The sequence below is a fragment of the Methylocystis sp. ATCC 49242 genome, from assembly GCF_000188155.2.
In the GTDB taxonomy this organism is placed as follows: Bacteria; Pseudomonadota; Alphaproteobacteria; order Rhizobiales; family Beijerinckiaceae; genus Methylocystis.
In genome coordinates this window covers 1-57,671 of the sequence record NZ_KE124772.1, presented here as the reverse complement: position 1 = coordinate 57,671, position 57,671 = coordinate 1, and the positions used below count along the sequence as shown (strand labels likewise).

Here is a 57,671-nt window from a genome sequence, read left to right as displayed (position 1 = left end):
AGCCAGGTCGTTTTTGCAAATCAGCGGACCAAATTGGAAGCAGGCCGCGAGCATCCCGGCGGTCACCGGGGTTCCGTTGACACTGCCGCTGTTGGAGAGCGTCTGATAGGCGCCGCTGGTGTTGGAATTGCCGACCTGTTGCGCCCAAATGCAGACCTGCTGCTGAGCCGACAGGTTCAGGTACTGGCTCGGCGAGTAGCCAGTGTTCGTGAGATTGGAGCGCGTCAGCTGCAAGACGCCGAAATTGTTCCCGTTTGAAGCGCAGGTATTGCCGCCGGACTCGGCGATCGCGGCGCCGCCGAAATTGCAGGCGTTATTTTTCAGCGCGTTGTTCGCCGAAGGGCAGTCTTGTATGTCTTGGGCGACGTCCGATGCGCTGACGGTCTGACAATCTGCGTACGCAACCTCAGGACCTGAGATAACGACTGCGATCGTGAATGCAAGGAGTGTTGACGCTCTCATTGCGATCTTTCCGATACAGAGCTATCTCACGACGACCTTTTGCGAGAGCTCTGTCCTCTCGTCTCCATCGACGTTCGCGAAGGTAATTTGATGGGTCTGCGGATCGAAAGTCGCGATCGTCGCTTTCCTGGCGTTTTGAGGAGCGTCTGCTTCGGAGACGGTGACAAGTAGGTCGGCGATATCGCCGAGGACCTCGAGCTTCCCGCCTGAGAGGCTCGCCACCCGCGTGGGACAAAAGAGCAGGTTCGGAACGCCGCCAGCGTTGGCACAGTTGTTCCTGATGACGGAGACGACGATCTGTTTTCCTTCGACCTGGAAGCTCGTGGTGTAGACGACGCCGACGAGCGGCTTATCTGCGCCGCCCGGCGTCGACTGCAGATATTCGCGAAACTTGAGCATCTCCGGAACTTGATCCGCCCAAATGCGGGCCTGCAGGTTCGAGTCAGTCAAGGAAAACGTTTGCGCCAAGAGTCGGTGCGAGACCATTTGCTGAGCGCTGGCGGGAAACGAGGCGAGCATCGCGAGAATGAGGGCGACGCTCATGAAAAATTCCTTCATAGAATCGACCGACGCGAAGCGAGAGGCGCGGACGGGCGCGGGCATCAAAGGCGCGAAGCGCTGATGGAATGGTAGAGAGCCAGCGTGCGGGCACTGCCTTTCCGCTTGACGCAAGGAGGCGAGCGGCTGCGTCATAAATCGCAGCGCTCGGATCAACGGCGAAGAGAGGCGGCGTCGCTTGGACATTATTGGCGCTCCGGCGATCTTGGCGCTATTTCGTGGGGTGAAGGGGCACGGTTTGCGCGCATTGGGGAATTTCCACATGCGAAACCGTGTAGCGGATTTTGAACGCGCGTGCGGCGATGTCATAGGAGACCTCCGTGCGCGTCGCGGAGGAGTCTTCGATGGGCGCTTGCGGCTGCTTTTCGAGAAAGCAGGCCGCTCCATCGATCACGAGTGCGTAGCGGTCCGCCTCGAACATGGCGAGCCGCATCGGACAGACTTTGATTTTCACGCCCGCCGCCGAGGAAGGGTATTCGTCCGTGCAAACATTGGGCGCGTCGAGCACGGTGAGGGCGGCGAGCTTGGTTTGAAAGTTGATCGTGAAGTGCCATTCCGACGCGCCGCGATTGCCGACGGCGTAGCTGAGCGAGGGGTCCGTGAGCGGACGCCCCGGAAGGACCGCCGATGGCGGCTTCGAATTGCTCTCGTCGAGCCGATCCTGCCAGATTGAAGCATAGGACTCCGCTTCTCCCCGCGGAAGGCGAAGATCGGAATAGGCGACCGGGCGCCAGCGCTCCGGGTCCGGCGTGAAGGATTCGGCCGAGACCGTCGCGGGCAGCAAGACGAACCCAGCCGCCAGAATCGACGAGAGCAACGCGCGCATCAGCGACGCCCGACGAAAGGCCGGAGAACGCGCATAACGGCCCGGAACACTCCGCGGGCGGCAAAATAGATCGCGGCGAAGAGAGCGAGCGTGGGAAGCAGCACCAGCAGCGCCGAACCGTTGGGACGCAGCGGGGTTTGCAGGTCCGGAAAGAAGACTGCGTTCAAAATGCGCTCGATTGGATAGAGAATCGGACCGACAAGTTGGACAGGAAGACCGTTCAGCCAATCGGCCGCCAGCGAGACGACAACCACCAAAACTCCTAGGACGATCAGAAAAGGAAAAGGAGGCCGAATCGGTTCAAGGAAGACGTACTGGCTGTCATGGAGATGCTTCATGGCGGCGCTCTCACTCGGGCATTTGCGGGGACGTTTCCGATCGCTCGTGACGTTCCAACATTTTCAGTGGCTTTCATATCGCAGATTTTGGTTGTTGCCAATTTATTATATTTTGTTAAGAGAGGATCGCTCACCAGGGAATTGCCCCATGCGCATTGCGCTCCTTGTCATCCTCTGTGTTCTTCCCGTGATCGCGGCTGCCGACGAGCAAAAACCGGCGTCAGGGGCAGCTATAAAAGTCGCCTTGGCGCCGAGTTCAGGGGCTCCGCCGAGCTTGTCGACTGAGCCTGTCGAATCAGGAGTGTGCGTGGCCGAGATGGATTCGCAAAGCCTGCGGGACCTGGTTCAAACCCAGGCGCGGAGCGCAGGCATCGACGAGAAGCTTGCTCTCGCAATTCTGGACCAGGAGTCGACAAGCGGCGTCAATCTCAATTCCCGGAGGGGCGCGCGCGGGCCGATGATGCTCATGCCGCAGACCGCCGCCCAATATGGGGTCAAGGACATTTGCAACCCTGTCGAAAATGTCCGCGGATCGATGCGGTTTCTCAAGGATCTCGTCGTCCAGTTCCAGGGAAACATGATGCTCGTCGCCGCCGCCTACAACGCGGGCAGCGAGCGCGTTTACCAGGCGAAAGGCGTGCCGGCCAACTTGGAAACGGTTCGTTACGTGGCTGCCGTGACCAATCAATATTACGGGCTTGGCGATTTTTCGGCGCGGCGCGGAAAGCGCGGCCCCGAGGCGAGCCGGAACGCTCAGGAAGCCTCAGAAGGCGAGACGCCGCCAGCCGGAAAGAGCCGTTCGGCGAGAGACCAGCAGTGGATCGGCGGGTCGGTTCTCTATGTGGCTCCTGATGACGAAGGAGAAAGTAAATGACGTTTTTTTCGCGTTCCGACGCAATGTTCCTGGGCGTTATGGTCGGATTGGCGCTGATTATCGGGCCCGATTCAGCCCTGGCGCAGACGGCGACCTTCCAGCCCCTGAACACCGCGTTGACGAGCGTCCTGCAATTCATGACGGGAACCTTCGCGACGACGGCCGCCACCGTCGCCGTCGCCGCCGTCGGCTATCTCGCGCTCACCTCGCGGATTCCCTGGTCCTGGGCCTTCTCGGTCATCGTCGGCGTGGCTCTGATCTTTGGCGCTGCGCAAATCGTCCAGTCGCTCACAAACGGGCAGGGCTGATGATCCGGCAACAGGCGAAGCCCCGTCTCGATCCGCTTGTCGGCGGGCTCACAAGGCCGCCCATGATGGTCGGCGTCCCCTATGTGCTGTTCGTGATGGAATGGTGCGTCATCGTTCTCATCTTTATCAACACGAAGAACCTGCTGATGTTTTTGCTGTTCGCGCCCATCCACGGCCTCGCTTACGCGCTGACGGTCCGGGACAATCGGTTCGTCGATATTTTGCTCGTGCGCTACGGCAAATGCCCCATCACCCGAAATCATCGATTTTGGGGCGGCGACTCCTACAAGCCGTGAGGGGGTCGATCGTGGCGAAGCTTTCCGCGTATATTCTCAATTCCCTGAAATTCGGGGCGCAAAACGGCCGCGAGGCCGGGGTCTCGAAGCACGTCCCTTATCTTCGGCATGTCGACGAGGACATGCTCAAAACGAAGGAAGGCCACTTCCTAATGGTGGTGAAGGTCGGCGGCTTCTGCTTCCAGACGGCCGACCAGACGGAGATCGACATGCGGCTCTCGAGCCGCAACACGCTCATTCGCTCGATGAACGACAGCCGCTTCGCCGTCTATTCCCACATCGTCCGGCGCGAGGTGACGCCAGAGATCGGCGGCGGCTTCGACAACTTCTTCTGCGCAGAGCTCGATCGCCGCTACATGGCGAACCAGGCGCATAAGCGCATGTTTGTGAACGACCTTTACTTAACGATCATTCGCCGGGGGTTTCAGGGTAAGGTCGGCATAGCGGACAAGGCGACGAGCTTTTTCCGCAAGGGACTCGGCGTCGATGGGAAGGAGATCGAGCGCGAGGCCAAGCGGGAGCTGCGCGATGTCGTCGCCAATTTCTGCAGGGAGATGGCGAGCTATGGCGCCCAAATTCTCGGATGCAGGATGCGCCACGGCGCCGTCTGCACGGAGATCGGCGAGTTCCTGGCGCAGCTGCTGAACGGCGGGGCGCCGTTTCACATGGCTCTGCCACGCATGGCGCTTGACGCCTATCTGCCGACGAAGCGCATCACCTTTGGCAAGAAGGCTCTTGAATGCAGAGGAGCGTCGGACGCCGACACCCGCTTTGCCGCGATGCTCTCCATCCGCGAGTATCCCGCCTACACGGGAGCCGGGATGCTCGACGGGCTCCTGCGCGTCCCGCATGAACTGATCGTCTCGCAGTCCTTCGCGCTCGAAGACCGCGCGCCGGTCATGTCGCATGTCGCCAAGGTCGAGCGCCAGATCGCCGCTTCGGACGAAGCGGGGACCGAGGTCGAGGCGGCGATCAACACCGCCCGCAACGAGCTCGTCACCGGCCAAACGGTCCTGGGCTACCACCATCTGACCGTCTGCGCCCTCGGCCGCTCCATCCGCGAAATGGAAAAATGCGTTCAGGCCGCGACGCAGGAGCTGCAGAATTTCGGGACGATCGTCGTCCGGGAGGACATGAACGCCGAGCCTGCCTTCTGGGCGCAGATGCCCGGGAATTTCGCTTATATCGCCCGCCGCTCCCTGATCTCCTCGCGCAATTTCGTCGGCTTCGCCTCGCTCCACAACTTTGCCGTCGGCAGGCCTGAGGGCAATCGCTGGGGACCGGCGATCTCGATCCTGGAGACTACGAGCCAGACCCCCTATTATTTCAACTTCCATAGACGGCAGGTCGGCAATTTCACGGTCACCGGTCCGACCGGCTCGGGCAAGACCGTCGGCCTGGGTTTCCTGCTCTGCCAGGCCATGCGGGTGACGCCGCGCCCGCGCGTCGCCTTCTTCGACAAGGACCGCGGCGCCGATCCGCTCATCCGGGCCATGGGCGGCAGCTATGAAGTGCTGGTTCCCGGCGTTCCGACCGGCTTCAACCCCCTGCAGCTTCCAGGCTCCCCTGAAGACCGCAAATTCCTCGAAGACCTCCTCAAATTCATGGTGCGGCCCCGCGACGGCTCGGACCTTGGCGCGCATCAGCTCAAAATCGTCGAAGGCGCGGTCGATCAAATTTTCGCGGCGCCCATCAAGGATCGGCGTTTTGCCGAGGTCGCGCATCTGCTCAGGGGCAGCGAGAGGCTCGGCCAAGAGGATCTGGCGTCGAGATTCGACATTTGGACCAAGGCCCGCGGATGGCTCTTCAACAACGATCGCGACTCGTGGTCGGCGTCGAATGGCGTGTTCGGCTTCGACATGACCAAGGTGCTCGACGATGACGATATCCGCACGGCGGCGCTCGGCTACATCTTCCACCGAATCGAGGGGATGATGGACGGCAATCCCATGATGCTGTTCATCGACGAAGGCTGGAAAATTCTGACCGACGACAAGTTCGCGGGCTTTCTCAACGACAAGCTGAAAACCATCCGCAAGCTCAACGGGATCGTCGGCTTCGGCACACAGTCGGCGAAGGATATCGTCGCCTCCCCCATGGGGCACACGCTGCTCGAGCAGACGCCGACCAACATCTTCTTCCCCAATCCCAAAGCGGACTTCGAGAGCTATGTGACGGGGTTCAAGCTTTCCGAGCGCGAATTCGAGTGGGTGATCAGCACCCATCCCGACTCTCGGCAGTTCCTGATCAAACACGATCAGGACTCGGTCATCGCGCAGCTCGATCTCTCGAACATGCTCGATATCGTCAAAGTTCTCGCCGGGAACGTCGACACGGTCCAGGAGTGCGAAGAGCTGCGCGCCCGCGTCGGGGACGACCCGCGCGTGTGGGTTCCGATTTTCTGCAATTGGCGCTCCGCGAAGCGGGAGGTTTCCCATGCGGCATAGATTATTTCCGTTGGCGGCCTCCCTTCTCGCCTCCGCTGGGCCGGCTTTCGCCGATACGCCCGTCACCGACGCCGCTCGGGAGACGACCGAAAAAAGCATCTCCGATTGCACGGCCAAAGCGCGGGTCTACAAGGATGGCGCCTTGCAGCCCTCGAAGGGGATTACGGCAAGCCTGCAGACCCCGGGGCAGGGCCAATTGCCGTCAGCTGGCGCCGATCTCGTCTCAGCAAACAATGTCTCGGCGCCCGCCACTGGGGTCGTTTCCAACATGGATTTGAGCGCTGTGCAAACCACCGTCACCGGCGGTGGAACGAGCGTCACCGCGCTAAATCTGAATACCGTGGCGCAGACGGTCGCGGCTTTGGGCGCGGTCGCGAGCGGCATTCAAGGGAACAAGAGCAACACGCAAATCGCCAGCGCCATCATCGGCGCGCTCGCGCTCTCCCAGTCCGCCTGGAACCAAAACAGCAGCGCGCGCAGCAACAACGGCGGAATGTGGAACCAGGCGATCATGGTGACGAGCCTGACGGCGCGGCTCTTCAATCAGCGCGGGCTGAACCTTATCGCCGGCGCGAGTCGGGCGGCGAATGCTTTGGCCTTCGATCCGGCCAAAGCAACGCTCACAGGGCTCTCCGCAATGACTGACACAAATGCGACTGTCGTCCCGCGTTCCACGGGACCGTGAGGCGAGGCCAGAGGAGACAGATCATGATCAGGAAGCCGCTGCTTTCATTGTCGCTCGGGAGCTGGTTGCTCCTTAGCGCCGCCGCATTGGCGCAAGTCCCGGTTATCGACACGGCGACACTGACCCAGGCGACGCAGACGGCGCAGAACACTGCGCAGATCATGAACACCAACCAACAGATTCTCGAGACGGTCAATCACACGCTGGCGGCGGTGACCGGCGATCGGTCGACAGGAGGCCTGTCCTCGATTGGCCTTGGCGGCTTCTCGCTCTCGAGCGCGCCGGACCTCAGCTCGCTGCTTGGCGGCGGGTCCCTGTCGATGGGCGGGCTTGGCTCCTATGGCTCGTTGGCGTCTTCGATCATCAACGGTCTCAATCTCGTCAAAACGCTCACCGGAACGAATTCAGCGGCGTCGACGACCGACCTTGCTTACACGGGCGCGGTTAACACCTCCGCCGCCATCACCGCCGCGGTGTCTGGCGCTCAGGCCGCCTCGGTGACGAGGTCGTCGGGCTTCAAAGGAGCGGCGGGACAAATTGGCTCGGCGCCCGACATCAAGGGATCGATCGATCAAAACTCGCAAATCCAGACTCAAACGGGTCAGACAATCAACGAATTGATCGGCGCCGTGAACCTGACGAACGCAGCCCTGAATGCTCAGCAGCAGCAGGATCTCGCCGCTCAGTCGAAGCTGGCAAACATGTGGTCGTACGACGCTTTGAAGGCCACGCTGGTTGGGCAGTAGGAGAGTAAGCGCAATGAGAAGAAGAATTGCCAGAGGCGCTTTCATCGTCACGCTCGGGATGGCGCTAACGGCCCTCTCGGCTTGCGCGCACAGGGACCTGATAGCGCCCTGCATGCGCGACAGTTCTTTGTGGTCTTTTGGACGAGCCTTTGCAGCGGCGAGCGATTGCGGGCCGCTTCTCCCGATAAATCGCTAATTAGGAAGGAACCGCCGTGGACATCATCTCGGCGCTTTTTCAGAAGGTGGATTCCACCGCCGCATCGGCGGTCCAACAGATTTATCAGTCCATCTCCTCTGGCCTTGCGCCGGTGTTCACCGTGGCGTTGACGATCTATGTCGCATACTGGGGATATGAAATGATCTACGGGCGCGCGCCGCTGACAGCCGGCGCGTTCCTATGGCGTATCTTTCGCATCGGCGTCATCTACACATTGGCCTTCAGCTGGGGCGATTTCTCCTCGATCGTCGTGGATGTGTTCACCAAAGGAGCCGACGGCGTGGCGACAGCGGTTTGCTCAGGCGTCGGCGGCGCCAACTGCGGCACGCCGGAGTCTTCGATTTCCTCCACGCTTTCGACGCTCTTCACCAACGCTCTCACGGCGGGCAAGACCGTGGCCGCTTCCGGCGGCTGGGGCGCCGCGATCGGCCTCTCGCTGCTCGCCATCGTGCTGCTTATCGCCGCAGTCGTCTTCATCACGATCGCCGTGAGCCTCGTGCTGGTCGGCAAGATTGCTCTATTCGTGCTGCTGGGTCTTGGGCCCCTATTCATCGCAATGGCGCTCTTCAACTTTAGCTCGGTCCTCTTCACCGGGTGGCTCCGCACCTGCGCGCAATATGCGATCGTTCCCGTCGTCGTTTATGGAATCCTTGGATTTCTGCTGACGCTCATGAACTCCACCATCACCAATTTGGGATCGATCACGGACGCATCGTCCGCAATGACGGTGATCGCGCCATTCTTGATCCTTTGCGGCGTCGGAAGCGCCTTGCTGCCTCTTTCCCTCCAAATCGCAGCCTCGGTCGCGGGCGGCTACGCGCTGCGCGACGTCATCGACCTTCAAGGCCGGGCGCAAGGCGCCTGGCGGCTTTGGCGAGACTGGCGACTTTCGGGCAGCGGTTACCGTCAAGCCGCGCTGCCGCCGCCAAGCGACGGCGGATACACGATCGGTCCAGGCGGCGCCACCGTGCAGCGCGGCGCGAGCTACGACCCGCGCGCGGAACAGGTGGCGGCCGCCCTTATTGAAAGCCGCGCGGCTCAACATCGCCGCGAACAGGGATAGGAATCCATCATGTCAGATGATGTGGAGACCGGCGGGCGGTCGCCGCTGGCGAGCGATAGCTATTATCACGATGGCGCGCGCTGGGAGCGCGACATCTACCGCCGGCTCGAGCTCTCCAGAAACGCTTGGCGCGTCGTCGCAAGCCTGATTGGCCTTGCGCTTCTCGCGGCGCTCGTCGCCCTCTTCATGCTCATCCCCTTGAAATCCACCGAAGTGGTGACGCTCCTCGTGGACAAGGCGACGGGCTATGTCGAGGTTGCTCGGCCGCTTGAGAGCGGGGGGCCGATTTCCGAGCGTGAGGCGGTGACGCAGGCCAACATCGTCCGTTTCATCCGCGCGCGCGAAACCTACGATCCCCCGGCCCTGAGGGATAATTTCGAGCTCGCGTCGCTGCTCTCGAGCGGAAGCGCCAGCAAGGAGCTTGCGGAACAATTTTCCGTGACCAATCCAAACAGCCCGATGAAACTCTGGGGTCCGACCGGACGCGTCAAGGTCTATGTCAAGAGCGTGAACTTTCTCACGCATGGCTGGATGGATAACCCCAAGGCGCCCGCAACGGCGGCCGTTCGGTTCATGACGACGCGCACGAATGAGCGCGAACAGGTCATTGAACATTGGGCCGCGAATGTCAGGTTCCGCTACACGCAGGAGCCGATGCGCAACGAGTGGCGCTTCGACAACCCGCTTGGGTTTCAAGTCGTCGAATATCGCAAAGACCAGGAAACCGTGGCTCCGCTTGGCGGGGGAGGTCCGCAATGACCAACGTTTTGCTTGCGAGCCTCCTGCTCGCCGCCATTTTGTCGTCACCCGCCGTCGCTGAGCGCGCGCCGCTGCCGGTTGCGGCGGATTCGCGCCTGCGCACGGTGCCATTCGAGAGGGATAACGTCGTCACGATTTGGGGCACGCGGGGCGTCTCGACGATCATCGTTCTCCATGACGACGAGAAAATTGCAACGGTCGCGCTCGGAGACACGATCGGCTGGCAAGCGGTGCCCGATCAATCGAAGCAATTTCTCTTTATCAAGCCCCTGGAGCCGGATGCGGTCACCAACATGACTGTCGTGACGACGAGGAAGCGAATCTATTCCTTCATCTTGCGCACGAGCAGTGGACACGATCGTCGGGTCGTGTTCAAAGTCCGCTTCACCTATCCGGACGAAGAAGCAGACGCGCGGCTCTTGGAGAAGGCGCGCCAGCTTGCGGCCTTCCCCAATAAGCGGAATGCCGAAAACTCGTCGATCAGAAACTTTGATTACAGCTACAAAGGCGCGCCGTACGTCAAACCCGAGCACGTCTTCGACGACGGAACGAAGACCTATTTTCGCTTCTCGGGCGACGTTCCTGGCATCTTCCTGGTCAATCCCGATCGGTCCGAGACACTCGTGAACTACCGGCGCGAGGGCGGCATGATTGTCGTCGATCGCACAGCCGGTCAATGGACGATGCGCAACGGGGCCGCGACCGCTTGCGTCTTCAACATGCGCGCCGAAGCTGATCCGCCGCCAACGGCGCAAGAGACGGACGTGCAACCCGAAATCCAGGCCGTCCATGCGCCCGAGGGCGGTTTCTTGACGAACTTTCTCTCAAACGGCCTCGCGCCGAGCGCCAGCTTGCAGCAATAACAGGAGCGCCGGATCATGGCTGCTGATTTTGAGGAAGAAGGCCGGCTCGCGAACGAGACGGTCACGCGCCAGTCGTCGAACCCCAATGTGGCGCTGGGCGGGGTCGCGGTTCTTGCCGCCGCCGTCATCATCGCCCTCATGTGGTACGCGTCGAGTCGCAAGCAAAGCAAACCGCAGAACGCCGGCGACGAGTCATTTGCGACCGCGAGGCTGCAACCGGGCGCGTCTTTCGACCGGCCGCCGCCAAAAGTGGAACCCGCTAAATTCGTGATTCCTGCGCCTCCGGCTCCTCAGCCTGCCGCTGTGGTCAGCGCTCCGCCCGTTACAGAACCGAGGTTAGACGATAGCGAAGCGCGGCGCCTGGCGGAGCTCGAACGGCTGCGCAAAGAAGCCGAAGCGAAGGTCGAGGCTCGCCTTCGTTCGCCGATGCTCGCGATCAACGACCGGGAAGGAACGGCGTCGGTCGATCCTGTGGCAAGGGTCGGCGCCGAGAGGGACGAGGAAGACCCGAATCGCCGCTTCCTTCGCAACGCCGAAAATGACGTGACGCGCGCCCGCGCCGTCAAGCACGCGCGGATCGACGCGCTCGTGCCGCAGGGTTTCATGATCCACGGCGTCCTGGAAACGGGTATTCAGTCCGACCTTCCCGGGAATGTGAGGGCGTCAGTGAGCGAAGACGTCTATTCGTTCGATGGACGCCGCGTCCTTATCCCGAAGGGAACGATGCTCACCGGCGAATACCGCTCCGGAATCGTCCGGGGCCAGTCGCGCGTCATGATCGTCTGGACGCGCATGCTGCGCGCCGACGGGGTGTCGCTGATGCTCGGATCCTATGGGACGGATAATCTTGGCCGCTCGGGGCTCGCAGGCGAGGTGGACAAGCATTTTCTCGACAGGTTCGGAAATGCCGCCCTTCTCACCCTCACCGGCGGCGTCGCGCAATTCGTCGCCTCGCTCGGTCAAAATCAAAATTTTGCGACGAGCCAGCAATATGCGCTCGATCCGGTGACCGGCCAGCTCGTGCCCATAGTGGGCAATCCGAACTCCGTGCTCTTGAGCGCGCGGCAGATCGGGGCCCAGTCGACCTCGCAAGCGATCACGCGCATGGCCGTAGAGGCGCTGAAAGACGAGATTCACATTCCGCCGACGATCTATGTCGATCAGGGCACGAGAATTCTCGTCTTTGTGAAGCGCGACCTCGATTTCTCCGACCTCTATGCGGACCCTGTGAAAGAGGCGCTCTATGAACTCAAGCACCCCAATAAGCGCCCGCGGCGCGACCAAGATACCGCTTTGGGAGACCCTGCCGGTGTTCTTTCGGAACGCGGCGGAGCCCATTCGGGTCTGGTTACAAAACCCTGACGTGATCGAGATCTGCGTCAACCGGCCGGGGGAAGTGTGGGTCGAGGCGCTGGGCAAGCCCGGCATGGAGCGTTTCGAGGTTCCCGAATTGACCGAAACGGCTGTCAGGCGCCTAGCCGAACATGTCGCCTCGACCACCCAGCAGTCCGTGAACTCGTCCACGCCGCTGTTGTCGGCGGCGATGCCACATGGGGAGAGATTTCAGGGGGTGCTGGCGCCGGCGGCGCCTTCCGGCGGCGCGTTTTCGATCCGCAAGCAGGTGATCGCCAATCTCGGCCTCGCCGACTACGCCCGAATGGGCGCGTTCGAAGGCGTGAAGGTGAGAGGGCCGCTCAAGGCGGACCTGAACCACTATCCGGAGATCGAGATCGAGCTTGCCGAGTTGCTGCAGGACGTGACGCCTGAGGGCGTGCAAAAGGCGCTGGCCTTCGCCGTCAATAACCACGTGACGATGATTATTTCGGGGGGAACATCGTCTGGCAAGACGACCTTTCTGAACGCGCTACTCAAAGAGGTTCCAACTGCCGAACGCGTGATCTCGATCGAAGACACGCGCGAGCTCCAACCGCCGCAGCCGAACTGGTTGTCCTTGCTCGCCTCCAAGGGCGGGCAGGGCCTGGCGCAGGTGACGGTTCAAGACCTGCTGGAATCAAGCCTACGATTGCGGCCGGATCGGCTGCTTCTGGGCGAGATTCGTGGCGCCGAGGCGGCAACCTTCCTCCAGGCCGTCAACACGGGCCATCCCGGCTCCCTGACGACGCTGCACGCCGATAGCTGCTACGGCGCCTTTGAGCGCCTGGCGCTGATGACGCTGCAATCCGATCTCAAGCTTAGCAAGGCAGAAATCATGGATTATGTCCGCTCGGTCGTGCCGATGGTGGTTCAATTGCGCCGTCGGCCGACGCGCGGCGTCGCGGAAATCTATTTCCGAGGCTTTGGCGGAAAGGCGTGAGAGGACCGATGCGCTGGCCCCTATACCTCCTCGGTGCGCTCTGCGCCTTCGCAGCCGTCTTTCTTCTCTGGGAGGCCTCTTACGCGCTGGCGGTCGCCTGGCGTACGCACAGCTGGCTGCTGTGGACGCGTTTTACCCGAGGATTTGAGCTGCTCTTGCCCTTGCGCGCCGCGCAAAGCGAGTGGGGAGATCCAGTCGTCCAGAATTTGGTCGCGCGGGCGACGCTCGGCGCCACGATCGCAGTCGTGGTCATCGCCGTCATCGCCATGCAGATTGTTCAGGGCGTTCGCTCGATAAGGCCGCCGCTCGGGGGCTCGAGACTCGCGACGCTCAAAGATCTGCGCAAAGCGGATTTGCTGAACGGCGAGCCCGGCTACTCAATTTTCCTTGGACGCTTTAATGGCAAGGACGTGCGCTACAGCGGCGCGAGTCACATCTATGTGAACGGGCCGACGCGCGCCGGCAAGGGCGTCGGCTTCGTGCTCCCAAATGCGCTTGAATGGCGCGGCTCTTTGATCGGCTTGGACATAAAGCGCGAGATGTGGGTCGAAATTGGCGCCGCTCGTGCGGCAATCGGTCAGCGGGTTTTCCTGTTTTCGCCTGGTTCGGCGCAATCGCACTGTTGGAACCCCCTTGATCTCGTTTCGGTTTGGCCGGAAAGGGCGACCGATGTGGCGAATATCGCGCGAAGCCTTATTCCCACGCCGGCGACAGGAGATTCTTACTGGGCGGAAACTGCGCGGGGTCTCTTCGCCGGCCTCTTGGGTTATGTGCTCGACAGCGACACGATGCACGGCCAGCGCACGATAAAATCTGCGCTTAGGATGATGAGCCGAGGCCGTAGCCTTGCCGCCGTGATGGCCGATATTCTCGTCGCCGAGCCGGATCTCAACGAGTTCGTGGCCGACAAATTTCGGCAGCATATTGGCCGCGAGGAAAAGCAGCGCATGTCCTTCGAGGCGCATATCGTCACTGCGCTCGATGGATGGAACAACAAGCTGGTCGACGATGCGACGAGCCGCAGCGACTTCAACATCGCGGATCTGAGGCGCAAGCCGTTCACGATTCTGATCGGCACGCCGGTCGGCAATTTCGGTTCGGTCGAAGCAGTCGTGCGCCTGCTCGTGCAACAAGTTCACGACGTACTGCTGCGGAATCTTCCTGGCCTCGACGAGCCGCACAAGCTTCTCTTGATGCTCGATGAATTCTATCAGTTCGGCCGCATGCCCGAAATCGTAGACCGCGCGCCGCTCGTCGCGGGCTATGGGTTTCAGATTGCGGTCATCGCGCAAGGCCTGACCCAATTGGACGTGCGCTACGGCAAGCCGACGCGAGACATGCTCGTTGGCAATATGGATGTCAAGCTCTTGATCGGCGTCGGCGACGAAACAACCGCCAAATATTGCGCCGACGAAATCGGAAAGCATTATATTCGCCGAGAAGGCTGGGGCACTTCGATCGGCGGCGGCAGCCTCGTCGGCGGCATGCCCCGCGCGAGCCGCTCGACGCAAGGGCGGTGGGAGCTCGAGCCCCTGATGGCGCCGGAGGCCCTTCGCCGATTGGACAGTAAAAAGTCGGTGCTGCTGGTACGTGGTCAGTACGCGGCAGTTTTAACCAAGATCAACTTCTTCACGGATGGCGGCTACAAGCGAAAGGTCGTGGCGTCGGCGCCTTTCAGCGCTCAACTGAGCGTGCCGGATGTAGGGACTGACGGCCTTTCGTCGGACTGGTCGGCTGATGCGGGAGCGATGATCGTGTCTGCTGCACGTGGGGCGAAGCACGACGCGGCATTTGCGCGCGTGATGGCGGCCGCAGAGAAAATCTTCGTTGAGGCTGAGTCCTTCCGCGTGGCTTTCGTCGCAGCGATGAACGAGGCGAGCAATGAGCCGGTGGCGGCGCTTTGCAAAAAGCTTCGAACCGAGCCTCAGTCGATCGCCGTTGTGAAAAAGTCGCGCGGCTTCTTGATACGACGCGGGGACCCATCGGACGTTCTGACGAAGTCGCTGCGAGCGGAAATCGTCGCCGCCCGAAATCTTCTCAATGCGGACCGCGCCGAAAGGACGGACGTCGTTCACGGCGGATCTGGGTCTGACGCTTTAAGCAGCGCGGCGCGGGCGTTTCCTCCAGTTGAAACGACGCCACCGCCGCCACCCCTCATCGTGGCAAACGCCGCCGGCGGCAGCGAAGTGAACATGGCGCTGGGAGCAGCGGACATGGTGGCGCTCGTCGCGGGCGTCAGTGCCGAAGCCGCCGAATGGGTGGAGGAGGTAAAGGCCACGGTCGCATCGACTCTGGGGGGCGAGAGTCGAGCGGAGTTCAACGCCGACGTGGCGCGTCTGGAAGCAGCAGCGGATCTTTTTACAGACACGCCGGATGATCTACGCGAGCTCCTAACCGCATAAAGCGCGCAAGCTGGTAACAGGCGAGATTGTCAGCTTGAGAGAGTCCGAAGGGCATAAATGCGACATGAGCGGAAGTTGAGCCTTGATCAGTAAGCAGACCTTCGTGCGCGCTCGAAACTAAGTTTGGGAGTGGAGATCTCATTTCTGCAGTCGGGTCACCTCCTATGAATTGAAAAACGTTGCGAAATAAGATCGAATTCGAACGGACTAAACCTCGATACTCTCGCTTTCCTGTAACGCAGAAATGCTAGTGGATTCCCCTTTGTCACGCTTTGCCGCCCAGACCTTCAAATTTTCTCCACGTAATTGAGCGTCCAGCCGCATGACAAGCTTCGCGTGATCAACGATAATCCCGAGGGGAACCGTTTCTCGGCGATCCAAGACGACATGGACTAGCAGTATCGCCACAGCTTGACCAACCACGAGTATTTCGAGGCCAGATCCAAGTCTTGTCGGTGCCTCCTCACCGCTCTCGAAGAGCCGACCAACGCTCTTGTGAGCCAATCTGGACGTCGCCTTTGGCATCAACAAAGTTGTTCCCGAAGCCTTTGGAATATCCGGAAGCCCGACCAACTGCCGGAGGCGCTCCAGGCTGGTGCCAAGATCAGCGGTCATGCCCCATGCGGTGCCGCCTGGACGCAGCCACCGAATATCTGGCTTGAGCTGACTCGGTTTTTTTGTCTTTAGGCGACCAACCAGCGCCTCGACATTTGCTTCGATGTACGGCGCGCCCACCATCCAGGCACACGATCCATCTTGGAACCTCGGCCGCTCCTGATGCCAACGCTCCAGATCGAACTCTTGGTTGGCACCCAAGAAATTCCGTAGTTGGACGCCAGATAGCCGTTCGAAATCCAGGAGGCTCGTCGCCTGTGCACGCGGTTGCTGAAGGAGACCGTATTGGCTGGAGAGACTTTGGATCATTTGCCGCATTTGAGGCCTGGAGGCCTCCGCAGCACCCTCTAACTCCAACTTGGGGCCGCGATCTCCCAGCGTCATGGTTTTACGGCCTGCGACGATGATAGAGCCGTACCTGTCAGACTCTACCCCCGCAATCGAATGGATACTGACCCGTTCCGGCTCGCGAAGCCGGCGCACATGCGTGACGTAATCCCGAAAATTCTCCTCAAACGCTGCTCGCGCGAACTCCGTGGGCAGGTCGATCGCACCGGCGGCTGGCGGCACATCTACTAAGTTCCTGAACGCGCGCTGGCGAGGCCGAGCGACAAATCCGCGGCTAACAAGATCGATCCAGACATTTTCGATCCAAGGTTCTACCTCGACCAGCCGCGGCTCTTCGTCGGCGCTGGAGCGGAATAGACCAGCGGCCGCTGTTGAAAGTCTCAGCTCGTTGCCTTCTGCTACTAACAGATCCTTGGTCACCAAGTCGCGCACCACTCTCTCGGTTTCAACTTGCGTGAACCCGAAGAAATCAGCCGTTCGCTCGAGGGCTAACTGTCCGCAGATGCGAAGCAAGCGTAGGACGAATTCATCGACGACTGGCAATGGCCGATCACGAGTGACGTTGGCGCGAACGTGAAAGCTACGGCATGGCACGCGAAAGCCGACCGTATCGACGATGAAAGTGGTGGAGCTCATCGGGCGAATACCTTCGTTACGTCGAATACCTTGGCCGCGCCGTCTTTCTTCTCGCGCGCACTAATCCAGTTCAGTGTCTTGCGGATCGGATCGTCCCCATTAAAGTCGCTCCAGAACTTAGCCGATCCAACAATGATCAACCGCTCCTTAGCGCGTGAAAACGCTACATTGGCCCGATTTGGGATTGACACGTGGCCGCCCTGTCGGGTCGTGTTGGTCCGGGAAAGCGAGACGATGACGATCGTATTCTCCTTGCCCTGATAGGAGTCGACCGAATCAACCTTCAGAAGCCTGCGAAACTGGGCCTCCCACGGCCGCTCAGCGATGGCCGTTTCGACCGCTTCGCGTTGAGCGCCGTACATGCAGATGATTCCGATCGGTTTTTCCTCCTCACTTCGCGACAAGGCCGAAACCATCTCCCCATCGGCGGCAATCACGTCCAGAAGCGAGATGATCGCGGCCACCTCAGCCTCGTTCGAATGGCTTTTCTTTCTGTCCGGCGTTTCCTTTGCCCGCGAATCAGCCGAGGTATCAAGCCAAACAATCTGGGCGTTGAGCGGCTCGGGCATTCGGTCATTGAAGCGTTCATCGGCTTTGCGCTTTTTTGAGGTGTGAAGCCTCACACCATGCGGGCGATAGAAGATATCGGTGACTAAGTCGCAGATCGGCTCGACCATCCTGTATTGTTCGCTGAGGACAGAGTGGTTGGCCGCGCCGTAGGAGGAGGCGAAAGCACGCTCAAAGTCGCTCTTAGCCAGCACGTCGTCCGACATGCCGGGAAAAGAGTGGCGCAGCTCCTGCAAAACTCCATTGTCGAGCATCGGAAGGAGTTGGAGGTGGTCACCGACTAACAGCACGCGTCGACCAAGCTGAGCGGCAACGCTGAGTTCGCCGGAAGTGCAGCGGGCGGCCTCGTCGATGATCACCCAGTCGAAGGAATTGTTATCGATGCGAAGAGATGTTTGGCCAACACCTACACAGGTACCCGCGATGATCGCTCGGGTCTTCGCTAAGAACTCGTCGAAATTCCTGTGACGTGTGGACAACGCCGACAACCAACTTTGGGAAAGGTTCAAGAGATCGAGTAAAACCCTCATGTCAGTGGGCGCGGCGTCCTCAGAGGCGGCCAATCCTCTATAGGCGGACGCGACCTCTTGCATATGCGCTTTGGGATCTGCTGGACGCCCGAAGATGGGCTTTCCGGCCGAAGCGAATGCCTTTTGTGCAGAGGCAAGCATGCGACCACGCGCGCGTTGCTCTTCGCGATCGACTTTTTCATCGTTTAACGTTTCAAGCACCGCTAGCCGGCGCGACACAGCCCCCAATTGACGCTCGATATCGACAGCCGCATACGCCATTTTCCGCGAGATTCCTGCGCCTCGCGCTGCGGTGGAAACCCGCTGCTTTAGAGCGCCATCGAACGAGGCACGGAAGCGTTCGCGTAACGCATCGGTGTGATACGGCCGGATCTTGTCGCTGATCCCTTTGGTGCCGATGCGCAAGAGCGGGAGCTTGTTCTTCTCGGCGTTGAAACGATCAATAAGCTTTTCTAGCGCCGCGTTCACCGCTTCGTGGGATTGGCTGACAAATAGGATTTTTTCGGCCCGTCCCTTGGTGGTCAACCAATGGACGAGGGCTGCGAGGAAGTGGGTTTTGCCCGTTCCAGGAGGGCCTTGCACCAAGCCAACCGGGCCATCTCGAAGCACCTTCATCATCGCGGCCTCTTGGCCATGATTGAGCTCGTAAGGTTCAAGGTCCTCCTTCTTTACCTCGATGTCGTATGTAATTGCGCTCTTGCTTGCGGAGGGATCAAAGTAGTCGATCAGATCTCGCACTTGGCTTTCGCCATTCAGAATCCGATCGACCGCTCGGCGGCGGCGATCGAATGATTGCCGGCTACGACGGCTGACGAGTCGGACGCGATCACCTTTGCTCAAGGGCCAGTCCGGCTCTTTGTTCAGGGTCACCGTGTCGTCCCCAAATGCCTTCAAATCCAGGCTTCCGATCGGCTTGTTGCGCTCGCCGATGAACACTTCGACGGTGTCCAAAGGGTCAAAGTCGAACGTTCCGCGCCGCCGCTCACAGGAATATGTCACGCCCCGTCCGATGGCTTCACCATCGCTGGTTATCTCCAGCTCCGGTAGCAAGGCATCTTCAAGCTCGATGACGCGCTGCCAGTAGCGACGGACCGGAAATGCATCACGCGATACCGGCGGCGCTATGATTGTAGGAGGTGGCCGTGAGGTCGGTCCCGGACGGGCGAGGCCCGTTAGGTTGTCGAGGTATTGCTTGAGCTCGGCCAGGGCCTCCGGTTCACCAGAACGAATTTCAAGGGATAGCCGGACACGGACACCGTTTAACGAGGCGTCTTCGAGTGACCGGTGGGTTGGTTGGGATACCGCCAGCCCCACGGCGACGTCACCCTTCATTATTAGCCTTAGTTCGTGCTTGTCAGTCGTCAGGACAATCGCATCGTCGAACCTGCGCACGGTAAACAACCTATCGATCAGCGAGAGGTCGACCGCGCTGCGCACGGAAATCTTGAACACTGGTGCGGCACGTTCGTCGAGCCTGGCCGCAGCCTGAGACAAATAGTGGATCGGAAAATCTAGAAGATCAGCGCCGCTGGAGACGACAACGGCTTCCAACTGATCGAGCGCTTCCTGCCCTCGGGGATCCCGGGATTGGGTGAGCAAATTCTTGGCGATCAGGGCCGCGGCATAACGGTCGATCTGCATTTCGCCGCAGGTCTCATGATCATCCGGACAAAATTCGATTGTTCGTTTGCGCCCGTCGCCTGCCGCAGTGAGATCGAAGAGATCCATAATTGTTAGCCGTGCAGCACCGCCGCGTCCGCTGATGAGGATATTGGCGGGCGACAGATCTCCGTGACAGTAGCCCAACGCGTGGAGAGACTGCACCGCGCGCAGCAACTGGCTAGAAAGACCAATGCCTTCCGCCGGCGTTAAGTCACTGAGATCATTTAGAGGTCTTCCTTCGACAAGTCCGTAGGTCACGAAGGGGCCTACCGCGTGAAGGCCAACCGACTCGTACTTAGGAAAGCCTTCCAGCGGGCTGGTGGTTAGTCGGGATGCCCCTTCAAGAAGGCGGAGCAGCGCCAAGTCCAGTTCCAAGCTTTCACCGCGCCGCATCCCGGGCCAAATCTTGACCACAATGTCGGCACCTGCGTCGAGGGATCGATAGACATCTCCCGTCGCTGAGAGGAAGGTCTCTTGGCGAGGCCAGCGGGCGTAAGGATTCTCGCGGCTTTCGAAAGCATTGAGCTCAGAAGTGTCGGCGATGGCGCCCCGGTTCTCGCTGCGGCGGCGAGCCAAATCGTCCGCCATCGCGCGTGCTGTTGCAAACCTTGCCGCCGGGTCGGCCGCGGTGGCGGTCGTGAGCCAATCCTCCAGCCATTGGGGCATCGCCGGGGCCTTGTCTGGCGTGTCCGTCACTGCTCCGAATATTTCCCGGGCCAGAACGCCAACCTGATAGACGTCCCGACGGAAACCATTTGTCTTCGCGGCTTCATCGCGGTCTTCGGGCATCAAGGGCGCATAAGCCTGAAGCGTTTTGCGCCAGTCGGCGACTGACGCGTCCGAAGGGATCTGACTGATAGCGAAACCGGTTAGGCCGACCCTTGCGGCTCCGCCTATCCATACGTTGCGCCTGCCAATGTCACGATGCGCGATCTGCCGATCATGGAGCTCGGCGACGATACGCACTAGTTCGGCGACGATCTCCAAGGCCTGCTCTTCGCCGATCTCGCCACGAATCTTCTCCACAAACCGAGGTACCTGGGTCCAAGTCGCTGGTAGGGCGAGCAAATCAAAATGATCCGTGGGGATATCGCCATCCGCGCTATTGATCGGCCGAAGCACCGACGCGCCATCCGCCAACCAGCTTCCAAGCGCGTTCAAATGATCGAAGACGCGGCGCTCACGTTCCGCTATAAAGCTTCGATCGGCAGGTGTGTTCAAAGCCGGCGGGAGCGCCGCGAAGTTCCAACATCGCAAGAGCGCGGTAGAGTTGGTGCGATCGGCCTCTTCGGCGCGATGTTCTGACCACACTCCGTTTGGGTGAATGAAAACGTTTTCCTCGGTAACACGGAACCCGTCGAATTCGGCCTCCTGAGCCCGAAACGAAGCTCTATCGCCGAATACCTCGTCGAATTGTGTCGCGTACTGCCAAAGCGGAGGCGCCTTTAGCCCGAGCTGGAGCTGCGCTAAGTGACTACGTCTTATTGCAACATCACCAAGGTGAGACGCCTGCGCTAAAGATAAAACTCTCCGCGACTCTCCTGGCGGCAAAGCCTGGACCTCGGGGGTTGCCGTCAGAATGACGCAAGAATCAACATACACTGGCACATGAGGCAACCGCGTGTTCAGCAGGGTCTTGAGCTTACGGGCCTTGGCCGCCACTAACTTTGCCGGATTTCCACGCCTACTTCTCTTTCCAACCACCCAGTTGTCACCCTCGACCCTAATCTTTAGGGCCCAATCTTTAATTTCTACGAGAAGAACCCGATCATCCATCAGAATGATCAAGTCCATCTCGATGGGAGTGTCGTGCCCCGGAAAGTATTGTAACCCTGTATAGAAGACCCAGTCAGGCGGTAGGGCCACGTCAAGCTGGGTGATCCCTTTAACCTCGCGGGCATGTATACCCTCGCTCGCTAGGTAGCGAATCGGTCGCCGCGGCCCATTCATGATTGCCATGGGCGCTACGCCGCTGGCCGGATTGATCTTTCCGATCGACTTATTCATGTGTCGCCCCCATTCCCTGAACTGTCACATCGTACCGACAGGTTGAAAAGAGGTTTTGGTTGCCGAATAGACCTTTTAGCAAAATCCATCGAAGGTTGACTTTACCAATCTTCGAGAAGGCCGCGCCACGATGGAAAGCGGACGTTCTCAGATTCCAGAGGTCAAAACCCGTCTATTGGATACAGCTTTATGCGCGCTCCTCGGAGAATGCGGGGCTCGTCGTCGGGAAGGTCGTCGAGGTCTGATGAGGAGGAACGCCGGCCTGTTATAATAGCGGCGCCCCCGCTCCTCCTCGGAATCTCAGTTTGCAGCCTTCAGTCGCCTCGACCCCGCCCAAGGAAACCCTCGTCGGATCCGTCGAGCGGGTGACCTTCCACAACGAGGACAACGGCTTCGCGGTCCTGAAGGTGAAGGCCCGGGGCAAGCGAGACCTGGTGCCGGTGGTGGGCCATGTCGCATCGATCTCCGCCGGCGAGTTCATCCACGCCGTCGGCGTCTGGACCACCGACCGCGCGCACGGGCTACAGTTCAAGGCGGACTTCCTCAAGACGACGCCGCCCACGACTGCGGAGGGCATCGAGAAGTATCTCGGCTCCGGCATGGTGCGGGGCATCGGACCGGTGCTCGCCAAGAGGATCGTCGCTGCCTTCGGCGAGAAGACTTTCGAGATTATCGAGGCCGAGCCCGAAAGGATGCGGGAGGTCTCGGGCATCGGCGAATTCCGCGCCGGAAAGATCGTCGCCGGCTGGGCCGAGCAGAAGGCGGTGCGCGACATCATGGTCTTCCTGCACGCCAATGGCGTCGGCACGTCGCGGGCGGTTCGTATCTTCAAGACCTACGGCCACGACGCCATCCAGGTCATGACGGAAAATCCCTACAGGCTGGCGCGGGACATCCGCGGGATCGGGTTCAAGACCGCCGACGCCATCGCCATGAAGCTCGGCATGGCGCGGGAGACGCCGCAGCGGGTCCGGGGCGGGGATTTCCTACGCCCTTCAGCAGGCGATGGACGAAGGCCATTGCGGCCTGCCGGTGGAGGAGCTGGTCAAGCTCACCGTCACATTGCTTGATGTCGACGAGCGCATCGTCCAGAGCGCGCTGAACGCGGAACTCGCCGATGGCGATGTCGTCGCCGATGCGATCGAGGGGAAACCCTGCGTGTTCCTGCGCGGCCTGCACCTCGCCGAGCGCGGCGCCGCCGACCGGCTGCTGGCCTTGGCCCGAGGGGCGCCGCCGTGGCCGACGATCGACGCCGCGAAGGCCATCCCCTGGGTCGAGGCTCGAACCGGAAAGACGTTGGCGGCCTCGCAGCGCGCCGCCGTCGAGACGGTCCTGGCCTCGAAGGTCGCCGTCGTGACCGGCGGCCCCGGCGTCGGCAAGACGACGTTGCTCGACGCCATCCTCCGCATCCTTGCCGCCAAGGGGACGAAGCTCCTCCTCGCGGCCCCTACCGGTCGCGCGGCCAAGCGTATGGCCGACCAGACCGGCCTTGAAGCCAAGACCATCCATCGCCTGCTGGAGACCGACCCGAAGAACGGCGGGTTCCGCCGCGACGCCGACAATCCCCTCGACTGCGATTTCCTTGTCCTCGATGAGGCAAGCATGGTCGACGCGCCGCTGATGTTTTCGGTGCTTAAGGCGGTCCCGCCGCGCGCCGGGCTCCTGCTCGTCGGCGACGTGGACCAACTCCCCTCGGTCGGGCCAGGGCAGGTGCTCGCCGACGTCATCGCCTCCGGCGCGCTGCCGGTCGCGCGGTTGACCGAGGTCTTCCGGCAGACGGCGGAGAGTCGGATCGTCGTCAACGCCCACCGCATCAACCGCGGAGAGATGCCGGAATGGCCCAAGCGCGAGGAGACGTCCGATTTCTATTTCGTCGAAGCCGGCGATCCGGAAAAGGGCGCGGCCAAGGTCGTCGAAATCGTCCGGGACCGCATCCCCCGGCGCTTCGGCCTCGATCCCGTCGCCCATGTGCAGGTCCTCTGCCCGATGCAGCGTGGCGCCCTTGGCGCCCGGTCGCTCAACGCCGATCTCCAGAAGGCCCTCAACCCGAACATGGCCGAGAAGGTCGAGCGCTTCGGGTCAAGCTTCGCGCCCGGCGATAAGGTGATGCAGATGGAGAACGACTACGACCGTGAGGTGTTCAACGGCGATCTCGGGCGCATTCTCCGCATCGATCAGACCGAGGGCAACCTGTGGGTCGATTTCGACGGGCGCGAGGTCGAATATCCGTTCGGCGAACTCGACACGCTGGTTCCCGCCTATGCGACGACGATCCACAAGTCGCAGGGCTCCGAATATCCCGCTGTCGTCATCACCCTCGCGACCCAGCACTACACGATGCTGGCGCGCAACCTCGTCTACACGGCGGTCACGCGCGGCAAACGCCTTGTCGTGATCGTCGGGCAGCGGCGCGCCCTCGCCATCGCCGTGCGGACACAGGGGCGGAAGCGGCGGTGGACGAAGCTGAGGGAGTGGCTCTCGGCGACATGAAGACGCAGGGCAAAGGCGAATGGCCGCCTGCGCGGCTTCTGGTCGGCGTCCGTGGGGGCGCCTAGATGATCAAAGCCAGAACCCAGATTTGCTGTACTGGAATCGGAAGACAAGAATCGGAGTGGAGTTAAATCTTGGATAAGAGCGTTATCATCGTTTGCCCCCGATGCAGCAGCCTGAACAAGGCTCCGGACTCCAAGCTTCGTTCCGGCAATCTACCCAACTGCGGTCGGTGCCACGCGCCGCTATTCGACGGCCACCCCGCCGACCTCGGGAGCGTGGAAGACTTCGATCGAATGATTGGCAAGACGGAGCTTCCGGTTCTGGTCGACTTCTGGGCTGGATGGTGCGGGCCGTGTCGCGCGATGGCCCCGGAATTCGAGGCCGCCGCGCGCGACCTTGAGCCGATGGCGCGCCTCGCCAAGCTCGACACCGAGCGGGTCCCCGAGATCGCCGCCCGCTTCGGCATCCAAAGCATTCCAACGATGATTCTCTTTTCGCGCGGACGCGAGGTCAATAGACGAAGCGGGGGCCTCGGCCGCAGCGCGATCATCGCGTTCGCACGAAGCGCAAGCTGACCGAGGCGTTGCCGGTCTGGCGCCGGGAAATGGAGAGCGCTCAAGCGTTCCCCGCGCCGGAGTACGCCGCGATTCCTACATCGAATTTCAGGAAGCGTTCGAACAGCGGCAATTTCCGATAGAGATGCGTTTCGACCAATTCATGCGTCTGGGACTTCTCCGCGCTGCGTTCAAGTAGACCGAACCAAAATAGCGGCCGCAGGACGCGGGCCTCGAAGGCCAGCGAGCCGCGGTCCCAAATCCCCGGCTCGACGACTTCCGCCGTCTGAACGGCGCAAAGCCGCGAAAGCCGTTCGGGCGTCTGCCAATCCCATGCGGCGACAGTCAGCGACCAGAGAACGATGCCGACGTCGCCTTGCGGCCAAGAGCCGAGCAGCCCGCGCCCGAAGTAGGACAAATCAAGGCGCCAGAGCGCTGTATGGAAAAGGATGGCTTGCAAAGGGCCGAACCGCTGCTGGGATAAGAGTTCGCGTGCCACTGGCGTCGTCGTGAGCACGCCTTTGCGACGACGGAGCAAGCCGGCGTGCGCCGCCGTGATCCGAATGAAATGCAGAGGCATGAAATCGGGCTCGTTGATGACCTTGTAAAGACCGAGGGTGCTCGCCTTTTCATATCCCGGCCACTCGAAACGGTCCCGCATGTCGTCGACGACCACCCTGGCGAGATTGCCCGTGGCGGTCAATTTCAGCCCGTCGCCTTTCGATGCTGCTTCGAGAAGGATAATCGCGTTCCGAAGGACCGGGGACATGTCGACGTCCGCCTCCGTCAGGTCCGGCGAGATCCGCAGGGCGCCGTGCCGGTTCAACGGCTCCTCGCGCAGGGCCTCGAGACTTCTCGGATCCAGCGACAGCCACGCCGGCTCCACAACACCAAACCATTCCGCCGCGCCGGGAAGGTCCAGTAACGACTTGAACAGCTTGTTCGTTGGGACCACGCACGCCTCCATTCTCGCAATGGAGCGGGTAGCTCCCCACGACGGATCCTGATTGAAGGCTTTCCTAGGGGCAAGAGGACGGCTTCAACGTGGGGGAGATGGGGATGGAACCTCAGCGGGGGGCCATGTTGAAATCGCCGCTTTCCCGGTCTGGGATTGGTTGACGGTCGGTATCGATGCCGGTTCGAGTCGCTGCCCGAGTTCGGGATAGATGGGACGCATCAAGGACGAAACGGGATCGAATCGCGGCCTCCAAATGGCTGGAATAAAAGGTGTCAAATTCGTTTCTCGAGAACACAGGCCCACGGCGTCGAGCCATCCGCCCAGCATCATCCAGCTTTGCCGCCCACATGCACTGCGAGCCACACCGTCGCCTCGTTGGCGTCCGTCCATTCGACGCGATGCCGAGCATGGGCCGGGATCTCCACGTAGTCGCCCGGACGCAGGCTGCGCGGCGCGGCCTCGCCCTCGAACAACAAGCCCGCCGAGCCACGCAGCAGCACGACCCATTCCGCCTGCTCCTGGTCGCACCAGAAGCCAGGCTGGCTGGCCTGCCCGGTGGAGACGATCCGCTCGATCCTCGCGCCGGGAAACTCGACCAAGATTGTGATCTCCTCGTCGATCAAGCGTTCGGGCACGTTGGCAAACAGGTTCCTGGTGGCGAGCATCGGCTTCCTCCCTTCGACGGCATTCCCCTCATGAACCCCGTGGCCCGTCAAATGGAAGTAGTCCCTCCTTCCGGTGAGCATCAGGGCCAGCCCGTCGATGGCGGCCAACACCGTGGACGACGAGAAATACAGCGGGCCTGAGATCTCCATGCGCGCCTGTTCGCGCGCAATCGTCTCCCGGCAACCGCCCATCGCCGCCAAGAGGCGCTCGCGGTCCACAAAGCGATCCGATCGGCGGTTTTGTCTGCGGGGCATGGACATAGCCTCTTTCGTTCTATATTCGTTCTTATATGAGGAGGGCGACCTCCGGAAGGGCTGGGGATGGGATTGCCGACAGGGAAACGAGTTTGCGACTATCTCGCGCTGGCGTTCGCCTTGCACGGATTCCTCGCCGTCTGCGCGGCGCCGGCCCAAGCCGCGGACGTCGAAATTCATTACGCGCCTGCCGAGAACCTCGAGCGCGTTGACGTCGACCTGCTGCGTTCGGCCCATACGAAGATAGACATGGCGGCCTATTCGCTGACCGATTGGCCGGTCATCGACGCCCTGATTGACGCGCACCGGCGCGGGGTGGTCGTTCGCATCGTGCTCGACCCCAGCCAACAGCATGCCCTCGACCGCCTGCGCGAGATCACGGGCAGCATCCGCATGAAGGCGCCAGGGCCCTACATGCATCTGAAGTCCTATGCGATCGACGGCCGGATCCTGCGCTCGGGCTCGGCCAACTTATCGGCCTCGGGCCTCAAGCAGCAGGACAACGACCTCGTCATATTGCGGGAGTCGGCCGCCGCCCACGCCTTCGAGGCCCGCTTCGAGCAGATATGGGCAAGCGCCAATCCGCTCCCGGCCCCCGGCAATCAGTTCGCGAATCCCGCTCCCGCCCCCGCGCCGAAGCGGGATAACTCGGTCGCCGCGGGTTGCCTGATCAAAGGCAATGTCAGCCGCAATGGCGAGCGCATCTACCACGTGCCGGGAGATCGCACCTATGATCGCGTGCGTATGGATAAGGGCCCGGACAAACGCTGGTTCTGCACCGAGGGACAAGCGGTCGCCGCCGGGTGGCGGAAAGCCTCGAGTTGGTAGCGTCTTACCAAACTAAGGGCACGAAGCGGAATCTGACCTTCTCCGCGTAGGCGGCGTATTCGGGGAACCGCTCCGCGAGCACGCGCTCCTCAAAGACCGAACGGATGGCGAGCAGGATCACCAGCAGGGGTGCGAAGACCAGCCCGTAGGACGAGCCGAGCAGCAGCGGCGTACCGAGCAGAAATAGGATCGCGCCGCCATACATCGGATGGCGCACCACGCCGTAAGGACCGCTCATTACGATCCTCTGTCCGCGCTCCTCCTGTATCCTGACAACCGGCGCGGCGAAGGAGTTCTCCACCAAGACGCGCCAGATGATTGCGTAGGACGCCAAGATGCAAACGGAGCCCACAGCCTCGGCCCACGCCGGCATGACGGTCGCTCGCCAACGGACGGCATCGAGGCCCATGACAACGAAGGACGCCAGGTAGAGCGCGAAGAACAGCGACAGGATCGCCTTGTCCCATGCGGGCTGACCGGTTTGGAAGGGCGAGGACAGCCGCTCCCTCAAGAGACCAGGATCGTGACGGGCGAACCACACCCCCGCGGCCGCGCCGACCCCTCCGATGATGCCCAGGAAGATCCAAGCCTCTGGCCAGGCGATCGTGCCAGTCGGCACGAAAAGGAGGGCGGCCATGCCGGCAAGCCAGACGGATGTCTGGAGGAAAAGTCGGGTTAGCATGGCTGCCACCGCGGCGTGAGCAAATGTGAAACAACGCCGGGGCGCCCTTGCGCGCGCCGACCGGCCTCTCGATCCTGCCCTCTCACACCTATTGATTCCATTGCTATTTGTGGAGGGGCATTTGACACGAGCCACCGCCAACAGCTGACGTTGGGAGAATGCGATTCAGTCGTTAAGGACTCCATGGCGACTGCATTTCCAAGAATCGAACGGCCGAAAGACCAAGCCTTTTTACATCGACTCGCCTTCCGCTTCGTCGCGATCCTGACGGCGTTCTTCTTGGCGGAAGCGCTCAGCGTTCTCCGCGTCGATGCGGTTTTGGTCGTCGCGATTGGCTTGATCGAGCACGCGGCGCTGCTCAAAGCGAAGGGCTTGGATGGCCTCGCTTTGCATGGGGTCAGCGGGGATTTCGCGAGCGGGGCTATTCTCCACGGCCCGCTCTGCTTCACGCGCCGCGCGGGCTTCTTCTGGAGCGCGGTACGGCGCGCCTTCGGTTCCGGCTGCGGCGTTGGTTTCGTGAGCCTCCCTGGCGCGTGCCGCCTGGCTGGTTTCTCGTTGCGCCTCGACGTCGACGCGCTCGCGGATGCTGTTAAGCTCGATCGCCCGCTCGGCTGACGTCGTGTTGAGAATTGGTGGGTCGGCTGGCTTTTGATGTTCCACGTCCGAAAGCGGGGCAGATTTCATAGGCGCGCCTGTCTCTTTGGCTTCGGCTCGTTCTTTTCCTTCGGTGATGCTCGCGCGCTGCGCTTCGATCTTGGCGCGGAGTTCACGAATGCGGTCCTGCAATTCCGGGTTCGTTATCTTGTAACCATTCTCCGCGGCGAGGCGGGCGACGGTTTCCTTATAGTCGTCGCTTCCGCTGACGCTCAGTATCTCCCATTTTTCAGAAGCGAGCTTCAGAGCCGCATTGACGCTCTCCCCGTTGCTCCAATCGCGAATGTCGAGCTGTTTGCCGCTGTCGATGAAAGCAAGAGTCTGGAACGCGCCAGTCTCTCGATCATGGCGCTTGTAGTGGATCTCCGTCCCCTTCTTCTCATTGGTGAACAGAGCGCCGACGTTTCGTGGGTCGGGCTCCACGAAATGGTCGCCCTCGATCTGGCCTGGATTACGATCGAGCCGCTCTTGCTCTTTGGTTGCCCCTTCGGCGCGAGCAAGAATGTCGCGCGACCGTCGCATCAGATCATCCTTGACCGCGCCCTCGGGCAGGTAGCCGCTTAGACGGTCCATTGCGTGGGCCATATTGCGTCGAGCGGCCTCCATTGTTTCGGCTGTTCGCATGGCTCTATCCTCCTTGGAAACAATTGGGCGTTTTTGCTGTATCGTTGTCAGCGCGGCGTCGACGCGACGTTGGAAGGGCAAAACGGCGGCTTCGTCGATCCAGTCGACGGGCTTGCGGAGCGCGTCGAGGGCAGGGGGCACGACGTAGACTTTCGCCGGTAGCTCGCGCGACGTGCGCAACTCGGAAATTCGCTCCGCAGGAACGTCCAAATAGACGAGCTGCGACGCTCTGCCTTTCGCTGCATAGGCTTCGGCAAGCGCGCGATCGATGGAAAAGAGGGGCGCGCGGTGAGACCTGTCGTTCGCCGCCTCGGCGCGATACAGCCGCCTTGCGCCGGCCGCAAGGGGCGGAAGAACAGCCGCCCGGCGCGCGGCCAGTGATTTCCATTCAGCGGCCGCCTCGGCGGCGCGGCGACGACCCTCGTCGCGCGTGGGTCGGTGAATTTCACGGTTCTGCACCCGCTCGACGCGCCGCCGGACGCTCTCCGGCGCAATGCTGCGCTCGACCATCTTGACGTCCTTCAGCCGATAGGAAGGCGCGTGAGCTTGGTCGAAGCGACGAACCGCCTCCATGGGGATCTGACGTTCGCGCGCTTCCTCCGCGAGCGTCTTACGCCACCGGTTGAAGTCCTGGATCCCAGGATGCAGCTTTTCGCCCGTGGCGCTCGTTAGCCTGACTGCGGCATGGACATGAATATGCCGCCTGTTTGTGTGCATGACGAACACATACTCATGTCCCTTGAACTCGCGCGCGAGCGTCGCGCGCGCGGCGTCCATGAAGGCGTCTTTGTCGGTCCCTGGTTTTGCGCTCAAAATCACATGCGCGAAATCCCGCGGGCTGCTCGATCTCATGGCGGGGCGCCAGGTCTTGGCAATCTCCAGCGCGGGATTGAAATTCTCAGGCTTCGGGCGATTCGCGTTGCTCGGCTGTTTTGCGAAATGGCGATCGGCGGCGTCTTCCAGACTCATGCCGGCGTCCGTCTCCGCAGGAACCGCGCCCGCCTTGGTGAGCGCCGCAAGTTGGGTTGTCGCGCCCTCGACGCCATGCGCCCGAACGGGCGCCGAGAAATCGACGTTGCGGCCGAAGGCGTCCTCGATCTTGTCGTGGAAGCGACGAAGAGATTTCGCGTTGGCGTAAATCCGCTCCTTCTTTCCATATTCGTCTTTGCGGGCGCCAGCGGCGACAGCGACGAGATGCACGAGCGTGGAGTCGTCGCGCTCCTCGAGCCGCCAGGCGTAACGATGGCCGTCGAGCGCGACCGCGAGGCCGGCTCGCACTTCCTCGGAACCGAGTCTGCCCTCGGATGTGAGGCTGATGCGGAAAATATCGTTCGAAGGCTCGCGCGCGTCGTCATCGCGCCAGTGCGTGGCGAGATCGTCGACGGCAGCCTTGCCGGTCACGAGAGTCCCATCCTCGCGTTCCAGGGTGAGTTGGCCCTTATCGCTCTGATAGTTAAGAAGCGCGGCGGCGCGCGCGCTCCCCGAGCCGTAGCTCGCGAGCTTCACGACGGCGGCTTGCGAGCCGGCGGCGAGACCGGCCTTAGCTGCAATCGACGCCGCGACGCCTGAAGGTCCAGAGGAGGCGGCCCCCGCGGATAAAAGCGTCGCATCCGGACGAGGCCCTGAAGCCGAGCGAATTGCAGGTTCCCCGCCGCGCCCGCTTCCCGGCCGGCGCAGGGTCCATTCGTCTTCGACTTTCTCGCCGGCGCCACCCGACGGAGCGCCCGGCCCGGTATAGGGCAGGCCGTTTTTAGGGGGTCGAGCCAATGGCAACGAACGGGCAGGGGAGGCACCCGGCGTTTTCGGAGGCGCCCCAGAATTCACCGCCTCGAGTAGCGCCCGTCGCTCGCGAAAATCCCTTGCCGTTCTGATTCCGCGCAAGCGCTCGGACAGGGGACGCAGGTCATAAGCGGCAAGATCGATCATTTCGACCGCCCGGCGACAACAGCTTCGGCGCGTCGATAGGTTTTGACGCAAAGCGACCGATACAGCCGATCGAGCTCGCCGATTGCGCGGCTGACCGCTTCCAGGTGGCCCCTCATATCTTCGCTCTGGATTACATGTCCCGCGTTCATGTGATGGACGGCCTGATTGAGATTATTGCCGACGGCGCGCATTTGTCGGGTGAGTGCAATGACCTCCGCGCGGGCCTCCCCGGTGAAAGTCGGTCCCAAAAGTGCGGCGGACCTCGCCAGGCGCCGCAACGCTGCGCTCGGCGTCACATTCAAGGACTCGCAAAACTCCCCAAAGAGCGCATGTTCTTCCGGGCTCATTCGGACGCTGCGCGTCACTGCCTTACGTCGGCAACCCATCTCTTTGTCCGTCATCTATCAGCTCTGCCGTGAGGGTTCGGTTTGGCTTGGCCAAACTGCCGGACCCAAGATAGCCCGCCCGGCGAGGGCACATAAGAAAATGTGCTACATTTTCGGTATCCTGCCAAGAGGAAACCAATCTCTCAAAGTATTAAATGATCAACATGCTCATATTCGATCATGCATTACTCACTTAGCGCTCCTCTCTGCGCGGGTCATTTACATCACATTACATCAACTGTCCCACCAGAAACCCAGCCGATGCGCAGGGTAGTTGGCTTGGCGCGCACCAAAAGCTCCATAGAACTCACTGAGCGCTCACACAAAAGCACCAGATGCGCGGCCATGCGCACCGAAGGCTCATGCCGCGCTCATACCGAGCTCAGGCGACCTCCAGGCGATTATTCATCGGCGCGCCGATTGTGCGCGTTCGCGTGACGCCCGTTGCAACGGTTGCCAGTTTATAATAATTTGCGTGCATGGATCTCGAAGATCAGAAGGCAAAGCTGAAACAACGGCTGCTCGCCGCTCCAAAGCGCGAACGCAGCCTCACCTTCGCCACGCTGCTGCGGTCCATGCGCGACGAGATCGCGAAGGTCAGCAAGGAAAAAAACCTTTCCTACAAGGACATTCAAGAAATGCTCGCGGCGGATGGCCTCAATGTCTCGATCGCTACGTTGCGTCGGCACCTCGGCGAAAAGCGTAAGGGGAGGGGAGGGGAGCGTAACGAGACGGCAAAAGCGGGAAGCGTGAACCTTCAGCCCGCGCCTCCAGAGTCGGCGCAGCCTTCCGGCGCTGCGCAGGCGACGCCCACGAACAACGGCAAAAGATCGGAACAGGGCGCGGCGCGGCCGATCCCGCCAATGCCAAGCCCGATCATCCGGGCGTCCGACGCGGCGAGGGCCGGAAGATCGGATGATCCATCCGTCCCCCGAGCGTCATCCTTTCCCATTCGACGAGACCGCGAGCAAATTTAGGAGCGCGCTTAATGAGCAAGGCGATTTACGTGGTGGCGGCAGCAAGGGCGGGGTCGGGAAGTCGCTCGTTTCGATGGCGCTCGTCCACAATCTGACCCAAAGAGGCGAAGAGGTCTTCGTCATCGACGCCGACACCTCCAACCCAGACGTTTTCAAATCATACGAAAACGAGGTGGTCTGCGAGCTCGTAAATTTGGACGAGGCGGACGGTTGGATTCGCTTCGTCAATATCTGCGACGAAAACAAAGACAGCATCGTTGTCGTCAACACGGCGGCGCGAAACAACATGGGCGTCGCCGCTTATGGCCGGACGCTCAGCCAGTCCCTAGAAGAGCTCGAGCGCGAGCTGGTGACGCTATGGGTCGTCAATCGCCAGCGCGACAGCCTCGAACTGCTACAGGACTATGTCGACGCCATTCCGAACTCAAGAGTGCACGTTCTGAAGAACGGCTATTTCGGAGCCGATGCCAAATTCGAGCTTTACAATGGCTCCAAAGTGAAAGCTTCGGTCGAGAAGCAAGGCGGGCGTTCCCTGCTGTTCCCTGACATGGCCGATCGCGTGAGCGACGATCTCTACAGCAACCGTCTGAGCATCGCGCGCGCATGGCAAACCATGCCGATCGGCAATCGAGCCGAACTGCGGCGTTGGCTCGAAGAGGTCAACAAGGTATTAGCGACGATCGTCGCCGATGACTGACGCAGCCACAACAATCTCGAGCTTCGAAAGGCTGCTTGGACGCGCAGCGACCGAAAGCGAGCGCGAACAGCTGCGACGGGTTCAAGCCGAGTTGGGTCTGCGGGAAAATGACGCGCTTTGGCTCGTGATCTTCGCGCTTCAGTATTATGAGGGCCTCTATCGGCAGTTCCCCAAAGCGATAGCCGCGGAAGCGCAACGCGTTCTCTTGGAAACGCGAGTGGCTGCTGAGGCGACAATTCGAGCCGGCGCTGAATCGGCAAAGGCGGACTTGGCGAAGGCCATTGCGACCGCGGCGCGGGATGTGGCCCGTGACGTCGCAAGGCGGCAAATGATACAGTGGCTGATCGTCGGAATGCTTGTCGGCGCATCCCTCTTGAGCGCGGGCGCCTATGTCGGCGCGCGTTGCGGCATTTAGCTCGGCGAGGTCACCGTCAAACGGCGCCTCAACCCGCAGCCGGTCACGGCCATCTTTTGCTCCCCTTTGCCGCCAAATGTCCGGCCATCGGCCGGAATATCAAGCGAAGAGAGCAGGCGGTCTACATCGAGCTCCATTGACCCCTTGCTTAGAAAGGCATATGTCTTTGGCCTATGCTTGGAGGATTCGCCATGACCGAGGCGCGGCATGTTAAGCTATTCAGAAACGGGCGGAACCAGGCGGTTCGAATTCCTGTCGAGTTCGAGCTACCTGGCGACGAGGCGATCATGCGCCGCGAAGGCGACCGCCTCGTGCTCGAGCCGACGCGTAAGCGCGGCCTATTGGGGCTGCTCGAGACGATGGAGCCGCTCGACGAGGCGTTCCCCGAGATAGAAGATCGTCCGCCCGCGCCGGAAAAGATATTTTGACCCGCTATCTGCTCGATACGAACATCATTTCCGATTTGATCAGGAACCCGAAAGGCAAGGTCGCGAAGCATATCGCCCGAGTGGGCGAGAACAACGTCTGCACGAGCATCATCGTGGCGGCCGAGCTTCGCTATGGATGCGCGAAGAGCGGCTCGAAACGACTCTTGGAGGCGGTCGAGAACCTGTTGGGAGAGCTGGACGTCTTGTCTTTGGAAGGACCTGCCGATGCCGAATATGGGAGGATTCGTGCCGAGCTGGAACGGAAGGGAAGCCCAATCGGGGGGAACGATATGCTGATTGCCGCCCACGCTCTGGCGATCGAAGCAACGATGGTTACCGCCAATGTCGCGGAGTTCGCCCGAGTAGACGGGTTGAATGTGCAAAACTGGCTTTCATGAACGCCCGCGCCAAAAGGATCAGACGGGTGGACGAATGATGTTCGCATAATGGAGAGATATCCGGGAGCGCCGGTTCGTCGCCTAATCCAGGCCAAGCGAAAAATACGCCGTCCACTCCGGCGCGGTCCGCGACCGGCTTCCAGAAAGAGGCGCTACCCGATGCCCCTGGACGAAACAGAACCTTCGACGTGGGTTGATCCTACGATTGCTTGTAGCCTTCCGGGCGATGACGCCGCATGGGTTCTCTAGTGCGCTTGCGGTTTGAGGCGCCGGGCGTGAGATTTTGACCGAAAGAGGGACGGGGGCCCGAGGAGCCCCCGCAAGGATCGGCGTCAGCGGCTCCGCCGGCCCCGCGACTTTGCGGTTTCCTCCGGCTTCTCCTTCTTGTCGGATTTCGCCGTCAAGAGCGAGAGCTCGTTCACCGCGAAGGTCTGACCGTAGTGCGTTTCGCCATCTCTCTTCCATTCCGTCTGGAAGGGGGTGGAGCGGACGAGAACGAGGTCACCGGGCTTGAGGCTTTCGGAGGCCCATTTGAGCAACCCGCCCTGGCGCTCGAAGATCGTGTGCTCATTCCAGTTCGTGCGCTCGACCCAGGCGCCGTCGCCGTTCTTGTAGTTGGCGTTGGAGGCGATTCTGACGATCAGGTTCTTGCCGACGCTCTTGACCGAAGCGACGTGGCCGATCTGGTTCATTTCACAAAGATGCGCCATTTTTTTCTCCATCGTTGGGGGCCGTCCCCCGTTGCGATGGCGGTCGCTATTCGACGGCTGAGAAGGCTGCGGAGCCGCAAAGCGGGCAAGCGAAGCGCCGCGCGCCGACGTGACGATGAATTTTGCATGGCGAGGAATTGCCGCGCAGGGGCAAGGGGAAAATTCTTCGGCGCAGGCGCCGAAGCAGACTTCGCCGTCGATAGACCTGGCCATTATCAGCAACGGGGCGCACCCGAGACGTGAGAGAGAGCGGCGCACGTTTTCAACGAATGAACCGGAATCCGCGAACCGCCGCATCAAGGGCAAGTGGTCGAATGACCGATCAAAAAGGAGCTTAGCCCCGCTCAACACGCACGCGTCGGCGAGAAAACGCTAAACAATGAGCACTCAGCGCTTGGCGCCTGTAAGGCCCTGGCAGTGGCCATCTGACGAAGCCCCTACCGCGCCCGCCTGTTCGACTCGGGCTTCCCTCCCGCTGAATTAATCGGGAAGGACTATCGGCTGACGCGGGCCGGACGTCAGGATTGCTGATCAGGGAGCTTGCTTGCCGCGTGGAAGATAGGATGCCGCCGGGGTCGCCGCCGTGGTGCGGAAACGGCTTTTTTGCCGATGGCTACTTCGAGCTTTCAGGCGTCCGAGAACGAGCACCAATCGGAACCCTGAGACTTCCGCGACTTTTGCGGTAAGTATATGTCCCGGGGCTTCCGACTTCGCTAATCCTTAGAACAGCCCCCGGTCGCTCAAAGCGCCTTTCTCTCTGCTCAGTGGTCGCCAGCCTGTTGTGAAGGCGCAAGCCGATCGACGACGTTGGCGATGACGTCGGTTACGTAAACGGTCTGACCGTCCTTTTGATAGCTGCGGTCGGCGACGCGGCATTCGGCATAGATCGGATCGCCCTTCCTGATGTTCTCAAGAGCCCATTTCGCGACCTTGTCGTTAAGGACCGTCAGGGTAACCCAGTCTGTGGCCTCCTTCTTCTCACCGGTTTGCCGGTCGTTCCAGGCGCGGTTCGTCGCCACGCTGAATTTGGTGACCTTGCCGCCATCGAAGCTTTTGGCGTCTGCGCCGACGTGACCGCGAACGATAAACAGATTGGTGCTGCGCATGCGTCTCTTTCTCCTATACTTCATCAGAAAGCCGCCCCCGAGGGACTCCTTGGTCCGATTTTGGCTTGCCACCGATTGCATTTTATTATAATTTGCTGCACAGCATATCAAGATTTATATGTGCCTCAATCAACCGGCGGAAACACGGTTCACCGTGTGAGGTGCGCTTAACCTCGCCGGCCCATGTAAGGGGCAAACTTATGCGAGCCTGCGGTGGCGCCTGGCAAAGATCGCCTGCGCCCCATACGGGGCCTTTACATCTGCATTGCCACGACGAGCGCATTTGTGTCCGGATAAAAAGCTTAGCGGGTTTTCTGCCTGGCCCCTGCCGCGGAATAGCCGCAACTTGACCTTAGGTGACGGAAAAGCCACTTGTTTTCCGTCACAGTAGGTCTCGGTATGAACGGTCAGATTTTGAAGCTTTCCACCGGCGTCGCACCCCGGGGAGAGGTGTGGTGTGAACCGCTCAAAATTCATTTCCCGCAGGTCTACCGAGTTATCAGAAAACGGGCGTCATCATCCCCGACGGCGTCCAGCTCCATGCATCCACAGACCGTTTTGACGAATGATTTCTCGCTGTTCACTACAGAGGACAATCTTAATGGAGCTATAAAATCTATCCCTCTCCGTCACTTGACGCCTTCGGACGACCGCTCGCTGATCATTCGACACCATTGGTCAAAGCTACTCGCGAATACATACCTGCGCGCCGTCGAAGATATCGACTCAAGCCATTCATGCGGCGCGATCTGTGAGTCGGAAGAAGCAGTTTTCACGATTGTCACGTGTCGAACTCGTAAAAGCTGGTCCGGCCCGACGATCTTTTACCTTGCAGACTTTTTCGAAGACGACTCCGACATCGGAGTTCAAATCTGGGAAATGTCGATTGGGGTTGATGGCGAGCTGCGGTCCACAGACATTTTTTATGAGGACGATTGAAAGGCAGTGGCTCAGACTTCACGGCGGCGGGAATCAAGTCGGACTCCGGCGAGCGAGCGGCCCAAGCGCCACACCTGGGTTGGGGAAGGCTCCAGCGAGAATGCGCTACTTCGAAAAACGCCAATTTAAGACACACAATTTTTAATTTTTTGGCAAGTATTTGCCAAAAAAACGCCTTTTCGGCTGAGTTTCCCCTTGGCGCCAGCGCGGGAATCTCCCATCCTAAAAGTCGGGTGTTCACATCTAACCTTATGCGATCCTATGAATAAAGGGCGGGTGGGAGGCGCGGCTCGAAGTCGGAAGACGACTAAGCCGACGGGCGATCATCGTAGACTGATGGTCAGTTCGATGGAGGATCGGCTCGCCTCTCCGCATTTGGAGCGGTTAGCGAAGAACTTGATCATGCATCTGGAAAAGAGCGGAATGACGAAGCCTGAATTCGCCAAGTCGATAGGCATGTCAGGCTCTCAATTTCGTTATGTGCGCGCTCGAGCCGCAAACCCCTCGATTGAGATGCTTGCAAAGATCTCCGCAAAGCTGAAAACGCCTCTCTACGAGCTTTTGGAGGACTGCAAACTCGGAGGTCGTCGCAACCTGTCCGGGAAGCAAATGGCAAAACACCTTTCCGTCGTCTTGAAAGGGAAATACCTTGAGAGCGGACTGGAAAAGGAGCAGTTTGCCAAAATCCTCGGCGTCTCCTTGCCGCAGTTGTATCTGATGTTGCGGGGTGACTCGAACCCATCGCTACTCGTTGTCGCCGAGATTGCGCGACGATTAGGCATCGGAATGTGGGAGCTATTAGGCGTAGAGGCGGTGTAGGTCGAAAAAGCCATGGGCTCGTTAGGGGATGCGCATTGCGCGCAGTCGATGAAAAGGACGGCGCTCATGCGCCGCCGTCCTCGAACCTCCACACCGGGATGCCGAGCTTGCGCGCCTTATCGGCAAGATTTGCGGAAACGCCAGAGCCGGGGAAGACGATGACACCTATTGGGAGTGTCTCGAGGATCTGATCGTTGCGCTTGAAGGGGGCTGCCTTGGCGTGGCGGGTCCAGTCTGGCTTGAACGCGATCTGCGCGACTTTGCGATTGTTCGCCCAGCAGGACGCGATGAGTTCCGCTCCCTTGGGCGATCCGCCATGCAACAGCACCATGCCGGGATGTTTGGCGAGAGCCTTGTCGAGGCGATCCCAGATCACGCGATGTTCATTAAAGTCGAGCCCGCCGGTGAAGGCGATCCGAGGCCCGGCCGGCAGCAGAGGCTCGGAGTCGACGCGGCGCTTGGCGGCGAGAAAGTCGCGGCTGTCGATCATGGCGGCGGTCAAGGATCGATGATTGACCTTGGAGCCCGAGCGGGGACGCCAGGACGAGCCAGTGTGCAATTCGAAGGCGTCGGCGGCCTGGTCGCGAAAGAGCTCTAGGCTGTCGCGGCGTTCGAGGAGCGTCTGCCCCTCGCAGATTAGGCGCTCCAGCTCCACCGAGCGGATTTCCGAGCCGTCCTGTTCCTTTTGGCTGCGCCGCTGCGCCTGCTCATTGTCATCGAGTTCTCGCTCGACGCGAAGGACCGCCCGGTGGAAGAGGTTGACCGTGGACCAGAGCAGCTCCTCGAGATCCGGCTCGAGGCGCGTGTCGGTTAGTGTCGCCAGGAGGGCGTCGAAGATGTCGGCAACGGCGCCGGTAATCGTCCCGGCGTCGGGCAGCGGCCGGGGGTCGGGCTCGTCGTGGAACGGACGGTAGCCGTAGAGCTGGAGTTCGGCGAGAACGCGCTCGGTCGAGGAGGCGGCAGGAATTGTCCCGATGCCTTGGTCGTTGGGATGGGTCGTCATTGGCGCTCTCCTTCGTCGGATCGGCCGCGACCCTCGCGGCCTTCGTGGCGACAGAAGGCGACGGGCCGGACCGGCTGGCACCGGGGCGCGCAGCGACCGGGCCGCAGCGTTAGCGAAGGATGGCGAAGCGCCGGCTATTTTGCCTCGCGATGTAAAGCGCCCGCAGGGCGCGACGGAAAATAGCCGGCCGCAGCCATTGTCCATTGCCGGCGCGCCCGACGCAAGGGTCGCCCTCTCAGAAGGCCGGGACGCGGCAGGCTCCGAGAAGGAAAAGAAGGTAATTGACGCAATCGCGTGAGGGCAGGGGATCGGGCGCTCGTTGCGTCACAAGAGGACGTCACCGCGCAGGCCTCATGAACCCGCTGATGTCCTGAGGGGCGAGTTGGTCTCTGATAGCCGCTCGCAACCGGGCCTTGCAAAGACGGCGGAGATCATCGTTGAAATCGCCAAGTTCGGAGCTGAGAACGACGGCCTCAATACCCGCGGCCGTCGCGCGGTCAAGAAGGGTCACTGATGCCCTTTCGCCGGCGGGGTCATTGTCGCGCAGGACATAGAGGCGGCGCAAGCTCTCAGGGAAATGGATGGCGGCGAGATGGGCGGAAGAGAGCGCTGCGATCATTGGCATGCGGGGCAGAAGACATCGAACCGAGAGCACGGTTTCGATCCCTTCGCCAGCCGCCATCACGTCGAGCGGCGCGCCAAACCGGACGCCATTGCCGAGCAGTTCTCCCATGGCGCGTCGAGGGCAGGCGATTGGCGCCTTGCCGCGCCCCGATTTGTCGAGCCATGTGCGATGCACGCCGGTGATCTTTCCCTCGAGGTCGGTGACCGCCGCGATCATCGCGGGCCAGGTCTCACGGGCTGACCCGTCCCCGGATCGGTAGTAGCAGCGTGGATGAAAACGGAGGCTTTGGAGATCCTGCAGCGTTGCAATCCCCCGATGATGCAGATAACGCGCCGCCAATGTGCCGGCGATCGGGCGTGACATGGCGAAAAGACGGCGCGCCGACTCCGGAGAACCTGTCCGCCGCTCTCTGCGATCGAGCCTTTGCTTCGGCCGTGGGTCAGCGCATGGCAGGCTGAGGAATCGCCGCGCTTCGTCGAGGACGTCGGAAAAATCATTCAGTTGGGCGCTTTCGTGAATGATGTCGAGGAGGTCGCCATATTCGCCCGAGGCCGCATCAGTCCAATGCCCTGCAGCGCCCTTGCCGCTCTCCGGACCCGTCAACCGCACGAACAGGCTGCGACCCGGCGTATTGCGGGCGTCGCCAACGATCCAGTAACGGCCGTGGCGGCAGCCGTTCGACAAATAGTATCGGCAGACCACCTCGGCGTCCTGGGCAAGGCGGCGCGATAATTCCGACGCAACTGAGCTCGACATGGAATCGCCTCCAACAAAAAAAGGGCCCGCCATTTCTGGCGAGCCCATGCGCAGTTGGACCCGTGAACGCTTACTCGGCGGCGATGCTTTGAGCGTCGTCGACCGGAGCCGGCTCGGCATCCTCATCAGGCGCGACAATTTCGTCGCTTGCAGGATCGGTTTCGGCCGCTGCGCCGTCTTCGACTGCCGCGGCTTCCTCCGGCGCCGAATGAGAACTGCCTTCCAATGAAGCCTGCGGCCCATGGCCCGGGGTGCGCAGCGGCTCGGGAAGCCAGCCCGCGCCGGTCAGAAGCGTTTCCGCCTCCCGCGCCATGTCGCCCTTCTTGAGCGCCTCAATCCGGCGGGAGACATCGGCGCCTTTCGCCTCGCGCACCGCCTGGAGGATGCGCGCCTTGGTGACCCGGCCGAGGAAATTGTCGACCGTGGGGATCCAGCCCGTCCCCGCGACGTCGAGGGCGAGCGTCGAGGCGAGACGGTCGGCATGGGCGATCGCTCGCGGCCGGCGGCTCCAGGGCTCGTGCACGGCGTTCACGGTCAACGAGACGCAATGCGCGAACAGACGCTGGCGCGTATCGGCGTCGAAGGTCGTCAGCACGTCCCACAGGTCCTGCGGCTCCGCCGGCAACTGCTGCGACCAGTCGAGATGGCGAGCGTCGACCTTTGCCGCGAGCGGCGTGTCGGAGAGCCCCGGCGCCTGGGCGCCGAAGGCGACGTTCTTGGCGTCAATCTCGAGGCAGGTGTCCACGGCATAGCGATAAAACAGCCGCAGGCACATGGCGTGGAGGGCCGAGAGGTGTGCAATCGCCGGATCCCTGCCGACCGCCTCGCGCAGCGCCAGCGTGCGATAGGCGGTCAGCTCAGTGAGCAACTTGTCGGGCAGGGGCCTCATCCCCTCATCCTCCTCGTCCGCAGCGGCGCCGTTCCGCACGCTTTCGCCGTCGTCGAGTTCGCAAGAAGACGAGAACGGGGTCTCTGCACGGGCGGCGTAGGTCGCCGTGGTCTCGGCCTCGCCCTGGGGCGTCTCAAGCTCTTCGATTGGCGCTTCGTCCTCCGGCCGGACATAGCCGCGCTCGACCCGGAGACGTCCGCTCCCATCGATGCTGACGAAGACGCCGGCGCGGGCGATCTCCTCTGGCGCATAGAGAACCGGGCGATCCTCGAAAGCTTCGAGCGCCGCCTCAATCTCGGCGAGACGCGCGTCGGCCTCCTCCGGAATTTCTTCCGCCTCCGAATAGGCCGCCTCCAATTGTTCGGCTTCGTTGCGCAGCGCCTCGCGGGCCGCCGCTTCCTCCTCGCTCAGAGGCTGGCGTTCGCCCTGAAGATGGCGAAGCCCATAGGTGTGGCCGTAAGGGAAGTCGATCGCCGTCTCGACCCATTTCCAGCCCTCTGCGCGGAGGGACTCAGCGTCGCGCGCAAGCTTCTCCGCGACGAGCCGCTCCAGGAGCGGAACGTCCTGGAGCCAGCCGCCGTCGTCGCACTGGAAGAGGTCGCGCATGATCGGCCCGCCGGCAGCCTTGTATTCTTCGGCCGCATAGAGCGCCCGTTTGTCGGAGGCCCGCACAGTGTCCTCGGTGAGAAGCCGGCGGATCTGATAGGCTTCCTTGTTGTAGGAGCGCTGGATCGCATTCCAGACCTGCTCCTGGCGCTCATGGTCGGGATTCACCGTGAAGGCCATCAGCTGGTCGAGGGTCATGCCGTCCTCGGCATAGACGTCGAGAAGCTGGGGCGACACCGACGCGAGCCGCAGGCGTTGCTTGACGACGGCGACGCTGACGAAGAAGGCGGCGGCGATCTCCTCCTCGCTATTTCCTTTCTCGCGCAGGAGCAGGAACGCGCGGAACTGATCGAGCGGATGCAGTGGCGCGCGCTGGACGTTTTCGGCAAGGCTGTCTTCTTCCGCGATTCCGTCAGTGCGCACCACGCAAGGGATCATGGCGTTGCGGGCCAGGCGCTTCTGCTTCACGAGAAGCTCAAGCGCCCGGTAACGGCGCCCGCCCGCGGGGATTTCGAACATGCCCGTCTCGGCGCCCTGGTCGTCGACTACCGGCCGCACGGTGATGCTCTGCAAGAGCGTGCGACGGGCGATGTCTTCCGCCAGCTCTTCGATCGAGACGCCGGCCTTGATCCGCCGCACATTTGACTGAGATAGCACCAGCTTGCTGAACGGAATATCGCGCGACGCGCTCAGTTGGATTTTCTGGACCGATTTTATCATTGTTTCAACTCCGCGACGGGCGACCGAGAGCCTCTCTCTCGACCTCCACCTCGTCACGAAGCGCAGCGCCGCCCTCGAACTCTAAAGGGCGACGCCGCAAAAACTCACTTGGGTAGGGAGCCGCCGCGACAGCTGCAGGCTGCGTGCAAGCTGTGCAACGACAAATATCACTGGGCGCGATCGAAGAGCTTCTTGGCGCGCGCCTCGAAATCCAGCCGCGCGTCCTGGTGGCTTTTTCCGCGCGCCACAGCCGTGATGCCCTGCACGAAATCGAAGACGCTTTCCGGCTTGCGGCCCTCTTCCGTCAGGACGGTCTGGATGATCTTCGCTGTCTCGGCTTTCGAGAAACCGCGCTTGCGCAAGAATTCCGTGCGGTCGTCGTCATTGCGGGCTACGATCCGCCGCCGCGCCGCCTTGATCCCGTTGACGAAGGGCAGGGGCGAGGAATTGGCGAAGCGGGTCAACGCCGGCGCCGCCTCATGCGCGAAGCGTACGGCGGCGTATTTGGAGTGGCGGATGGTAATCTCTTCGAAATCCTCCACGCCCCAAAGATTCCGGTTTTGGCACACTGCGCGCAGATAAAAGCTCGCAATGCCGAGCGTCTTCGCGCCCACTTCTGAATTCCAGCAGTAGAAGCCTCGAAAGAAGAGATCGGGCGAGCCGTCGGGAAGACGGCCGGCTTCGATCGGATTGAGATCATCGACAAGAAAGAGGAAGACGTCCCGGTCCGAGGCGTAGAGCGTCGTTGTCTCCTCCGTGACTCCGACATTGGGGTTATAGATCCCGGTCGACCAGTCGAGAACGCCTGGGACCTTCCAGCGTGTGTCGCCCATGCCATCGCCAGCGATGCGCTGCACGGCGGAGACGAGCTCATGGTCATAGATGCGGCCATAGTCGGGGCCGGTCACCGCGCGCAGCTCGACGCGGCCATCTTCGATTTCCAGCGTTTTCACCTGCTCGGCGCGGTGTGAAGTTAAGCCATATTGCAGATTGATTCCGGCGAGCGGGGCCGGGAGCTGGCGGAGGTAAGCCGCGGGCGCGCCGACGAGGCTTGCGAGCTGGCTGAAGCTCCAATGGGTCATGGCGACCGGTCTGTCGGAACCGGGCAAGCCGAGTGAAAGCCGTTCGGCGTCGTCACGGCTGGCTTCCACCCGGATTGCACCGCTCTCCACGGTCCTTGTGCAGCTGCGCTCAGTCCGGCCACGCACGGCGGCGAACAGATCCGACAAGGACAGGTATCGCTCGTCCTGCGGCCGAGAAAACCACTCTGACGACACGCGGCCAATACGCTCGCCGCGGCTTGCGTCCACCTTGTAGCCGCCACCATGGCCCCGAGCCGAATCCAAAATCTCCACCTGGGTCATCGATCGTCTCCGCGACGGGCGCCGAGAGCCTCACTCTCGGACCTCAACCCGTCACCGACCACTCGTCCGCACTCTCACTCTCAGGCTTCTCCGTTTTTCCCTACGGCTATACAGGCGGCGCCCACGTCCGAGAGCAAATGCCTAACCCTTTGAACCAAACATGAGAGACGCCCTGCGAAACCGAGCCGCGCTCGACTGGCTCAATTTCCTGCTCGCCGACGTCTAAGGCTGGGTGGGGCCTTTTCTCGCAATCTACTTCTGGTCGAGCCAAGGCTGGGACCCGACGTAAATCCGAATCGTCCGCGGGATCGCCACCGTCGCAGCGCGCATGTCGGCTGGCGCGCTGGCCCACTCGATGCGAGCGATGGGACTAGCTGAATCCGAGCAGAGAGAATTTTAGGCCGGGTGGCATGTTCTGTGCGACCCTCTCGAAAAAGGGGGCAGGGGTGCGAGACAACAAAGCGGCGGTGTTCAGCGGCGGGGCGGTGATCGGATCCCTCGGTGGCCTTATTGGCTTGGGCGGGGCCGAGTTTCGCCTGCCACTCCTGATTGGCGTGTTTCGGTTCCCTGCTCTCGAAGCAATCATCGTCAACAAGGCCACAAGTCTTGTCGTTGTCGCCACGGCCTTGCCGTTCCGGGCGGCGGCCGTGCCGCTGCATGAAGTCGGCGTACACTGGCCAATTGTCGTCAACCTTCTGGCCGGGAGCCTCCTTGGCGCATGGGTTGGGGCGGGGTGGGCGATCCGCCTCAAATCCGCGATTCTTTATCACGTGATTGCAATCCTGCTGCTTATGATCGCCCTGGTGCTGATCTTCGGCCACGATCCACACGGTGGCGGGACAGCCCTGGCGAGCGGCGGCTTTCAGCTCATCGCCGGAGTGGCGGCAGGTTTTGTCATCGGGGTGGTCGCCTCGCTCCTCGGGGTAGCGGGAGGCGAACTGCTCATTCCCACTCTGGTGCTGCTGTTCGGCGTGGATATCAAGCTTGCCGGAAGCCTTTCGCTTGCGGTCAGCTTGCCAACAATGATCGTCGGCTTCACGCGCTATAGCCGCGACCAGAGCTTTTCAATCCTCAAGCGAAGCCGCTCCTTCGTCCTTGTGATCGCGCTCGGCTCCATCGTGGGAACGTTTATTGGCGGACAGCTGCTGGGAATTATCCCCAGCTCGATTTTACTGCCGCTACTGGCGGGGATCCTGATTGCTTCCGCCATTAAGGTCTGGCGGCACAGTTGAGCCCTGCCTCAGGCCGCTTCCTGGAGAGCTGGCCCCGGAAATTCGGACAGTAGCTTGAGTGGATTTTCTGCCTGACAGCGGCAAGGATTCTTGCTGCGAATCAGGAGCATTCGATGACGAAACGGAGCCGCCGGACGCATTCTCCGGCCTTAAAGGCAAAAGTGGCTTTGGCCGCGATCAAGGGCGAGAAGACGCTGGCCGAGCTGGCGCAGCAATTCGACGTCCACCCGAACCAGATCACGACGTGGAAAAGTCAGTTGCTTGAAGGCGCGGCCGGCGTTTTCGGGCAGGAGAAGACGGAGCCAAAGGAAGCCGCCGTTGACTTGAAGGGGCTTCACGCGAAGATCGGCGAACTGACGCTGGAGAACGATTTTTTGTCCGGCGCGCTCACAAAAGCGGGATTGCTGAGCGCAAAAAGATGATCGACCGCGATCATGATCTTCCAATCGCCCGGCAGGCGAAGGCGCTGGGGGTTGCCCGCAGCTCCGTCTACTACAAGCCGCGGCCGGTTTCGGCCGAGGATCTGAAGCTGATGCGCCGCATTGACGAGTTGCATCTCGAACATCCCTTTGCGGGCGCGCGGATGCTGCGCGATCTGCTGCGGCGCGAGGGCGTCGCCGTGGGCCGCCGGCATGTCACGACGCTGATGAAGCGGATGGGGATCGAGGCGATCTATCGGCGGCCGAACACGAGCAAGCCCGCGCCGGGACACAAGGTTTATCCGTATCTGCTGCGCGGGGTGAAGATCGAACGACCAAACCAGGTCTGGGCGACGGACATCAGCTACATCCCGATGCGGCGCGGCTTCGTCTATCTCGTGGCGGTCGTCGACGTCTTCACGCGGCGCGTTCTTTCGCATCGCGTGTCGATCACGATGGAAGCGGAGATCTGCGTCGACGCCTTGAAAGAGGCGCTGGCGAAACACGACAAGCCGGAGATTTTCAACACGGATCAGGGCAGCCAGTTCACCAGTCTCGACTTCACCGGGGTGCTTATCGATGCGAAGGTCTCGATCAGCATGGACGGGAAAGGCGCTTGGCGAGACAATGTCTTTGTCGAGCGGCTGTGGCGCAGTGTGAAATACGAGGAGGTCTATTTGCGCGCCTACGACAGCGTGTCCGAGGCCCGTGCCTCGATCGGCCGGTATCTGGCCTTTTACAACGAGCGGCGCCCGCATTCGAGCCTTGACGGGCGCACGCCCGACGAGGCCTACTTCGGCCAACAGAAAACGGCGATGGCCGCATGACCGTCGCCGTCGATTTTGTCGCAGCTCTGGTCGGGCTACGCCCTCCCGCCGCCGCGACAAAATCGAGACGCCCCGCGTTCAGCAAACCCCGGCAGAGATCCACTCAAAATCCGCGGGGGGCTGTCCAGACAACCGAGGCCAGCTCTCTAGGAAAGCCCCACGGTGGCCCTCAGCCCTGAGGGACGCGCGATCAAATAGTTGGTCTACTCCCGCGCAGCCATCGCATATTCAGCATCTTTTTATTTGTGAAGGCTCAGACCGAGGCCAGCGGAACGTTTGATCAGTGAAGCCAACACGGCGAGCATGGCCGATTGTGACAATTTTCTTTTAGCGAAGGCCAGGCGATCAAACCTTCTCCCACTTGAGAGCCTCGCCGCTCGCCGGCGCGTCTGACAAGTAATTCCGACAAACAGCGGCTAAGCCGCGAGAGCGTAGCGCCAGTCCGTTCTGATGGTCGCGAAAACGCCGCCAGCGATCGCAGAGGCGCTGTAGCGGGTCTCGGCCTGTGAGGTATTGTCAACCAAGACGATGTCCATCGCCCCCTGCGCCAGCAACTCCTCGATGCGCCACTCGATGAAATCCTTAACGCTTTTTCGAGTGGGAAAATGGGCTGAGAATATCAACACGCCCCACTCGCTTAACACCGAGACGCTGAGATGGCTCATGCAGGGCTTTCTTCTTGATTTCAGGCTCGTTGAGAGCCAGGAGATACGCCCAGGGGAGGGCTCGATTCAAGCGAGGGGAAACCCTTAGACCTGTAATATAGGTTATGCGAACGGCCACGAAGTTCCGACCCAATCGGCGACGAGAAGCGTTTCGCTGGTCAGAACCTGGTGACGTGATTCAGCCTTCCGCGATGATGCGGCCATCCTTGACGATAACAGCGCCATTCTGCCGCCGCCAGAATCCATGTGCCTTCGGGCAAGTTCAAGCGCTCATGAATGTCCTTTTGATGATTATGCTCACAACAGCCGCTCGGCAGTCGAAATTCGTGGAAAATCTGGTGCCCAGAGGGACAAGATTTTTTCGAGCGATAGCCCAGTGAGCGCCGTCGTTATTTGCGGGCCTTTCGAGCGGCGTAGCGGGCATCCCTGGCTGCCTTGCGTTCGGCCGCAGATGCGACTTCAAGCTCTGCCTGTTCTACAACACTTGCATCGCGTTCAGCCTGTTCAGTTTTCAGGGCCATTTCGCGTTCGGCCTGGTCCTCCGCCGCGCGCGCTTCGGTGACGAGCCGGGCGGCTTCACGTTCTGCGGCTCGGACATCGCGCGCGGCAATGATCGCTTGCCGGGCCGTCAGCCGCTCGGCTGCGCCCTCATTGATCTGCGCAGTCAGGGCGCGGAATTATCCAACTTGGCTTTTTTCGCGGCCTCGGCAGCGCTCCTGCGCTCGTTGAAAGTGGCGTTCTTAAACGGTGTCATTCCTTCCGGTCCTCGCTGACTTATGATTTTTCACTGCGTTCGTTAGGGCTTCAATATAGTTCTCGCCTCTCTGTCATCTTGCCGTCCTTGCTTTCCGCTAAGCATAGCAGGGGACAACGGCGCCACTTTAGGCTAAGGTATGCCGCGAAGGATATACCAGCAGTCTTCTTTGGTCGCGTGGGAAAAGGCGTGAGCATCTTCTGCGTTTGAAAATCAAAACGCCGGCCCGAAGGCCGGCGTTTGCGCAGCTATCGCGACAGCTTAATTCACGCCGGCGCGGATCGCGAACTTCTCGCTGCCGCAAGCCACCGGGCCGTCGATAACATTGCCCTTTTCATTCGGCTTGCCGGTCCACGCGCAGTCCTTCTTGCCGTCGGTGCGGTCGACGAGGTTCACGGTATAGACGCCGCCCTCGACCTTGCCGTCGAGCTTGTAGGTTAGAACCGTGCCGTTATCCAGCTGCATGTCACCCTTGCCCGAAACCTTACTGCCCTCGGTCGCAACCATCCACGTGCCGTTGGCGCGCTTGATGCCGGACGTGGCGACTTCCGTCACGTTCCAGGAGCCGGCGAAGGCCGACGCGCTGAATGCCACGACCGCGAAGGCCGTCGTCAAACCAAGCTTGATCATCTTTCACTCCCATAAGTTTTGATTAAGGGCACTAACGGCCATAAGAGACTAAATGCGGCCTTCGCACCTTCTTTGTTCCGCTACTTCTCTTGAGCGAGAACTGTTTCAATTAGGTGTTATATCAGGCCGAATGGAGTTTCCCAGCCGAAGCCTTCCCGCTGCGCCGATCGTCAATGACGTCGTAGCTCAGCTTCTGACCCTCACTGAGGTCACGCATGCCAGCCTGCTCGACTGCGGAGATGTGGACGAAAACGTCCTTTCCACCATCGTCAGGTTGAATGAAACCGAAGCCCTTTTGGGCGTTAAACCACTTTACTGTTCCATAAAACATGAGAATTCCCACAAGTTCATATCAAGATCGTTTGCATGCGCGATCGCGCATACAAGGGTTAGGTCGAATTTTTAGGGGAGATTTCGTCAGCGGGGCCGCGGTCGGCGCAACCAACTGTTCGTCTAGAATTCAACGTGGAGATCGATACACGAAATTCATACAAGATACAAGATGCTTCTGTGTGTAGATGCTGAACCAGCCGCCGCGAGCCGCGGACGTTTGCGCGGATCAGCGCTCCTCGGCGCCGTTGCGGCGCTGATGACGGCCGACCTCGCGATGACCAACGGCCCGAACGAATCGACGGCGCTGCCGCCCGAGCAGTTAGACGTGCTTCGCGCCGGCTCCAGCGATCCGGTCATCGCCTTTCTCAAGGAGCGGTTGACTCAAAACGCAGCTCCCGACCGGCGCGACCGCGTCGAACTTCCGGCGATCGACTTCCACTGGCCAAATGCGACCCTCGATTACGACCTCGGCTATAATCGGATTCGGCTGAAGATTCTGGAAGACGCAGCCGGCGCCGGTTCGCCGGATGCAGTTTCGTTTGAGTCACGCCGCAAGTGTCAGGAGCCAATTTGGCGCGGTCTGCGTTGCGCGGTGGTCACGGAACTACGCAAGCAGCTGCCGTTTGCGCTTTTTGGCTTGGACACAGACAACGACATTGCTTTCATGAATGAGACTTTGAAGACCGATTGTGAGCAGGTGAACAATGAGGCCTTCTGTTGAATGACCTCGCGGAAGACATTCCTGACGAGGTTGACGCGCGTCTCGCCTAGATTGAGGCGGCGCTCGAGGTGTACATAGATCGCCCGATTCTTTATGTGTCTGTCCGGAGAAAAGTTGAGTCGAATGAGCCGGTTATGATTCAACGAGGCGATCTGACTCTATTGGAGATCCCATGTGGACGAACGAAAGCCGTGCCCGTTATGATCGCAGGAAGTTGCGCTATCCCAGCGATTTAACGGAATCGGAGTGGGGATTTGTCGGACCTCTGATCCCGCCTGCCAAGCGCGGGGGCGGCAAGCGGAGGGTGAACATACGCGAGGTGGTGAACGGCCTGATGTATCTTCTATCGACAGGCTGTCAGTGGCGTGCGCTTCCAAAGGACTTCCCGCCCAAAAGCACGGTTTATGGCTATTTTGATCTCGGGACATATGACGGGACGTTAGAACGCGTCCACCACGTGCTTTATGTTATGTGCCGGGAAGCGGAAGGGCGCGAGGCCAGTCCGACTGCCGCCGTCATTGACAGCCAGTGCGTGAAAAGCGCTGAAAACGTATGGCCCGCCCCGTCTGCAAGTGATTTTCGTCGTCCAGCCTGAACAATCTGCCAAAACGTATCCGGCCTTTCAGCTTCGCTGTTGGCCAAGATGGAGATTCGCGCATCCTGATCCTCATAAAGGGGACGGCGTCGAGCGCCATTTTTCAGCAAGGGTTCCAGGATGCCGATTGATCGTTAGGCCATCTTCCTCTCACCACACGCAGACTTCGGAAGCCGCCGCGCGAGCGGCGATCAATTCCACTTTTACGCCGAGACGGGGGTCGCCTCGTAGACGCGCTCATGGCGCAGCAGCGACCACACTGTGCGCGCCATTTTGGCTGCCAGCGCAACGACAGCGACGTTGTTGTGCGACCGCGTCAATAGCCCGCGCAGCCAGGCTCCAATGTGTCGCCCTTGATCAGAGTGGGCATCGCGGCGCGAGCGCCCTGGATCAGCATCTTTCGCAGGTACTTGCTTCCGCGCTTGGATATTCCCAGAAGCTTCGGCTTTCCGCCGGTTGTCGCTTGGCGGGGCACAAGGCCAAGCCATGCCTGGCAAGCTTGCGACTTCGCCCTACTTTGATGGTCGTCCACGGTGACTTCGACCAAAGATCCCCATCGGAGTGCGTACAAGCCATGACTTTGCCGCAGTCCTCGACGGCGCTCTGGACGAACCAAGTTTATTCAGCGATGGACCAGCCCGGCCGCGGGGCGCCAATCCCACTATCGGTTGGGCCGCAGGAGACAATAATGAAGTCCATCTTGAAAGCGGCGGCCCAGGCCTTGGCCACTTTGGGACTCAAAAGGAAAACAAAGGTCGAGAGCGTATCGCCCAAGGGATTGCAGTTGCTTGTCGCGGCTCACCCGCCAGCGGGCTTGACGACTTCAGACGGGGTTTGTGTCAACCTGACCATCAACCAGGTCCCTTACTCCTTTACGCTTGATCCTCGCACGACGCTCCTTGACTTGCTGCGCGAGAAACTTGACCTGACCGGGACAAAGAAGGGCTGTGATCAGGGCCAGTGCGGCGCCTGTACCGTCCTTATTGACGGCCGGCGCATCAACTCGTGCATGACGTTTGCCGTCATGTGCGACGGAGCGCAGATCACGACAATCGAGGGTCTAGCGGCGGACGGCGCGCTGCATCCACTTCAGCAAGCGTTCATCGACCATGACGCGTTTCAATGCGGCTATTGCACGCCGGGGCAAATCTGCTCAGCGGTGGGGTTGATCGCCGAGGGCAGGGCGAAAACTGCAGAAGACATCCGTGAACTCATGAGTGGCAACGTCTGCCGCTGCGGGGCCTATCCCAACATAGTCGCGGCAATCCAGCAAGCGATGGGGCGATCATGATCAGCTTTCATTATGCGCGCGCCCGTGATGTCGGGGATGCGATACGCCAGATCGCCGGCGATTCAAACGCAAAATTCATTGCAGGCGGCACCAATCTTATCGATCTCATGAAGATGGACGTCGAAAAACCAACGAAGGTTATCGACATCACGCGGCTGCCGCTGACGCAGGTTGAAGATACACCGAATGGCCGCTTCCATATCGGAGCGCTCGTTCGAAACTCCGACCTGGCCTATCATCCACTCATAGAGAAGCGCTATCCCGTCCTTGCCAGCGCCATCATGGCCGGCGCGTCTCAGCAACTGCGCAATATGGCGTCGACGGGCGGCAATCTCATGCAGCGCACGCGTTGCCACTACTTTTATGACGTAGCGACGCCCTGCAACAAACGCCAGCCGGGGACCGGCTGCTCGGCTATCGACGGCCAAAACCGCATGCACGCGATCCTCGGCGGCAGCGATGCCTGCATCGCCACGCATCCGTCCGACATGTGCGTGGCGCTCGCGCTGTTGGAGGCGACGGTCCACGTCAGCAGCACGTCCGGCGACCGAATGATCGCGTTTGCGGATTTCCACCGGCTGCCGGGCGATACGCCGCAGCGCGACACCAACCTCGAAGCCGGCGAGATCATCACGGCTGTTGAACTGCCGCCGAAGGGCTTCGCCACAAACTACACTTACTTGAAACTTCGCGACCGGCTCTCTTATGCGTTCGCCCTCGTTTCTGTCGCGGTCGGGCTCGAACTCGATGGCGAAATCATCAAGGAAGGGCGCTTCGCCCTCGGGAGCGTCGCGCATAAGCCCTGGCGCGATCTGCAGGCCGAAGCCGCGTTGCTGGGGCAGCCCGCCAACGCCGCAACATTCGCTCGCGCCGCGGATGTATTGCTGCGCGACGCCAAGGGCTATTGCCGCAATGCCTTCAAGATCGACCTCGCGCGCCGCTGCATCGTGCGCGCGCTCACACAAGCGGCGCGCGGCACGCCGCAGTCGCAGTCTTCCAAGAAGATCGTCTGAGCATGGCCATGGCATCCTACATAGGTACTCCTACGTCCCGTATTGACGGATTGGCGAAAGTCACAGGTAAGGCAAAATACGCGGCCGAGTTCAACGCGCCAGGCCTTGTTCATGGCAGTATTGTAACCTCGACAATAGCAAAAGGTTGCGTCGCACGGATCGATTGCAGCGCCGCCCTAGGCGTCAAGGGCGTGCTCGACGTGTTTACGCACGCGAACCGCCCGTCCATGGCTGACGACGATCAGGCCTACAAGGATGACGTTGCACCGGGAGGATCGCCGTTCCGGCCGCTCTATGGCAGTAGGATTATGTTCAATGGACAGCCCATCGCGCTCGTCGTCGCCGAAACGTCGGAGATCGCGCGCTTTGCAGCGTCGTTGGTCCGGGTCGAGTATGAAACGGACTCGCACGCTACAGATATGCGCCGTCGGCGCGAAGCTTCGATTCCGGTGAAAGCTCTAGCCCGTCCGGACGACGCGCCGTGTACGCCGCCCAAGTCCCGTGGCAGGCCGGCGGAGGCGCTTGCCGCCGCGGCAGTGCGCCACGCCGGCGAATATTACGTCCCGATCGAGCATCACAACCCAATGGAGCTTTATGCTTCGACGGTGGTCTACGAGGGCGGTGGCAAGCTCACCGTCTATGACAAGACGCAGGGCGTGCAGAACGTTCAGCGCTATTTGTGCGGCGTGTTCGGGATGAGGCCTGAGGATGTGCGCGTCATGTCGCCCTTCGTGGGCGGCGCGTTCGGCTCGGGCCTCCGCCCGCAGTTCCAGGTGGTGCTGGCGGTACTGGCGGCGCGCGCACTGCAACGCTCGGTCCGTGTCGTGTTGACGCGGCCGCAGATGTACGTGCTGGGCTACCGACCCGCCATGACACAGCGAATCGAGCTGGGCGCGAACGCCGCCGGAACCCTTGATGCAATCGTGCATGACGCGATCACAGTGACCTCGCAGTACGAGGATTACTTCCGGCAGGAGACCGGCTGGTCGGGCCTGCTCTACACATGCGCCAATGCGAAATATGAGCACAAGCTCGCGCGGCTTGATCTGGCGACCCCTTGTGACATGCGCGCGCCAAGCGCCCCAACAGCTCACTTTGCGCTTGAATCCGCGATGGATGAGTTGGCTATTGCACTCAATCTCGATCCGCTCGAACTACGGCTGCGATGTTATTCTGAACGCGACCAGAACAGCGATCGACCATTTAGCAGTAAGGCGCTGCGGGAATGCTATCGCCAGGGCGCCGAGGCGTTCGGCTGGGATAAACGCAATCCCGAGCCGCGCTCGATGCGGGACGCCGGCGATCTAGTCGGGTGGGGCATGGCGACCGGCATGTGGGAGGCGTTGCAGATGCCGATCACTGTCCGTATCGCACTGAGCGCCAACGGCCAAGCGGAGGTCGCCTGCGCAACCTCCGATATTGGCACCGGCACCTACACGATCATGGCGCAGGTCGCGGCAGACGTGCTCGGGCTGCCGCTCGAAAACGTCAGCATCAAGCTCGGCGACTCGAGCCTCCCGCGGTCGCCGGTAGAAGGCGGATCATGGATCGCCGCCTCGGTATCCAACGGGATCGCAACGACAGCCAACGCAATCCGCGACGAGCTGTTGCGGCTAGCGAAAAAGACGTCAAATTCGCCGCCCGCGAACCTCGCGGCCGGTGAGGTCACGCTTGCGGACGGCAAATTGATGAGCAAGGGCGACGCGTCGCGTTCGGCGCCGATCGCGGATGTGATGCGGCAGAGCGGCATGGATCGCATCGAAGAGGAGAGAACCACCGACCCCAGCAATGATATCGCGCGCGCGCACAACACTCACGCAGCGGTCTTTGCCGAGGTGAAGATCGACGAGCAACTGGGGATTGTCCGAGTCACGCGCGTCGTTAGCGCGATCGCCGCCGGGCGTATCCTGAATGCCAAGACTGCGAGCAGCCAGATCCTCGGCGGTGTGGTCTGGGGGATCGGCATGGCGCTTCATGAGGAGACAATGATTGATGAAAAGCTCGGCCGCATAATGAACGCCAACATCGCCGAATATTACGTGCCAGTGAACGCGGACATTCACGACATCAAAGTCATCTTTGTCGATGAGGCGGACGACGGCAATCCGCTCGGCGTCAAGGGGGTAGGCGAGATCGGCATTGTCGGCGTTGCAGCGGCGATCGCGAACGCTGTCTGCCATGCGACTGGAAGGCGCGTGCGAGACCTGCCGATTACGCTCGATAAACTGCTGTAGCGGGCGTTTGTCCCTGTGTCCTTGAATCCGTCCAACACTGCCAAGTGTGCGAGATACTCGGAGGGCCGCAATGGTTCGAGACCACCAGCCAGGCCGAGCCGTCTTCCGATCAATTGTGCGTGGGAGAGCCAACTCAGCCCGGACCCTACCTGATTCGAGGCGCCATCTGGCGTTAAGCTTATGCCGCACCGCCATTCGGAGGACCGGCTACACGGTCATCTCCGGCATTTCTACATCGGGGGCTTGGCGATCGATTTGACGGCGATAAGCTTCAGGCATATCCACCCGGGAGCGTCATCGTTCTCCCCGGTGATACGTGCGTGAGGCTTTCTTAATGTGGGGATTTGCAAATTTCCTTCTATACCACAGCCAAAAACCGCCAAGGGCGCTGATGGATAGGAATGAAGTTGCGATTAATTCACGGATAGACGTCTCGCCAACCGTGAACTCGAAAGTTGCATTGTACTCTTTTGATCCATTTTGATCCTTCGCTCTAATAAGAGCAATATAGCTCCCTCGTTCTAAGAAATTGTGTTCGTACGTAAGAGTCCCGGTGTTGAATTTTGCGGGAGGGAGATATGCCTCAAGTGATTTTGCATTCCATACCATCTCGCTGTCTATGTTTCCAGTAGCCTTAATTAGACGAAGCTCAATGGTCATATCGCGCAGCTCATCTTGCATAGAGTCGATTACGATTATCGTCGGACCAGTTTCCGGAATTTCCTCGCAAAATTGATTTCGAGACTTTAGCGGCTGGTAGAATGTAAAGGTAAGGACATCAGGACCTATCTTTGTAACGCATTGCTCTATCTGCTGGATCGGGCCCCCCGTTACCTGCTGAGCTTCGACCGGCGTTTGAAGCCAAATTGCGGCGACGAAGGCGAGTAGCAACCTCATCATCGTCCTTTCACCTGCTGCATCCAACAGATTGATCGGTGCTTAGACTTGCTTCCCCCCTGACGCGATACGCAGCTAAGGGCTCCATCGCTCCTTGGGGATTGGCTCGAGACACCGAATTTTCGGATAGAATGGGATTCAGGTTTTCTCCGTCTGGAGGTGCGCCGTTCATGTTTTCGCGCACCGGGCGCTTGCCCTGGTGAAGTCCGCGCATCTCCTCGCCCGTGAGCGTCTCGAACTCCAGCAAGGCGTTCGCCAGCGTATCGAGCTGAGACCGCTGCTCGGTCAGGATCTGCTTCGCCTTGTCGTAGCCTTCCTGAACAAGACGACGCACTTCCGCGTCGATCGTCTGCTGCGTCGCCTCCGACAAGGTCTGCTGACGGCCGAGCGAATAGCCCAGGAACTGCTCCTGCTGCGGCTCCGCATAGGCGACCGTCCCCAGCTTGTCCGAGAAGCCAAGCTGCGTGATCATCGCCCGCGCCACCCGCGTGCACTGCTGGATGTCGGAGGCCGCGCCGGACGTCACCTTGTCGTGGCCGAAGATCAGCTCCTCCGCCACGCGGCCGCCCATCGCGATCGCCAGCATCGCCGTCAGTTGCTCGTAGGTCTGCGACACCTGATCCCGCTCCGGCAGGCCCTGCACCATGCCCAGCGCGCGGCCGCGCGGGATGATCGTCGCCTTGTGGATCGGCATCGCGCCCGGAACGGTGAGCTGCACCAGCGCATGACCGCCCTCGTGATAGGCCGTGAGCTTCTTCTCCTCCTCCGTCATGGAGAGGGTGCGACGCTCCGCGCCCATCATGATCTTGTCGCGCGCGTCCTCGAACTCCTGATTCGTGACGATCCGCTTCGACCGGCGCGCCGCAAGCAGCGCCGCCTCGTTGACAAGGTTCATCAGATCCGCGCCCGAGAAGCCCGGCGTGCCGCGCGCGACGACCTTGAGGTCCACATCCGGCGCCAGCGGCACCTTGCGGGCGTGGACCTTGAGGATCTTCTCGCGACCGATGAAGTCAGGATTGGGCACCTGAATCTGACGGTCGAAGCGGCCCGGACGCATCAGCGCCGGATCGAGAACGTCCGGACGGTTGGTCGCCGCGATGAGGATGATCCCCTCATTCGCCTCGAAGCCGTCCATCTCGACCAGCAGCTGGTTCAGGGTCTGCTCGCGCTCGTCATTGCCGCCGCCGAGACCGGCGCCGCGATGACGGCCCACCGCGTCGATTTCGTCGACGAAGATAATGCAGGGCGCGTTCTTCTTCGCCTGCTCGAACATGTCGCGGACGCGGCTCGCGCCGACGCCGACGAACATTTCGACGAAGTCAGAACCCGAGATCGAGAAGAAGGGCACGCCGGCTTCGCCGGCGATGGCGCGCGCCAGCAGAGTCTTACCCGTGCCGGGCGGACCAACGAGCAGCACGCCGCGCGGAATACGCCCGCCCAGACGCTGGAACTTGCCCGGATCGCGCAGGAATTCGACGATTTCCTGAAGGTCTTCCTTCGCCTCGTCGACCCCGGCGACGTCCTCGAAGGTGACCTTGCCGGCCATCTCCGTAAAAAGTTTCGCTTTCGACGTACCAAGTCCTGTCGACCGAAGCCCACCGAGTCCTCCGGTTTGCGAGAGACGCCAGAGATAAGCCCAAATTGCGACCAAAATGATTGGTAACCCGATTGTTAGCGCGGTCCCCCAAAAGCGGACCCCTGCGCTTTCAGCCCTTACTGTAACTTCGACGTGAGAATTTAAAAGCTTCTGAGACACGTTCGTGTGGGGCGGCGCGTAAGTTTGGAATGCGCGGTTGTCGCCGAAGTGACCGATTATTTCCTGACCGGAAATGGTGACATCGTGGACCCTGCCTTCGTGCAACTGGGATAAGAAGTTGCTATAGGACATCTCCAGACCAACGTTCTTGAGCTGGCTTTGAAGGTAGAAGGTTAAGACGAGCAGCGCGACGACCACGAAGAAAAAGATCCAGGGCGAGAAACGCTTCCATGCGGAATCCATAATGCACCTCTTAGACGTTGATCCGGCCTTCACTCTTGCTATGTCTGGTGGTCTCACTAGT

General features: G+C 60.9%; 49 protein-coding genes and 3 pseudogenes (1 of these 52 running past the window's edge). 28 read left to right on the top strand and 24 right to left on the bottom strand.

Annotated elements, in window-relative coordinates; translation table 11 throughout:
- The 4 genes from MET49242_RS00880 to MET49242_RS00865 form a co-directional block, all read right to left on the bottom strand.
- Positions 1–462, bottom strand: partial view of a hypothetical protein gene (locus MET49242_RS00880; protein WP_036279593.1) — the 5' portion only. It extends 291 nt beyond the left edge of the window; only the first 462 of its 753 coding nucleotides appear in the window; the start codon lies at positions 460–462; the stop codon falls past the left edge of the window.
- Between the two features lie 21 nt (positions 463–483).
- Complete coding sequence (locus MET49242_RS00875) at positions 484–1,005, bottom strand: hypothetical protein (protein WP_036279580.1); 522 nt, start codon at positions 1,003–1,005, stop codon at positions 484–486.
- A 226-nt stretch (positions 1,006–1,231) separates the two neighbouring features.
- Positions 1,232–1,846: a hypothetical protein gene (locus MET49242_RS00870; protein ID WP_036279578.1), complete on the bottom strand. Its 615-nt coding sequence runs from the start codon at positions 1,844–1,846 to the stop codon at positions 1,232–1,234.
- Entirely contained in the window at positions 1,846–2,184 is a 339-nt protein-coding gene (locus tag MET49242_RS00865; RefSeq protein WP_036279576.1) for a hypothetical protein, read from the bottom strand. The genes MET49242_RS00870 and MET49242_RS00865 overlap by 1 nt, the downstream gene beginning before the upstream one ends.
- 148 nt (positions 2,185–2,332) lie before the next feature.
- Here MET49242_RS00865 and MET49242_RS00860 point away from each other — a divergent pair, with 148 nt between their 5' ends.
- The 12 genes from MET49242_RS00860 to MET49242_RS00805 all read left to right on the top strand — a co-directional run bounded on the left by MET49242_RS00860 (position 2,333) and on the right by MET49242_RS00805 (position 15,158).
- Positions 2,333–3,058 (top strand): lytic transglycosylase domain-containing protein, encoded by a 726-nt coding sequence (locus tag MET49242_RS00860; RefSeq protein WP_244430616.1) that lies wholly within the window; start codon positions 2,333–2,335, stop codon positions 3,056–3,058.
- Positions 3,055–3,366: a TrbC/VirB2 family protein gene (locus MET49242_RS00855; protein WP_036279574.1), complete on the top strand. Its 312-nt coding sequence runs from the start codon at positions 3,055–3,057 to the stop codon at positions 3,364–3,366. The genes MET49242_RS00860 and MET49242_RS00855 overlap by 4 nt, the downstream gene beginning before the upstream one ends.
- Positions 3,366–3,662 (top strand): type IV secretion system protein VirB3, encoded by a 297-nt coding sequence (locus MET49242_RS00850; protein WP_036279571.1) that lies wholly within the window; start codon positions 3,366–3,368, stop codon positions 3,660–3,662. The genes MET49242_RS00855 and MET49242_RS00850 overlap by 1 nt, the downstream gene beginning before the upstream one ends.
- 11 nt (positions 3,663–3,673) lie before the next feature.
- Positions 3,674–6,109 (top strand): VirB4 family type IV secretion system protein, encoded by a 2,436-nt coding sequence (locus tag MET49242_RS00845; RefSeq protein ID WP_036279747.1) that lies wholly within the window; start codon positions 3,674–3,676, stop codon positions 6,107–6,109.
- A complete protein-coding gene (locus MET49242_RS00840; RefSeq protein ID WP_144259398.1) occupies positions 6,099–6,794 on the top strand; it encodes a hypothetical protein in 696 nt (231 codons plus the stop codon). The genes MET49242_RS00845 and MET49242_RS00840 overlap by 11 nt, the downstream gene beginning before the upstream one ends.
- Positions 6,795–6,817: 23 nt before the next feature.
- Complete coding sequence (locus MET49242_RS00835; protein WP_036279566.1) at positions 6,818–7,540, top strand: type IV secretion system protein; 723 nt, start codon at positions 6,818–6,820, stop codon at positions 7,538–7,540.
- Between the two features lie 212 nt (positions 7,541–7,752).
- Positions 7,753–8,820 carry a type IV secretion system protein gene (locus tag MET49242_RS00830; protein WP_036279562.1) on the top strand — a complete coding sequence of 356 codons (1,068 nt, stop codon included), beginning with the start codon at positions 7,753–7,755 and terminating at the stop codon, positions 8,818–8,820.
- A gap of 9 nt (positions 8,821–8,829) precedes the next feature.
- Positions 8,830–9,579, top strand: a complete 750-nt coding sequence (locus MET49242_RS00825) for a virB8 family protein (RefSeq protein ID WP_051133894.1) — start codon at positions 8,830–8,832, stop codon at positions 9,577–9,579.
- Positions 9,576–10,442, top strand: a complete 867-nt coding sequence (locus MET49242_RS00820) for a TrbG/VirB9 family P-type conjugative transfer protein (protein WP_036279559.1) — start codon at positions 9,576–9,578, stop codon at positions 10,440–10,442. The genes MET49242_RS00825 and MET49242_RS00820 overlap by 4 nt, the downstream gene beginning before the upstream one ends.
- 15 nt (positions 10,443–10,457) lie before the next feature.
- Entirely contained in the window at positions 10,458–11,804 is a 1,347-nt protein-coding gene (virB10, locus tag MET49242_RS00815) for a type IV secretion system protein VirB10 (protein ID WP_084678803.1), read from the top strand.
- Complete coding sequence (gene virB11 / locus MET49242_RS00810; protein ID WP_084678802.1) at positions 11,752–12,756, top strand: P-type DNA transfer ATPase VirB11; 1,005 nt, start codon at positions 11,752–11,754, stop codon at positions 12,754–12,756. The genes virB10 and virB11 overlap by 53 nt, the downstream gene beginning before the upstream one ends.
- 8 nt (positions 12,757–12,764) lie before the next feature.
- Positions 12,765–15,158, top strand: coding sequence for a type IV secretory system conjugative DNA transfer family protein (locus MET49242_RS00805; RefSeq protein WP_051133892.1), 2,394 nt, complete (start codon positions 12,765–12,767; stop codon positions 15,156–15,158).
- A gap of 207 nt (positions 15,159–15,365) precedes the next feature.
- Here MET49242_RS00805 and MET49242_RS00800 read toward each other — a convergent pair whose 3' ends face one another.
- Together MET49242_RS00800 and MET49242_RS00795 are read right to left on the bottom strand one after the other, a co-directional pair.
- On the bottom strand, positions 15,366–16,757 hold the full coding sequence (locus MET49242_RS00800; RefSeq protein ID WP_144259397.1) for a hypothetical protein: 1,392 nt from the start codon (positions 16,755–16,757) through the stop codon (positions 15,366–15,368).
- Positions 16,754–21,523 carry an AAA domain-containing protein gene (locus MET49242_RS00795; protein ID WP_036279555.1) on the bottom strand — a complete coding sequence of 1,590 codons (4,770 nt, stop codon included), beginning with the start codon at positions 21,521–21,523 and terminating at the stop codon, positions 16,754–16,756. The genes MET49242_RS00800 and MET49242_RS00795 overlap by 4 nt, the downstream gene beginning before the upstream one ends.
- Before the next feature lie 305 nt (positions 21,524–21,828).
- On the opposite strand from MET49242_RS00795, the pseudogene MET49242_RS00790 reads away from it, so the two are divergent.
- Together MET49242_RS00790 and trxA are read left to right on the top strand one after the other, a co-directional pair.
- A pseudogene (locus MET49242_RS00790) lies at positions 21,829–24,013 on the top strand (ATP-dependent RecD-like DNA helicase).
- Positions 24,014–24,147: 134 nt separating this feature from the next.
- Entirely contained in the window at positions 24,148–24,591 is a 444-nt protein-coding gene (gene trxA / locus MET49242_RS00785; protein WP_036279553.1) for a thioredoxin, read from the top strand.
- A gap of 40 nt (positions 24,592–24,631) precedes the next feature.
- Here the strand turns inward: trxA and MET49242_RS00780 are convergent, their stop codons facing one another.
- Complete coding sequence (locus tag MET49242_RS00780; protein WP_144259396.1) at positions 24,632–25,525, bottom strand: hypothetical protein; 894 nt, start codon at positions 25,523–25,525, stop codon at positions 24,632–24,634.
- Positions 25,526–25,854: 329 nt separating this feature from the next.
- A complete protein-coding gene (locus MET49242_RS26460) occupies positions 25,855–26,454 on the bottom strand; it encodes a hypothetical protein (protein ID WP_349775575.1) in 600 nt (199 codons plus the stop codon).
- A gap of 60 nt (positions 26,455–26,514) precedes the next feature.
- Here MET49242_RS26460 and MET49242_RS00770 point away from each other — a divergent pair, with 60 nt between their 5' ends.
- Complete coding sequence (locus MET49242_RS00770) at positions 26,515–27,276, top strand: phospholipase D-like domain-containing protein (protein ID WP_244430614.1); 762 nt, start codon at positions 26,515–26,517, stop codon at positions 27,274–27,276.
- A gap of 4 nt (positions 27,277–27,280) precedes the next feature.
- Here the strand turns inward: MET49242_RS00770 and MET49242_RS00765 are convergent, their stop codons facing one another.
- The 3 genes from MET49242_RS00765 to mobC form a co-directional block, all read right to left on the bottom strand.
- Positions 27,281–27,913, bottom strand: a complete 633-nt coding sequence (locus tag MET49242_RS00765; RefSeq protein WP_244430613.1) for an isoprenylcysteine carboxylmethyltransferase family protein — start codon at positions 27,911–27,913, stop codon at positions 27,281–27,283.
- Positions 27,914–28,189: 276 nt separating this feature from the next.
- Positions 28,190–31,003 (bottom strand): LPD7 domain-containing protein, encoded by a 2,814-nt coding sequence (locus MET49242_RS00760; protein ID WP_144259395.1) that lies wholly within the window; start codon positions 31,001–31,003, stop codon positions 28,190–28,192.
- 155 nt (positions 31,004–31,158) lie between these two features.
- A complete protein-coding gene (mobC, locus tag MET49242_RS26455) occupies positions 31,159–31,353 on the bottom strand; it encodes a plasmid mobilization relaxosome protein MobC (protein WP_036279540.1) in 195 nt (64 codons plus the stop codon).
- 674 nt (positions 31,354–32,027) lie between these two features.
- Between mobC and MET49242_RS25375 the strand changes: the two genes are divergently transcribed.
- The 4 genes from MET49242_RS25375 (at position 32,028) to MET49242_RS00730 (ending at position 34,463) form a co-directional block, all read left to right on the top strand.
- Entirely contained in the window at positions 32,028–32,525 is a 498-nt protein-coding gene (locus MET49242_RS25375; RefSeq protein ID WP_036279537.1) for a hypothetical protein, read from the top strand.
- A 73-nt stretch (positions 32,526–32,598) separates the two neighbouring features.
- Complete coding sequence (locus MET49242_RS00745; protein ID WP_051133891.1) at positions 32,599–33,222, top strand: hypothetical protein; 624 nt, start codon at positions 32,599–32,601, stop codon at positions 33,220–33,222.
- 606 nt (positions 33,223–33,828) lie between these two features.
- Positions 33,829–34,065, top strand: a complete 237-nt coding sequence (locus MET49242_RS00735) for an antitoxin (RefSeq protein ID WP_036279722.1) — start codon at positions 33,829–33,831, stop codon at positions 34,063–34,065.
- Positions 34,062–34,463 carry a type II toxin-antitoxin system VapC family toxin gene (locus MET49242_RS00730; protein ID WP_036279534.1) on the top strand — a complete coding sequence of 134 codons (402 nt, stop codon included), beginning with the start codon at positions 34,062–34,064 and terminating at the stop codon, positions 34,461–34,463. The genes MET49242_RS00735 and MET49242_RS00730 overlap by 4 nt, the downstream gene beginning before the upstream one ends.
- A gap of 332 nt (positions 34,464–34,795) precedes the next feature.
- Here the strand turns inward: MET49242_RS00730 and MET49242_RS25370 are convergent, their stop codons facing one another.
- Entirely contained in the window at positions 34,796–35,173 is a 378-nt protein-coding gene (locus MET49242_RS25370; protein ID WP_158497224.1) for a single-stranded DNA-binding protein, read from the bottom strand.
- Between the two features lie 761 nt (positions 35,174–35,934).
- Positions 35,935–36,279 carry a single-stranded DNA-binding protein gene (locus MET49242_RS00720; RefSeq protein WP_036279531.1) on the bottom strand — a complete coding sequence of 115 codons (345 nt, stop codon included), beginning with the start codon at positions 36,277–36,279 and terminating at the stop codon, positions 35,935–35,937.
- A 399-nt stretch (positions 36,280–36,678) separates the two neighbouring features.
- Here MET49242_RS00720 and MET49242_RS24595 point away from each other — a divergent pair, with 399 nt between their 5' ends.
- Both MET49242_RS24595 and MET49242_RS00710 read left to right on the top strand, forming a co-directional pair.
- A complete protein-coding gene (locus MET49242_RS24595) occupies positions 36,679–37,218 on the top strand; it encodes a hypothetical protein (RefSeq protein ID WP_144259393.1) in 540 nt (179 codons plus the stop codon).
- Positions 37,219–37,641: 423 nt separating this feature from the next.
- The gene (locus MET49242_RS00710; RefSeq protein WP_210162333.1) at positions 37,642–38,037 is read left to right on the top strand and encodes a transcriptional regulator; all 396 of its coding nucleotides are present in this window, start codon (positions 37,642–37,644) and stop codon (positions 38,035–38,037) included.
- Between the two features lie 64 nt (positions 38,038–38,101).
- Here MET49242_RS00710 and MET49242_RS00705 read toward each other — a convergent pair whose 3' ends face one another.
- From MET49242_RS00705 to MET49242_RS00690, 4 genes are all read right to left on the bottom strand, one after another.
- Positions 38,102–39,040, bottom strand: coding sequence for a DUF2493 domain-containing protein (locus tag MET49242_RS00705; RefSeq protein WP_036279522.1), 939 nt, complete (start codon positions 39,038–39,040; stop codon positions 38,102–38,104).
- A 337-nt stretch (positions 39,041–39,377) separates the two neighbouring features.
- Positions 39,378–40,421 (bottom strand): toprim domain-containing protein, encoded by a 1,044-nt coding sequence (locus MET49242_RS00700; protein WP_036279718.1) that lies wholly within the window; start codon positions 40,419–40,421, stop codon positions 39,378–39,380.
- A gap of 70 nt (positions 40,422–40,491) precedes the next feature.
- Positions 40,492–42,636 carry a ParB/RepB/Spo0J family partition protein gene (locus tag MET49242_RS00695; RefSeq protein ID WP_036279520.1) on the bottom strand — a complete coding sequence of 715 codons (2,145 nt, stop codon included), beginning with the start codon at positions 42,634–42,636 and terminating at the stop codon, positions 40,492–40,494.
- A 167-nt stretch (positions 42,637–42,803) separates the two neighbouring features.
- Positions 42,804–44,000 (bottom strand): hypothetical protein, encoded by a 1,197-nt coding sequence (locus MET49242_RS00690; protein ID WP_036279517.1) that lies wholly within the window; start codon positions 43,998–44,000, stop codon positions 42,804–42,806.
- Positions 44,001–44,410: 410 nt separating this feature from the next.
- Between MET49242_RS00690 and MET49242_RS00685 the strand changes: the two genes are divergently transcribed.
- Complete coding sequence (locus MET49242_RS00685; RefSeq protein ID WP_051133889.1) at positions 44,411–45,232, top strand: sulfite exporter TauE/SafE family protein; 822 nt, start codon at positions 44,411–44,413, stop codon at positions 45,230–45,232.
- Positions 45,233–45,345: 113 nt separating this feature from the next.
- A protein-coding gene (locus MET49242_RS00675) for an IS3 family transposase (RefSeq protein ID WP_144259392.1) occupies positions 45,346–46,478 on the top strand; the annotation gives its coding sequence in 2 pieces (ribosomal slippage) (positions 45,346–45,601 and positions 45,601–46,478; 1,134 coding nt in all).
- 416 nt (positions 46,479–46,894) lie between these two features.
- On the opposite strand, the gene MET49242_RS00670 is transcribed toward MET49242_RS00675, so the two are convergent.
- The 4 genes from MET49242_RS00670 to MET49242_RS00660 form a co-directional block, all read right to left on the bottom strand.
- Entirely contained in the window at positions 46,895–47,143 is a 249-nt protein-coding gene (locus MET49242_RS00670; RefSeq protein ID WP_036279508.1) for a hypothetical protein, read from the bottom strand.
- A gap of 389 nt (positions 47,144–47,532) precedes the next feature.
- The gene (locus MET49242_RS25955; protein ID WP_244430620.1) at positions 47,533–47,754 is read right to left on the bottom strand and encodes a DUF6481 family protein; all 222 of its coding nucleotides are present in this window, start codon (positions 47,752–47,754) and stop codon (positions 47,533–47,535) included.
- A 404-nt stretch (positions 47,755–48,158) separates the two neighbouring features.
- Entirely contained in the window at positions 48,159–48,527 is a 369-nt protein-coding gene (locus MET49242_RS00665) for a hypothetical protein (RefSeq protein ID WP_036279505.1), read from the bottom strand.
- Positions 48,528–48,648: 121 nt separating this feature from the next.
- Entirely contained in the window at positions 48,649–48,858 is a 210-nt protein-coding gene (locus tag MET49242_RS00660) for a cold-shock protein (RefSeq protein WP_036279503.1), read from the bottom strand.
- 258 nt (positions 48,859–49,116) lie between these two features.
- Between MET49242_RS00660 and MET49242_RS25675 the strand changes: the two genes are divergently transcribed.
- On the top strand, positions 49,117–49,581 hold the full coding sequence (locus tag MET49242_RS25675; protein ID WP_192815563.1) for a hypothetical protein: 465 nt from the start codon (positions 49,117–49,119) through the stop codon (positions 49,579–49,581).
- A 172-nt stretch (positions 49,582–49,753) separates the two neighbouring features.
- Positions 49,754–50,128: pseudogene (locus MET49242_RS23695) on the top strand (transposase); the annotation flags it as partial.
- 251 nt (positions 50,129–50,379) lie between these two features.
- On the opposite strand, the pseudogene MET49242_RS24590 reads toward MET49242_RS23695, so the two are convergent.
- Positions 50,380–50,669, bottom strand: a pseudogene (locus MET49242_RS24590) (transposase); the annotation flags it as partial.
- 195 nt (positions 50,670–50,864) lie between these two features.
- On the opposite strand from MET49242_RS24590, the gene MET49242_RS00645 reads away from it, so the two are divergent.
- The 3 genes from MET49242_RS00645 to MET49242_RS00635 are packed head-to-tail and all read left to right on the top strand — an operon-like array spanning position 50,865 to position 54,714.
- Positions 50,865–51,467, top strand: a complete 603-nt coding sequence (locus MET49242_RS00645; RefSeq protein WP_084678814.1) for a (2Fe-2S)-binding protein — start codon at positions 50,865–50,867, stop codon at positions 51,465–51,467.
- The gene (locus tag MET49242_RS00640) at positions 51,464–52,480 is read left to right on the top strand and encodes a xanthine dehydrogenase family protein subunit M (protein WP_036279499.1); all 1,017 of its coding nucleotides are present in this window, start codon (positions 51,464–51,466) and stop codon (positions 52,478–52,480) included. The genes MET49242_RS00645 and MET49242_RS00640 overlap by 4 nt, the downstream gene beginning before the upstream one ends.
- 8 nt (positions 52,481–52,488) lie before the next feature.
- On the top strand, positions 52,489–54,714 hold the full coding sequence (locus tag MET49242_RS00635) for a xanthine dehydrogenase family protein molybdopterin-binding subunit (RefSeq protein WP_036279711.1): 2,226 nt from the start codon (positions 52,489–52,491) through the stop codon (positions 54,712–54,714).
- Positions 54,715–55,008: 294 nt separating this feature from the next.
- Here the strand turns inward: MET49242_RS00635 and MET49242_RS00630 are convergent, their stop codons facing one another.
- Positions 55,009–55,614 (bottom strand): hypothetical protein, encoded by a 606-nt coding sequence (locus tag MET49242_RS00630; RefSeq protein WP_051133888.1) that lies wholly within the window; start codon positions 55,612–55,614, stop codon positions 55,009–55,011.
- 7 nt (positions 55,615–55,621) lie between these two features.
- Positions 55,622–57,610, bottom strand: coding sequence for an ATP-dependent zinc metalloprotease FtsH (gene ftsH, locus MET49242_RS00625; RefSeq protein ID WP_084678798.1), 1,989 nt, complete (start codon positions 57,608–57,610; stop codon positions 55,622–55,624).
- Positions 57,611–57,671 lie beyond the last annotated feature (61 nt).

Excerpts from the sequence above, each read along its gene's own strand:
- MET49242_RS00795 (WP_036279555.1), bottom strand. The coding sequence starts at position 21,523 with ATGAATAAGTCGATCGGAAAGATCAATCCGGCCAGCGGCGTAGCGCCC.
- MET49242_RS00720 (WP_036279531.1), bottom strand. The coding sequence starts at position 36,279 with ATGCGCAGCACCAATCTGTTTATCGTTCGCGGTCACGTCGGCGCAGAC.
- MET49242_RS00685 (WP_051133889.1), top strand. The coding sequence starts at position 44,411 with ATGTTCTGTGCGACCCTCTCGAAAAAGGGGGCAGGGGTGCGAGACAAC.
- MET49242_RS25370 (WP_158497224.1), bottom strand. The coding sequence starts at position 35,173 with ATGGCGCATCTTTGTGAAATGAACCAGATCGGCCACGTCGCTTCGGTC.
- MET49242_RS25375 (WP_036279537.1), top strand. The coding sequence starts at position 32,028 with ATGGATCTCGAAGATCAGAAGGCAAAGCTGAAACAACGGCTGCTCGCC.
- MET49242_RS00835 (WP_036279566.1), top strand. The coding sequence starts at position 6,818 with ATGATCAGGAAGCCGCTGCTTTCATTGTCGCTCGGGAGCTGGTTGCTC.
- MET49242_RS00700 (WP_036279718.1), bottom strand. The coding sequence starts at position 40,421 with ATGTCGAGCTCAGTTGCGTCGGAATTATCGCGCCGCCTTGCCCAGGAC.
- ftsH (WP_084678798.1), bottom strand. The coding sequence starts at position 57,610 with ATGGATTCCGCATGGAAGCGTTTCTCGCCCTGGATCTTTTTCTTCGTG.
- MET49242_RS00660 (WP_036279503.1), bottom strand. The coding sequence starts at position 48,858 with ATGTTTTATGGAACAGTAAAGTGGTTTAACGCCCAAAAGGGCTTCGGT.
- MET49242_RS00865 (WP_036279576.1), bottom strand. The coding sequence starts at position 2,184 with ATGAAGCATCTCCATGACAGCCAGTACGTCTTCCTTGAACCGATTCGG.
- MET49242_RS24595 (WP_144259393.1), top strand. The coding sequence starts at position 36,679 with ATGAACGGTCAGATTTTGAAGCTTTCCACCGGCGTCGCACCCCGGGGA.
- MET49242_RS00630 (WP_051133888.1), bottom strand. The coding sequence starts at position 55,614 with ATGATGAGGTTGCTACTCGCCTTCGTCGCCGCAATTTGGCTTCAAACG.
- MET49242_RS00745 (WP_051133891.1), top strand. The coding sequence starts at position 32,599 with ATGGCGCTCGTCCACAATCTGACCCAAAGAGGCGAAGAGGTCTTCGTC.
- MET49242_RS00770 (WP_244430614.1), top strand. The coding sequence starts at position 26,515 with ATGGGATTGCCGACAGGGAAACGAGTTTGCGACTATCTCGCGCTGGCG.
- MET49242_RS00670 (WP_036279508.1), bottom strand. The coding sequence starts at position 47,143 with ATGAGCCATCTCAGCGTCTCGGTGTTAAGCGAGTGGGGCGTGTTGATA.
- MET49242_RS00805 (WP_051133892.1), top strand. The coding sequence starts at position 12,765 with ATGCGCTGGCCCCTATACCTCCTCGGTGCGCTCTGCGCCTTCGCAGCC.
- MET49242_RS00665 (WP_036279505.1), bottom strand. The coding sequence starts at position 48,527 with ATGATCAAGCTTGGTTTGACGACGGCCTTCGCGGTCGTGGCATTCAGC.
- MET49242_RS00875 (WP_036279580.1), bottom strand. The coding sequence starts at position 1,005 with ATGAGCGTCGCCCTCATTCTCGCGATGCTCGCCTCGTTTCCCGCCAGC.
- MET49242_RS26460 (WP_349775575.1), bottom strand. The coding sequence starts at position 26,454 with ATGTCCATGCCCCGCAGACAAAACCGCCGATCGGATCGCTTTGTGGAC.
- MET49242_RS00690 (WP_036279517.1), bottom strand. The coding sequence starts at position 44,000 with ATGACCCAGGTGGAGATTTTGGATTCGGCTCGGGGCCATGGTGGCGGC.
- MET49242_RS00735 (WP_036279722.1), top strand. The coding sequence starts at position 33,829 with ATGACCGAGGCGCGGCATGTTAAGCTATTCAGAAACGGGCGGAACCAG.
- MET49242_RS00820 (WP_036279559.1), top strand. The coding sequence starts at position 9,576 with ATGACCAACGTTTTGCTTGCGAGCCTCCTGCTCGCCGCCATTTTGTCG.
- MET49242_RS00855 (WP_036279574.1), top strand. The coding sequence starts at position 3,055 with ATGACGTTTTTTTCGCGTTCCGACGCAATGTTCCTGGGCGTTATGGTC.
- MET49242_RS00825 (WP_051133894.1), top strand. The coding sequence starts at position 8,830 with ATGTCAGATGATGTGGAGACCGGCGGGCGGTCGCCGCTGGCGAGCGAT.
- MET49242_RS00640 (WP_036279499.1), top strand. The coding sequence starts at position 51,464 with ATGATCAGCTTTCATTATGCGCGCGCCCGTGATGTCGGGGATGCGATA.
- MET49242_RS00870 (WP_036279578.1), bottom strand. The coding sequence starts at position 1,846 with ATGCGCGCGTTGCTCTCGTCGATTCTGGCGGCTGGGTTCGTCTTGCTG.
- MET49242_RS00645 (WP_084678814.1), top strand. The coding sequence starts at position 50,865 with ATGAAGTCCATCTTGAAAGCGGCGGCCCAGGCCTTGGCCACTTTGGGA.
- mobC (WP_036279540.1), bottom strand. The coding sequence starts at position 31,353 with ATGCGCGCCGTCGGCAATAATCTCAATCAGGCCGTCCATCACATGAAC.
- MET49242_RS00705 (WP_036279522.1), bottom strand. The coding sequence starts at position 39,040 with ATGACGACCCATCCCAACGACCAAGGCATCGGGACAATTCCTGCCGCC.
- MET49242_RS00800 (WP_144259397.1), bottom strand. The coding sequence starts at position 16,757 with ATGAGCTCCACCACTTTCATCGTCGATACGGTCGGCTTTCGCGTGCCA.
- MET49242_RS25675 (WP_192815563.1), top strand. The coding sequence starts at position 49,117 with ATGACGGCCGACCTCGCGATGACCAACGGCCCGAACGAATCGACGGCG.
- MET49242_RS00710 (WP_210162333.1), top strand. The coding sequence starts at position 37,642 with ATGACGAAGCCTGAATTCGCCAAGTCGATAGGCATGTCAGGCTCTCAA.
- MET49242_RS00695 (WP_036279520.1), bottom strand. The coding sequence starts at position 42,636 with ATGATAAAATCGGTCCAGAAAATCCAACTGAGCGCGTCGCGCGATATT.
- MET49242_RS00840 (WP_144259398.1), top strand. The coding sequence starts at position 6,099 with ATGCGGCATAGATTATTTCCGTTGGCGGCCTCCCTTCTCGCCTCCGCT.
- MET49242_RS00635 (WP_036279711.1), top strand. The coding sequence starts at position 52,489 with ATGGCATCCTACATAGGTACTCCTACGTCCCGTATTGACGGATTGGCG.
- MET49242_RS00850 (WP_036279571.1), top strand. The coding sequence starts at position 3,366 with ATGATCCGGCAACAGGCGAAGCCCCGTCTCGATCCGCTTGTCGGCGGG.
- MET49242_RS00765 (WP_244430613.1), bottom strand. The coding sequence starts at position 27,913 with ATGGCCGCCCTCCTTTTCGTGCCGACTGGCACGATCGCCTGGCCAGAG.
- virB10 (WP_084678803.1), top strand. The coding sequence starts at position 10,458 with ATGGCTGCTGATTTTGAGGAAGAAGGCCGGCTCGCGAACGAGACGGTC.
- MET49242_RS00860 (WP_244430616.1), top strand. The coding sequence starts at position 2,333 with ATGCGCATTGCGCTCCTTGTCATCCTCTGTGTTCTTCCCGTGATCGCG.